Genomic DNA, 51,329 nt, shown 5'->3' on the forward strand with positions numbered 1-51,329 from the left:
GATAACAGCGGCCAGAAAAGTACCGGCGAGAATCAGCTCAGCGGCGTACTGAGCGGCAATAACCTGCTGGGCCTCGCGGATAAAACCTTTATCAGCGGCGGACGTAGCAGCGATTTCGCCACCCGCTACGATGCGCAGACCTTCCAGACGGGCCTGAGCGTGCCTTACGGCTACGGCCTGCTCGATTACAGCTACAGCTGGAGCAACTACCGCTCCACCGTGCCTCAGATGGGCTTTGACTGGATCTCCACCGGCGACAGTAAAACCCACCGCCTGAGCGGTACCTGGGTGGCGTACCGCAATGGCGATCTTAAAACCGCCTTCGCGGCGGGGATCACGCAGCGCAGCAGCCGCAACTGGCTGAATGATGTCAAGCTCGGCACCAGCTCGCGCAATCTCTCCAGCATGATGGTCGGCATCAACCATACCCAGAAACTCCTCGGCGGCGTGGCGACCTTTAACCCCGCATTCAGCCGGGGCATGCCGTGGTTTAACGCCGAAACCGACGCCGGTAAAACCGCCGAACAGCCCCGGGCGGAGTTCCGCAAATGGAGCCTGAGCGCCAGCTTCCAGCGTCCGTTAAGCACCGATGCGATGTGGCTGACCAGTCTGTACGGCCAGTGGTCGCCGGATCGCCTGCACGGCAGCGAACGGCTCTCGCTGGGCGGGGAAAGCTCGGTGCGCGGCTTTAAAGAGCAGTACATCTCCGGTGATATCGGGGGCTACTGGCGAAACGAAATCAACTACAACCTTTTCCAGCTGCCGGTCGTCGGACAGATTAGCGCAGTGGTCGCCCTCGACGGAGGCTGGCTGCGTAAAGACCCGTTCGATCAGTACTCCTCCGGCACTCTGTGGGGTGGCGCGGTGGGGCTGAGCAGTAACGGACGGTGGGCTGCCAGCCAGCTTACCGTCGGCACCCCTTTACAGTATCCCGACTGGCTCGGACCGGATCACGTCAGCGTCAACTGGCGCGTCAGCATGATGTTTTAAGAGATAACGATTATGGATAACACTTCTCTGCCCGTGAAATTCTCCCAGCGCGCCATCAGCTGGCTGATCATCAGCACCCTGGTCTGGCAGCCAATGGCTCCGGCCGTCGCCGCCGCCATCAGCCCGACCGGTCCGGCCAGCATGGACAGCGCCGCCAACGGCGTGCCGGTCCTGAATATCGCCACGCCTAACGGGGCAGGGATTTCCCATAATCAGTTTAACGACTACAACGTCGGCAAAGAGGGACTGATCCTCAATAACGCCACCGGCCAGCTGAATCAGACCCAGCTGGGCGGGATTATCCAGAACAACCCCAACCTGCGTCCCGGCCAGGAAGCCCGGGGCATCATCAACGAAGTCACCGGCGGGAGCCGTTCACAGCTGCAGGGCTACACCGAGGTCGCCGGGAAAGCGGCCAATGTGATGGTGGCGAACCCTTACGGCATCACCTGCGACGGCTGCGGCTTTATCAATACGCCGAACGCCACCCTGACCACCGGTAAACCGCAGTTTGATGATAAAGGCAACCTGAGCGCGCTGAACGTCACCGGCGGGACCATTACCGTCGAAGGCAAAGGCCTGGATGCGAGCCAGAGCGATGCCCTGTCGATTATCGCCCGGGCAACGGAAGTGAACGCTGCGATCCACGCGAAGGACCTGACGGTCACCGCCGGTGCAAACCGCGTCGGGGCAGACGGCAGCGTGGCTGCCATTGAGGGCGAAGGTACAGCCCCGACGGTCGCAGTCGATACCGGAGCGCTGGGCGGGATGTACGCCAACCGTATTCATCTGGTGTCCAGCGAGAAAGGCGTCGGGGTTAACCTTGGCAACCTGAATGCGCGTCAGGGGGATATTCAGCTCGATGCCAGCGGGAAGCTGGTGCTGAAAGACAGCCTGAGTAGTGGGGCGCTGACGGTTAAGGCGCAAAATGCGGAGCTCAGCGGGGACAACAAAGCCGCTGGTGCGGCGACGGTCACGGCGCAGAACGAGATCGCGCTAAAACAGGGCTCACTGGTCAGCGATAAAACGGTATCGCTGGACGCGGGCGATCGTGTGGATATCGCCAGCGGCAAAGTGACCGCCGGGGAGAATATCCGCCTGACGGGAACAGGTCTGGGAATAGACAAAGCGAGTACTGCCGACGCTGCAGGCGCCATCGATCTGAATGCGCAAGGTAACGACCTGAACAACGCCGGACAGCTGACCGCCGGGCAGGCGATAAGCCTGAATGCCGGAACCGTCTCCAACAGCGGGACGCTGGCGGCAAAAGGGCGTCTGGATGCCACAGGCAAGCGCGTTGATAACCAGGGGACTTTGCAGGGTAACGGGGTCACGCTAAAAAGCGAGACGCTGAGCAATAGCGGCACGCTGCAAAGCGCCGGTGCGCTGGATCTTTCCGGCCGTAGCCTGGCGCAAACGGGAACGCTGGGCGCAGGCGGTGACGCCGCGCTACGCTTTGACGATAGCATTCATAACAGCGGCAGCGTGCTGGTGGATGGCGGACTTACCGCCACCACCGGCGAACTGGTGCAGAACGGCACGCTTTCCGGTCGTAAAGGGATCGCGGCTAACAGCGACACGCTGAGCAGCGGCAAAGGCGCGCAGACCACCAGCGAGGGCGATGTCGCCTTAAACGCCGGTCGCAGCGCCGATATTGCCGGTGAAATTAACGCAGGCGGCCTGCTGGCGCTGAACAGCGAGGCACTGAATACCGACGACACGGCCCGACTCCAGGGACAAACCGTCGATCTTAAGGCTGCAAATGCGAAACTGAATGGCACCCAGGCGGCGAAACAGACCCTGAACGTGAGCGCTGATACGCTGACGCATGGGGGAAAAAGTAGTGCAGAGCGGATCCACCTTAATGCGGGCGATACGCTGAATAACGGCGGTACCCTCTCTGCGACGGATCTGGCGCTGGAGAGCGGCGACATTATCAACAGCGGTCTGCTGCAGGGCACCGGCTCCCTGAGTCTACTGGGGAACCGTCTGGATAACCGGGCATCGGGCAGTATCCATACCCTGGGTGATTTCGCCCTTAATCTGCCTGATTTCACCAATAGCGGCCTGCTCAGTGCTGGCGGCCAGCTACAGCTTAGCGGTAACCGCCTGAGCAATAGTGGCGAGATTAACGCTGCATCCCTGACGTCCGACTACGGCCGCGTCGACAATCTGGCGGGCGGACGCCTGCTGGCAACGGACGGAATGCGGTTAACGCAGGCCCGGCTGGATAATGGCGGACAGATTGTGGCGGGCCAGCTGGATCTGGATGCCGACACTCTGACCAACCTTAGTGATGGTGAACTGCTCAGCGATGGACAGCTTACCCTCACCGGCGGCGAGCTGATAAACGAGGGACTCCTGCAGGCGGGGCAACTGAACCTTACGGCGGATAACTGGCGTAATGACGGTGTCGCCCTGAGCGCGCAGGACGCGACGGCGCAGGTGAAAGGTTCCCTGACTAACAACGGAAAAATTCTCGGTCAGCAGGGTCTGGATATCACGGTTGCGGCGACCGATAACGCCGGACAGGTGGTGGCGAAAGTCCTGGCGCTGCACGGAGATCTGGTCAACAGCGGCCTGTTGCAGGGTGATGACCGTCTGGCTCTGGACGGACGCGAGCTGAAAAATAACGTCGGTGGGCAGATGCTCAGCGCCGGAAACACCACCCTCGATGCCGGAATGCTGGATAACCGTGGTGAGCTGCAGGCGAATACGCTGGACGTGACGGCAAACGACTGGAATAACCGCGGGACCGCCCGTGCGGGTGATGGCCTGACGGCAAACCTGAGCGGAGAGATGCAAAACAGCGGTCTGCTGCGCAGCGCGCAGACGCTGGATCTTCACGCGGCAGACATTGTGAATGAGGGGATCCTGGCGGCCGATCGGCTCTCCCTTAGCGCACCGCAGCTGAAGAACAGCGGCATCCTGCAGGGCACAAGCGGTCTGACGCTAAAGACCGACAAACTTAACAACCTCAGCGGCGGAGAGCTACTCAGCGGCAAAGGGCTGTCATTAACACTCGATACGTTGCAGAACGACGGACTGCTGCACGTCGGTGAGACATTCGATCTTAAGGCGCGTCAGCTCAATAACGGCGGCAGCCTTCAGGCTGACCGGCTGGCGCTGGATATTCGCGATACGCTGTCAAACGACGCGGGCGCAGAGCTGCTGGGGACGGAAGACGCTACGCTGAAGGCAAAGCATCTGGATAATACCGGGACGCTGGCGGCGAAGTCGCTTAGCGTCAGCGGGGATACGCTGACCAACCGTGGAACGCTTCAGGGCGACAGTACCTTCTCTGCAACCTTTGGCGATCTCGCGAACCAGACCGGTGGCAATGTTATCAGCGGCGGCAAAATGACTGTCACCGGTGATGATGTCAGGAATGATGGACAGTGGCAGGCTCAGCAGCTGGAACTGAACGCCGACAGTCTGACAAACCGGGGTGACATTAACGGTATTGCGGGGGTGACGGCAACCCTGCTCGGGAAGCTGGAAAACAGCGGCTCACTGCGCAGTCAGGGAACAACGCATCTGCAGGCGAACAGCCTGCTGAACAGCGGTCGCCTGATGGCTGATGACCTGACGATTGAGGCTGAGCGTCTGCAAAACCTGGGGCTATTGCAGGGTAACCGCACCCTGAATGCCCGTGGCAACACGATTACCCAGTCCGCTGATGGCCGCACGCTCACCAGCGGTACGCTGGCGCTGACCGCCGGACAGCTGACGACCGACGGTAAACTGCAGGGCCAGCAGGTCATCCTGGACGCGGACGACTGGCAGCATAAGGGCTCGCTGGTTGGCGGCAGCAGCCTGATGGCAACCGTCGCAAATCAGCTGGTCAACGATGGCGAGCTGATGAACCAGGGCGATATGCAGCTGAACGCCGCTGAACTGGACAACCGGGGCACCGTTCTGAGCAGCGGAGATATCACGCTCGGCGGCGACCGTCTGAAAAACAGCGGTAGCGTGCAGGGGCTCACTCTGGCCCTAAGCCAGGGGCAGGTGAATAACAGTGGTAAGCTGATTGGTATCGACGCTCTGACGGTGGCGGCTCCGGCCGTGGCCGGACGGTTGGCGCTGGCGGTAATGGCAAAGCCGGAACGCGAGCTGCGTAATGAGCAGGGCGGGGAGATGCTGACCAAGGGCGATCTAACCCTTCACAGCGATAACGTCACCAATAACGGCAGCTGGCAGGGGCAAAATATCCTGCTTAACGCGCAGCGGCTGAACAACGGCGGGGATATTCAGAGCGCCGGTGATATGCAGCTGGTACTGGACGATAGCCTGACGTCGGCTGAGGGCAGCAAGATTGTCGCCAATGGAACGGCGGCTCTGCAGGCGCTGACCCTGACCAACCAGGGGGAATGGATCGCCAAAAACCTGACCCTGAAAGCGACTAACCTGACCAACGGTGGTGCCGTAAGCGGCGTCAACGATCTCACTCTCGATCTCAGCGATGGCCTGACCCAGCAGCAGGGAAGTACCCTGCAGAGTGGCGGTTCTCTGGCCCTGAACGTCACCGACCTGGATAACCAGGGGCGTATCCAGGCCGATACCCTGGCCATTACCGGCAATGCGCTGACCAACAGCGGCAGCCTGCAGGGCGACAACGGCCTGAAGCTCACGATGCGCGACAGCCTGACCAATACCGCGTCCGGCTCGTTGCTCAGCGGGAAAGGTGTCACCCTCATCGCACCGGAACTGATTAACTACGGCCTGATTCAGGGCGGGGATGCATCCACCCTGATGGCCACCGACAGCGTGCGTAACGACGGTAAAATTCTCAACGACGGCGCACTCACCGTCACCGCGCCGACGCTGGCCAATAACGGTATGCTGCAGGCCACGGATCTGATCCTTGATGCCGCGAATATCGGTAATAACGGGACATTGCTGGGCAGCGACGCGCTTAACGTCACGGCGCAGCAGATCAACCTGCAGTCGGCGGGCAAACTGCTGAGCGGCGGCAACCTGATGCTGAGCAGCAACGGTTTTGACCAGCTCGGCCAGGTCGTGGCGCTGGGCGACGCAACCCTTAAGCTGGTGAACAGCTTTAGCGGACGCGGCACCCTGGCCGCAGGTAAAAAGCTCAACGTCAGCAGCAACGGCGAACTGACAAACCACGGTATCATGCAGGGCGACGCGCTGGATCTCAGCGCCGACGGGGCGCTGATCAATAACGGCACCCTGACCAGCGGTAACGGCGCGAGCACGCTGACCGGTGACCGAATCGATATCGGCAGCACCGGTTCCCTGCAGGGCGGCGGCGATATCAACCTGGTTAGCCGCGGTGATATTACCCTCAACGGCTTTACCGGCACGGGCGGCACGCTGACCCTCAGCGCACCGGGAACGATTGTGAATACTGCGCTGCTCTATGCGGCGAATAACCTCTGGCTGCTGGCGGACAGCATTAAAAACCAGGGCGGTAATATTCTGGCGGGCGACAGCCTGTGGATGCAGCGCGATAAAGCGGGCGCTGCCAATAGTGAGATCCTGAATACCTCCGGGACCATCGAAACCACCAACGGTGACATTACGCTGAAGACCGGGCATCTGCTGAATCAGTGGGAGTCGATTACGCAGGGTGAGAGTAAAACGGAAAACTTAGCCACGGGCTATAAGTCTTACTCGCCGGGAACAGTGGAGCTGCCGCTGAGTATTTTTACGCCGGAGGAGATTCATTACAGAACGCTAGAGTTCCATCATGGTGCTCTTGGCCAGGGGGCTGCGTATGTATCCGAACCATTTCCTAAAAATGTGGAAATGGTGAAGGAAGCGGCGATTTCTAGGATCACCAGTACCACTGAGGTGACGGGTAGTGCAGGGCGGATCGCGGCAGGGGGGAATCTTTACGGCCTCACGACCTCACTAGATAATCTGGGCAGTTCTATTCTGGCCGGGAAGTCTCTGTCGCTTACGGGTGAGCGTTTAAACAATCAGTCCTGGCTTTCGGGAACTCAGACGGTATGGCGAAAATATACTGCAGCACCTTATTATAAGAGTAATAACGCACCTGACAGTACGTTTGAGGTGTCGTACGGGTGGCCATTTACCAGCACGGCGACAAATTCGCTCTATGGAGACACACTTACCTTTATCGCCACCGATGAATACCGTACGGAGGGAAGTTCGTCCCTGCGCGGTGTGATTCAGTCTAACGGCGATGTGACGACCCGATTTGGTACCGTTGTCAATAACAGTGAGTCGACCGAGGTACGCGGCACCATTGCACCCACCCTTACCCGACCTGGCCTGCAGACGCTGGTTCAGCTCACACTTAGTGGGGAAACTGACGGGGCGGAGCCGACTGAATTCAAACCGATTGCGGTTAATAGCCCGGAATGGCGTGACCAGCTGCAGAATGCGCTTCAGCAGGTCAATGGCGGCAGCACGCTGGATCTTCCGGACGGACGGACTGTCAACCTGGCTGACTATCCACAGGGCAGTATTAAATACGCGGCCGACGGTACCGTGACCGTGCTGGATGACAACCCCTGGCGGCAGAATCAGCAGATTAGTGGACTGCAGGCTAAACCTCTGGATACCAGCGCCTATCCGTTGCCGCAGGGCGATAATGGCTATTTCGCCGTGTCTGATAAACCAGACAGCCCCTATTTGATCGCGATTAACCCTAAACTAAATGGCCTGGGGGCGCTGGATAAAAACGTTTATGGCGATCTCTACCAGCTATTAAATATGCAGCCTGACGCGGTACCGGCCGAAACGCGCCAGCAATATACGGATCAAAATGCTTTCCTGGGCTCATCCTATTTCCTCGATCGCTTAAACCTTAAGCCTGAATATGACTACCGTATCCTCGGTGATGCCGCATTCGATACCCGCTACGTCAGCAATGCCGTACTAAGCCAGACCGGTAACCGCTATATCAACGGTATGGGTTCCGATCTGGAACAGATGAAGTATCTGATGGATAACGCTGCAGCGGCACAGCAGTCGCTGGGCTTACAAGCGGGCGTTACCCTGACCGCCGACCAGATAGCGTCCCTCGACCGCAGTATGCTCTGGTGGGAAGCGGCTACCATTAACGGCCAGACCGTTCTGGTGCCGAAGCTCTATCTGGCCAGCGGAGACGTGGCCGTTAATAACGGCAGTATCATTGCCGGTAATAACGTGACGATAGAGGGTGATAGCGTCAGTAATAACGGTAGTACGCTGCTGGCGAAGCAGGGAATGACGATCGACAGCCAGACGGGTATTGATAACCGCAATGCGTCGCTTATCAAAGCCGGTGAAGGGCTGCAGCTTAGCGCTGTGAGCGATATTAATAATGTTGGTTCCGCGATTAGCGGCAAGCAGGTCGCTCTGGAAAGTCTTGAGGGCGATATCAATAACCTGACGTTGACGACCCAGACTCGCAACGATTCGCGCTGGAACCGTTCGCTGTTTATCGAACAGGATGAAAAAGCCACTATCGACGCGCTGGATTCGCTGTCGCTAAATGCGGGAAAAAATATCAGTGTGGCGGGTGCTGCGCTGAGTGCCGGCGGTGATACCGTGCTTAAAGCGGGGAGCAATATTGATATTCTCGCCAATAATAACGCCACGCTATTTGATACGGCCTGGCAGCACTATAAGTCGGGTTCCAGCGCGGCCAGCACCCTTGAATCAGGCGGCAAGCTGGATATCACTGCCGGTGATGACCTGACGATTCAGGCCAGCAACGTCGACGTGGCAAAAGGCGCGGAACTGACGGCAGGCAACGATCTTTCATTGAATGCCGGACAAACCGCAAAGAATAGCTATAGCAGCTATGACCGGTCCTACAGTTCCTCGGCTGATCGCAGCAGTATCAGCGCCGGAGACAATCTCATCCTTACCGCCGGGCGGGATCTGACCAGCCAGGCTGCCAGCCTTAAAGCGGGTGAGCTGGCTGGCTTGCAGGCCGGGCGTGACGTTAATCTGCTGGCCGAGGCCACCACCTGGGGTGACAGCTATTGGGGTGGACTATCCAAGGCCGTTAACGATCACGTCCGCCAGCAGGGCACGGAGATTACCAGCGGTGGCGATACGGTGATTGTGGCCGGTCATGACGTCAAAAGTCAGGCGACTCAGGTGCTGGCCGAAAAAGATGTTGGTATTGCGGCGCAAAACGATATCAGCCTGCTGACCGCAACCGAGAGCGATTACAGCTTCGAAGATAAAACCAAAATTAAAAGTGGTTTCCTCAGCAAAAAAACCACCCGCACCGTCGAAGAGCATAGCTCCACCAACGAATTGTCGACCCTGTTAAGCGGCGATAACGTCTCGCTGCAGGCGGGCAACGATCTGCTGATCCGCGGCTCTGCCGTGGCGGCAGACGGGGATATTGCTCTGAAGGGCGGGGGCGATGTCACCATCGAGGCTGCCACCGAGCGGGCCAGCGACTACAGCATGAAGAAGACAACGAAAAGCGGCTTCTTCGGCAACGGCCTGGGCTTCACCATCGGCTCCCAGTCGGCGCAGGAAACCCGTAAAGGCGCACAGGTCACGCAAAGCGACTCCCGCAGCGTTATCGGTACCACCGCAGGGAATATTATTGTCGAAGCCGGGGATAAAGCCACGCTGGTAGCCGCCAATATGGTTGCCGGACGCGATACGGAAGACACAACGCGTAAAACCGGACATATCGATGTCAAAGCCAATGATATCGATATTGTGGCCGGGAAAGATGTGGTGACCGGTTCGGTCGAGCAGAAAACCAAAAGCAGCGGCTTTGGTGTGTCGATCTCGAACCCGGTTATGGAGACGGTGCGCAATATTCGCGATATCGCCAAAACCAGCGGCGGGAGCAATATTACCCAGGCGAAAACCATCGCCGGGGAAGGTGCTGCGTCCGCGTTTGATATCCTCGACGGTGCGATGAAGATCGCAATGCCCTTTACCTACGGTCAGTCGTCATCGAAAAGTGAAATGCACTATGCCGGAGAATATGCCGTCGGCAGTACGCTCTCGTCGGGCGGCAATGTACAGCTCACCGCGACAGGAAGTAAAGGCAACGGTGATGTGCTGATTAATGGCAGTAATATCGGTGCGAAAGAGGCGGCAATTATCGACGCCCAGCGCAATGTCGATATTACCGCTTCCACCGATAAGCAGGTCAGCAGCAGCGAATCCAGCAGCAAAAACTGGAGCGTCACCACGGCGATGCCGACCATTGGCTCAGCGATCCGCACCGTCAGCGGCGGGCCGAACAACGGCAGCAGCATTCTGCCGTTCGGCTATGGCAAATCAAACAGCAAAGAATACAACGAAACCACCGCCCAGACCGGGAGCCAGATTACCGCCGAAGACGTCTATATCAACAGCAAAGACGGACATGTCAACGTCTCCGGCAGCTCGCTGGCGGCGATTAATGACCTGATGCTGACGGCGAAAAACGGCGAGATTACGGTAGATACCGGCAATAACCACGTCGTTAAAGAGACCAGCGGCAGTCAGACGCAAATCGGCAGCCTCGGCGGCGACGGCTACAGCGGCACCGTGGGCTGGAGCCGGGATAAATACGCCTCCCAGCTCGATCAGAACCAGCAGAGTACGCTGCGCAGCCAGATTGCCAGCCGCGACGGCGACGTGACGCTTGCGGCCGGGAAGGATGTGGCGATTGACGGGGCGGATATCAGCGCCGGGAAGTCGGTCAATATCAGCGGCGAGAACGTGCGTTTCGACATCAGCGAAGACACTCTGAAAAGCCACAGCGAATCGTCCAACACGCAGTATGGCGTTAAAGCGTCTGCATCCGGCTGGGTGGTGAGTGCCGCCCAGGCAGTAGAGAATGCTGCCCGTTCGGTCGAGGAGAATCGCGATCCGCGCCTGTCGGCGATTTATGCCGCCCAGGCAGGGCTGAATATTGCCAGCCAGACCATGCAGTCGGATATGAATCCGTCCGCCGTGAAGGTGACGGTCAGCGCCACGGCAGGTTCCTCGAAACAGGAGCAGGACTTCAGTAGCCAGCAGCAGCAGGGCACCACCATTAAGGCCGGGGAATCGGTCAATATCAGCGCCGAGAAGGACATTACCGGCGCGGGTGTGAATATTGCCGGTAAGAACGTCAGCCTGGACGCCGGGCGAGATATCATCCTCGCCACCGCCCAGGATAAAGAGGCGCTGAAAAACAGCTCTAGTGGGAACCAGTTCTCCGTTGGCGTCGGCTTTAATCTTGTCGGTCAGCAGAACGGCTTCAGCATCGAACTGGGCGCCAGCACTTACAGCAATAAAGAGAACGGCGACGGCCTGGTGCATCACAACAGCCAGATTGTGGCGGATGAGACCCTGACGGTGAACAGCGGTCGCGACACCACCCTGAAAGGCACCGAGCTGAAGGGGGACAAGGTGGCGGTCGATGTGGGCCGGAACCTGACCATTGCCAGCCTGCAGGACGAGCAGAACTACGAGAGTAAAAATAAATCCGGAGGGGTTAACGTCAGTATCTGCGTCCCGCCCATCTGCGCCGGATCCAGCGTCTCGGGCACGGCGAATGCCTCGGGCGGCAAGATCACCAACGAGTACAAATCGGTCATCGACCAGAGTGGGATCTTTGCCGGTCAGGGCGGGTTTGATGTCCATGTCGGGGAGCATACCCAGCTCGACGGGGCCGTCATCGCCTCCGACGCCACGGCGGATAAAAACCGTCTCGACACCGGGACGCTCGGCTGGACCGATATCGAGAACAAGGCCAAATCCGGCGGTAGCCAGTATGCGGTCAGCGTCTCAGGCGGCGTCCAGCAGCAAGAGGATGGCAGCCTGAAGCCGATCGCCAGCGGCCTGCCAACCGCCTCGCTTGCCAGCGTCTCGGACAGCGACAGCAGCACCACGCGTAGCGCGGTGGCTGACGGCGAGATTGTGATTCGCGATAAGGACAAACAGCAGCAGGATATCGCCGACCTCAGCCGTGATACGGAGAATGCGCATCAGGCGCTGGAAAACAACTTCGACAAGGACAAAATCCGCGACCAGCTGGAGACCCAGACTCAGGCCGTCGCGCTGGGCACCCAGGCGATGGATGCCTGGCGGACGAGCAAGCAGGAAGAAGAGAAAGCGAAAATCCGCGCGGAGATGGAGGCGAACGGCGAGCTTAAGGGCTTGTCCGATGAGCAAATCAACGCGAAGATTGAGAAATCGGAACAGTATAAAAAGGTCGATGAAAAGTACGGCGTCGGGAGTGAGTTCTGGCGTAACGGCACGGCTCTGACCGGACTACTGGCGGGCGTGCTGGGCGGCAACGTCAGCAGCGGAATGGCAGCCGGTGCAGCCCCTTATGTAGCAGGCCTGATTAAGGACGTAGCCGATGGCCACCCGGCAGCCCGTATTGCGCTGCATACGCTGGCCTCTGCGGTGCTGGTTAAAGCCCAGGGCGGGAACAGCGCGGCGGGTGCGGCAGGCGGGTTTATTGCGGCCTCCAGTGCGGAAGCGTTGGCGCAGGCGTTCTACGATAAAAGCGCTGATAAGCTTTCCCCGGACGAGAAAATGGTTATCTCTAACCTTGTGACTGCGCTGGGCGCGGTGGGCGGTAGCGTGGCCGGAGGCAGCAGCCAGGGAATTGGCAGTGGGGCGAATGCGGCACGGGTAGAAGTTGAGAATAACTCTCTGAAAGGTGATGAAGCCCGTGAAGCTGTTAAGCAGAGTGCCGAATGGTGGAAGGAGCAGGTTAGGGATAAACTGGGTAAAAATCTGGCATCTCAGCTTGCAAATGGTCTGATTAATGTTGCCAGTGAAACCGGCGATATGGCAATGCTTGGCGGGGACACCGCGTTTGATTTGATGGCGGCGTTGGTTACCTGTGCGACAGGTGATGGGTATTGTAGTCAGGCCCGAAGTGACTTAGCGAAGAAAGACGCCGCAACTGCAAGTATGCTGAACGCCATCATTAGCGGCGACGCATGGGAGGGCATTAAAGCTTCGGCTATCAATGCAGCCAATGGCGATCAGAGAGCACTGGAGAGTGTTGCCGGAGTCCTTGCGGGAGTACTGATACCTGCTAAAGGTCTGCCGGGAGGAAAGACAACCAGTAGTGTCACAGATGGGATTGCGTCAACGGAAAAAATGACACCTGAAACACCACCATTGACCTGGAAGGCTGGCGAAGGTGAGTTTAGCTATAAACCAGATGGAACAGTTACGAATGTTGAACATATAGATGGTAAATTCAACGGCAATAGCATTCCTTATGATAAACCGATTCTTAAGCAAGAATATGTCGATATTTTATCTCCAGAGATGAAGCAGCATATCTTGTATGGCGATAAGCCAGGGAGTGGCGGTCATCAGTTCCCTGGACGACCAGGAAAAACTGCTTTCCCGAATAACTGGTCGGCAGAGAAAATTATCAATGATGTCGGAGACATAGCTACTTCCCCTGATACTCAGTGGTTCGCTCAGACAGGAACAGGTGGTATTTATACTAGTAAAGGGAAGCCTGCTAATTGGGTTTCATACGAAGTAAGGGATGGGGTCAGAGTGAGAGTTGTTTTTCAACCAGCAACCGGTAAGGTTGTTACAGCTTTTCCTGATAATGCCTCTGTGCCAGCTGCTTATAAGCCAATAAAAAAATAGGATTAATCACAAATGAATGAATTAGATAGAAAAATAGTTTTGTTTGGCAATCTTTTTAAAGATCGTTTAGACAATGAGCTACTTCAAGATGCGATTAACTATGTAGGTCATGGTGAAACGGAATTAGCCTTCGAAACTATTTGCGATCATTTAAGTGAGTATGAAGTATCGATTAATCAAGCGGAATACGATTTAGCTATAACTCTTTGTAATGAACTCGAAATGGATAGGAATGATATCAGTCTTCGGCATTTAAAAGAGTTAATTATATGCCAAAAATAGTACGCAGATATATACACAGGGTGGGCATCTGAGTGTTACAGGTGGTAGATGCGAGTACGCATCCGGCGAAGCAGCAGAAGACCACCGAGCCGGACGAAAAAACGAAGACACCGGAGCGTTCACAGATAGATTATTCTCAATCTGTTTTCCGCGATGAGTGCGCCGGTGGCTGCGCGATCACCTGGAGAGGTTATATTGCTACCTCCAATAGTGTCAAATAAGTTGAGTTAGGTAATTTACTTGGAACATAAATTAAAAGCGAAGTATATGGTCCAGATATTAAACGTTATACTGATGATATAAAAAATGGTTTCGATCAGAGTCAATCTGTTGATGTGGTTATGGCAAATGGAAAGATGATCATAATTGATGGCCATCACTGAGCTGCTGCTGCAAAATTGGCTGGGATAAAAAAATTCCATTCAGAATTAATGAAGTAACCTCTAGAGAGGCTGGAGATCAGATGCTCATTTAGACAGCAGAATATAAATTCAGGTATTAATCATGTATGAGGTAATATTAAATTTCATTTTCTTACAAGAACAACTTACGACTGAGTTAAAAAAGGCTAATCCTAACTCCGTTGATTTCAAATATTTTATTGATTTTCCTAAAAAAGGGAGCGTCACATTAAATAGTGAGGGATGGTCTTTTTTACGTCATGGATTAGGTTTCAGATTCATAAGGCAAAATCCATCACCTCATCTCATAGTCGATCCACATGTGTATCCTTTTGAATATGGGATTATAGATGACTGGAGAATTCAGCAGTTTTTAGAGTCCAGTTCAAGTGAGCTTTATGATAAATATAAAATAAAGCGAAATCTAGAGGGTCTTTTTAATAAAGGTAAGTTAGAAAAGCTCACGGCGAATCAGTACAAGGTTAGTCGTTGAGAATAATACTTTCAACCTGGCTGGGAGAACTGATGAGAAAATTCGGGCCAGTATTCAGAAACAGGTTGATGGTGTTGATTTTAGATTGTTAACACCTGCTAATAAAAAGATATTTATGGAATATATAAAGACACTACCCAAAATACAGCAAGATAAAATTATTATTATGAGGTGATTAATGGGTGCCTGTATTCTTTTTAGTAAAGATGAACGTATCGAAAAAATTGAGGATAGCTTTACGTCTGCATTTATTCACAGTAGTTACTGGGATGCATTTGGTGACCTGCTGGATGCAGCATTGCTGCCTAAATATCCTAAGTTACATGAAGTGATAAAATCTGAGGAAGGTGAGTATTTAAAGTTTTATTCATTTATTGAGTTAGATAAAGGGCAATTTAACCAATCAGTTAAGTTAATTCGGGATTGTATTTCAAAACAGAATAACCCAACAGAATGGCAGAAAATGGCTCTGGTTGTATGGAGCGAAATCGCAGAGCCTTATATTGTTAAAGATGAACGCTATGAGCTCAATTACTGACAGGCTCTCTGCAAACTCAAAATGCCATCCACTGGTTTGGCGTAAAGGGTGTAATGAGAGAGTCCCGGCCATTCAGGCCGGGAGCGTTTTATCAGTTCTTACACCGCGTTCCCATTACCCCGCTTCACCACCGGCACATCGCCGGTATCGTTAATCGCACCGGGAAATGCTTTGATCCACTGATTCATCTTCCGTTTGCTGAATTTGGCGACGCTTAACCCTTCCGCGCAGCCCCACAGCTCGCGGGTATTCTGGGTGGTGATCACAATACAGTCCGGCATCACCCGGATTTTGACTGGTATACCCGGCGTAAAGCCCGCCTGTGAAATCTATTCCCCCTGGAGCGGAATGTAATTATTACGCGCGCGATCGTAAAACTCGCAGCGGGTAGGGGACTGTGGTGCTTTAGTTGCGGCAACTTCTGACTTAAAATCACGGTCAGCCATAATTAACTCCTGTTTAGTTAGTTGTGGTTAGCGGGGTTGAAGTGCGCTAACACTTCAGCCCCGCGCTAATACATTATTCCTGTTTCTTTCGCGACCACTTAACGGGTCCGCGCCGCTAGCCTCTTAGGGACTCAGCACCCGGTAAAGAACGACCTGATTCATGGACTCTTTACACGATCCTGTTAAGCAGATCCTACTTAAAACAGGCCCTGGTATGGTGTTGAGACAATAAAGGGAAATCCCTGGTTATATTGTATAAATGCGATGAGAAGGGCAGAAACGGTGTGAAATTATGAACACGGCGGGTGCGCACTGCTGCATGCATCAGCCAGGAAGAAGACCTGACAAGCCTGCAAATAACGGCCATAATGACACCACATCTGACACCACAAAGGGAGTGCGGAATGAGCACAATCCACTTCAGAATTGATGAAGAAACCAAGCGTCTGGCGATGCAGGCAGCAGAGCGCCAGAAAATAAGTCTGACGGAAATTATGCGTCAGCGTGCCGAAGAACTGGCAGCAGAAGAGCGTCAGTATCAGTCTGGCGAGCACGACGTCTGGCTGGAGCAGGAGATAGCCCTGGCATTTAGTCGCTATGATGCCGGTGAAAGCCAGTTCATCAGCGATGACGAAATGAACAGCCATATGGATAAACTGAAAGCGCAGGCCGCGCGAGGTAAGCTGTGACAGCAGAGATTCTGTGGGAAACAGGGGCGCGGGCGGACAGGGAAGCCATCTTCCGCTATTTGTACCAGGAAGCGGGTCTGCCAGTCGCCAGTGCGACAGATGATAAACTCGTCAGTATGGTTAGCATCCTCAGGGAAAATCCCCTGGCAGGCGTTAAAGCCGGGAAAACAGCAAAACAGCGTAAGCTTGTTGTTCCCCGCTTCCCGTTTATCATCGTTTATGTTGCGGAAAAAACGGCGGTGCGTATCCTGCGGATTTTGCATACATCCCGAAAAATTGCGGGCCGCTACGGCAAACGTTAGTGGAGTTGCCCCTGCTTTTTAGATTTACCATTGATTAATATACAACCACTCGTCAACCAAATACCCACGCATCCTCTTATCAGCTTCGCTACAATGTGCCCTCACTCCTTCTGAGAGACAGCACCGTGCCGTTACTGATCGTTACCACAATTCTGTGGGCATTTTCCTTTAGCCTGATTGGCGAATACCTCGCCGGGCAGGTCGATAGCTACTTCTCGGTGCTGATGCGCGTCGGGCTGGCGATGCTGGTGTTCCTGCCGTTTCTGCGTCCGCGCGGGCAGAGCCTGAAAGTTCTGTCGCTCTATATGCTGGTCGGGGCGATGCAGCTGGGCATCATGTATCTGTTTAGCTTCCAGGCCTATCTGTACCTGTCGGTGACGGAATTCCTGCTGTTTACCGTGCTGACGCCGCTCTATATCACCCTGATTTACGATGTGCTTAGCCGTCGTCGGCTGCGCTGGGGCTACGCGCTTAGCGCGCTGCTGGCGGTGATTGGTGCGGCTATTATTCGCTACGACAAAGTCAGCGATCATTTCTGGACCGGCCTGATGTTTGTCCAGTTGGCGAACATCAGCTTTGCTATCGGGATGGTGGGCTATAAGCGTCTGATGGAAGTGCATCCGATGCCGCAGCACAACGCCTTTGCCTGGTTCTATACCGGCGCGTTTGTGGTGGCGGTGATCGCCTGGTTTATGCTCGGGAATCCGCAGAAACTGCCGACCACCACGCTGCAGTGGGGCGTGCTGATCTGGCTGGGTGCGGTGGCATCAGGGCTGGGCTACTTTATGTGGAACTACGGGGCCACTCAGGTCGATGCCGGTACGCTGGGCATTATGAATAACGTACACGTCCCGGCCGGGCTGCTGGTTAACCTGGCCATCTGGCAGGAGCAGCCGCACTGGCCGAGCTTTATTATTGGCGGGTCGGTGATAATGGCGTCGCTGTGGGTCCATCGCCGCTGGGTCGCTCCGCGCTCCGCACAAACGGGAGATGATCGCAGGCGTGGTTCCGCGCTGAGCGAATAAAGGCCTCCGTTACCGGCTGACGCTGCTCGCCATCGCGCACGGCGGCGTACAGTCGGCTCCACAATCCCTCGCCCAGGGTTTTGGTTACTACCAGACCCTGGCGCTCAAAACTCTCCACCACCCAGTGCGGCAGCGCCGCGAGGCCCATCCGGGCAGACACCATCTGAATCAGCAGCAGGGTATTGTCGACGTTTTTCAGCTGTGGGCTGATACCGGCCGGCTGCAGGAAGTGACGCCAGATATCCAGACGCTGGCGCTGGACCGGGTAGATCAGCAGCGTCTCATCGGCCAGATCCTGCGGCGTGATACGCGTTCTTTGCGCCAGCGGATGCTCCGGGGCCAGCACCAGACGTACTTCAAAATCGAACATCGGGGAATAGAACAGCCCGCTGCGCGGCAAAATATCAGAGGTCATAACCAGGTCCAGCTCGCCCTGTTGCAGGGACGGCTGCGGGTCGAAGGTCACGCCGGATTTGAAGTCCATCTCCACCTGCGGCCAGCTTTCACGAAACTGCTCAAGCGCCGGGGTCAGCCACTGGATACAGCTATGACATTCGATGGCGATGCGCAGTCGGGTTTGCTGCGGCTCACTGCAGGCCTGCAGGGCGCGGCCGATCTGCGGCAGGACCTGGTTTGCCAGCTGGAGCAGGATCTCGCCCTGCGGCGTAAAGCGCAGCGGCTGGCTTTTACGGACAAATAGCTTAAAGCCTAGTCGCTGCTCCAGATCGCTGAACTGGTGAGAAAGGGCGGATTGTGTCTGGTGCAGCGTGGCCGCTGCCGCCGCGAGAGACCCGCAGTTCCGTAACGCTTGCAGCGTTTTCAGGTGTTTAATCTCGATCATGAATGTCCTTCACTTCGGCGTGAACAATTTGCGCTTGAGGATTATACAGTACCTTCACAATATGGAAGTGTAAACATCTGGACGTCCAAAATCCTTTGTCTTTCGAATTTATGGTGCGTTGGCTGCACTCACTCGCCCCGGTCACTTACTGATGTAAGCTCCCGGGGACTCATGAGTTTGCCGCCTTCCCTAAATCCGAAATCCTTCGGATTTCAACCAATTAGGAGGCATAAAATGGCAATTCTGAATCACACCCTCGGTTTTCCTCGTGTCGGTCTGCGTCGCGAGCTGAAAAAAGCGCAAGAGAGCTACTGGGCGGGCAACTCCAGTCGTGAAGAATTACTGGCGGTGGGTCGCGAGCTGCGCGCCCGCCACTGGGATCAGCAGAAGCAGGCCGGGATCGATCTGCTCCCGGTGGGCGATTTCGCCTGGTACGATCATGTCCTGACCACCAGCCTGCTGCTGGGCAACGTCCCGGCGCGTCACCAGAACCAGGACGGCTCTGTCGATATCGACACCCTGTTCCGTATCGGTCGTGGACGTGCGCCGACCGGTGAACCGGCGGCCGCGGCAGAAATGACCAAATGGTTTAACACCAACTACCACTACATGGTCCCCGAATTCACCCAAGGCCAGCAGTTTACGCTGACCTGGACCCAGCTGATTGACGAAGTCGATGAGGCGCTGGCGCTGGGCCACCACGTTAAGCCGGTTCTGCTCGGGCCGATCACCTATCTGTGGCTGGGCAAAGTGAAGGGCGAACCGTTCGATCGCCTGTCGCTGCTGCAGGAGATCCTCCCGGTCTATCAGCAGGTGCTGAGCGAGCTGGCGAAGCGCGGCATCCAGTGGGTGCAAATCGACGAACCGGCGCTGGTTCTGGAGCTGCCGCAGGCGTGGCTGGATGCGTTTAAACCGGCTTATACCGCGCTTACCGGCAAGCTTAAGCTGCTGCTGACCACCTATTTTGAAGGCGTGACGCCGAACCTGGATACCATCACCCGCCTGCCGGTGCAGGGTCTGCACGTTGACCTGGTCCACGGCAAAGATAACGTGGCGGAGCTGCACAAGCGCCTGCCGTCCGAGTGGCTGCTCTCGGCCGGTCTGGTCAATGGGCGTAATGTCTGGCGCGCCGATCTCAGCGAAAAATACGCGCAGATTAAAGATATCGCAGGTAAGCGCGATCTATGGGTGGCTTCCTCCTGCTCCCTGCTGCACAGCCCTATCGATCTCAGCGTCGAAACCCGGCTCGATGACGAAGTGAAAAGCTGGTTTGCCTTCGCCCTGCAGAAATGCGCCGAGCTGACGCTGCTGCGCGATGCGCTGCGTTCGGGCGATACCGCACCGCTGGAGGCGTGGAGCGCCCCGATTCAGGCTCGCCGCCACTCTTCCCGCGTACACAATGCGGCGGTGGAAAAACGCCTGGCGGCGATCACCGCCCAGGACAGCCAGCGGACCAGCCCCTATACCCAACGTGCCGAGGCCCAGCGTACCCGCTTTAACCTGCCAGCCTGGCCGACGACCACTATCGGCTCCTTCCCGCAGACCACCGAGATCCGCGGCCTGCGTCTGGACTTCAAAAAGGGCAACCTGGATGCGAATAACTACCGCACCGGCATCGCCGAACATATTAAACAGGCGATCGTTGAGCAGGAGCGTCTGGGTCTGGACGTACTGGTGCACGGCGAAGCCGAGCGTAACGATATGGTGGAATACTTTGGCGAGCATCTGGACGGGTTTGTCTTTACCCAGAACGGTTGGGTACAGAGCTACGGCTCCCGCTGCGTGAAGCCGCCGGTGGTGATTGGCGATGTCAGCCGTCCGGAAGCGATTACCGTGGAGTGGGCGAAGTTCGCCCAGTCTCTGACCGACAAGCCGGTGAAAGGGATGCTGACCGGTCCGGTGACCATTCTCTGCTGGTCCTTCCCGCGTGAGGATGTCAGCCGCGAAACCATTGCGAAGCAGATTGCTCTGGCCCTGCGTGACGAAGTGGCGGACCTCGAAGCGGCAGGTATCGGCATTATTCAGATCGATGAACCGGCCCTGCGCGAAGGTTTACCCCTGCGCCGCAGCGACTGGGAGGCATATCTGGCCTGGGGCGTGGAAGCCTTCCGTATTAACGCCGCGGTGGCGAAGGATGAGACCCAAATCCACACCCATATGTGCTACTGCGAGTTTAACGACATTATGGATTCCATCGCCGCGCTGGATGCGGACGTGATTACCATTGAAACCTCGCGTTCGGATATGGAGCTGCTGGAGTCGTTTGAAGCGTTCGAATACCCGAACGAAATCGGACCGGGCGTGTATGACATTCACTCCCCGAACGTGCCAAGCGTGGAGTGGATCGAGGCCCTGCTGAAGAAAGCCGCCGACCGTATTCCGGCCGAGCGTCTGTGGGTTAACCCGGACTGCGGCCTGAAAACTCGCGGCTGGCCGGAAACTCGCAGCGCGTTAGCCAATATGGTGAAGGCGGCGCAGAACCTGCGCGAGGCGTAACAGAGACAGCGGAGGCGAAAGCCTCCGTTTTATCAGGCGTGGCCTTCCATCAGACGGCTGATATGGATGCTCAGCCAGGTCAGCTCATCTTTCGGCAGCGCAAGCTGATACTTTTCCTGCACATAATCGCGAATCGCCCAGGACACGGCCATGGCATCAGGGCGGTGGCGCAGCAGCTCCTGATAAAAATCTTCCGTATCGCTGGCGGCAATTTTCCCTGCCAGCACCCGCTCGGCAAAGTAGCGCAGGTGGGTAATAAAGCGCATATAGTTGACCGACTGCATATCAATATTGCGGTTCAGCTTATAGCGGACGATCTCCGCCAGACGGTTAACCAGCTCCACCTGTTGATGGGCGCTGGCGTGATTATCCCGGCTGGTGGCGTTGATCAAATGGAAGGCGATATTGACCGCTTCCTCTTCCGGCAGCTCGACGTTCAGTCTTGCGTTGGCAAGCTGTCTGGCCTGCTCGCCCAGCGCGAACTCCTTCGGGTAGTAGCGCTTCACTTCCCAGCTCAGCTTGTTCATAAACAGCTGGCCCTTTTCCAGCCGCTCGGCGGCAAACCACAGGTGTTCTGCCAGGGTAAAGAACAGCACCGAGTTCAGCTTCTCGCTAAACGCGGTCTGGGCCTGGCTGATAATATCGTGGGTCAGATCGAAAAAGGCCGCAGGAATGGTGTCCGTCAGCGAAAGAAAATGCCGGGATTTCAGGTCCTGAAGCGGAATAAAGACCTTTTCGACATGCGAAATATCGCACAGCGTGCCGGGCTTCGTACCGAAGCCTATCCCTTTGCCAAACAGGATCATCTCCTGTTGGTCGTAGTCGACCAGTAGCATACTGTTATTCAGCGATTTCTTTACGGTAATCACGGTCATTCCTGCGGCTGGTCGGGCCGTTAGCCCATATCGGCGCCATTGCTGGCGATCACTCTCTGGTACCACCAGAACGACGCTTTCTTCAGTCGTTGCAGCGTGCCTTTTCCTTCATCATCCTGATCGACATAAATAAAGCCATAGCGCTTGGTCATTTGCGAGGTGCCTGCGCTAATAATGTCGATACATCCCCAGGTCGTAAAGCCCATCACCTCAACGCCTTCGTCGATGGCTTCCAGCGTCTGCTCGAAATGGGCGCGGAAGTAGTCGATACGGTAGTCGTCATTGATTTTACCGTTTTCTACCACGTCTTTTGCGCCGAGGCCATTTTCCACGATAAACAGCGGTTTTTTATAGCGATCGTACAGCTCAAGCAGAGAGATTTTCAGGCCAACCGGGTCAATCTGCCAGCCCCATTCTGAGGCCGGCAGGTACGGGTTTTTCACCCCGAGTACGGTATTCCCGGCGGTGCGCTCGGCGTCCGGCTGGGTCGATTCGGTCATCGACATGTAGTAGCTGAAGGAGACAAAATCGACGGTGTTCTGTTTGAGGATGTCACGGTCTTCCGGGCGCATCTCAATATGAATACCCCGGCGTTCCAGATCGCGAGTAATCAGCTTTGGATATTCGCCAAAGACCTGCACATCGGCATAGAACATGTTTTCCAGATTCTTTTTCAGGGTCGCTTCAACATCTTCCGGGCGGCAGCTAAGCGGATAGGTGGTCAGCTTGGTCAGCATACAGCCGACCTGGCTACCCGGAATGATCTCGTGGCAGTCGCGGGTGACCAGCGCTGAGGCAACAAACTGGTGGTGCAGGCCCTGGTAAATATCCTGTTTCGCTTTGCCCGGCGCGCTCTTCTCTTCGCGGATCCCGGCGGTAGTAAACGGATGGCGATGGATACTGTCGATCTCATTAAAGGTCAGCCAGTAGCGGACCAGATCTTTATAGCGCTCGAAGCAGACTTTGCTGAAGCGGACAAAGGCGTCCACTACGTTGCGGTGCACCCAGCCGTTATATTTTTCGCTCAGCGCCAGGGGCATCTCGTAGTGGGAGAGGGTGACCAGCGGTTCGATATTGTGGTGGCGCAGCTCGCGGAACAGATCTTCATAGAACTGCAGCCCGGCTTCATTTGGTGCAGCGTCTTCGCCGTTCGGGAAAATACGCGACCAGGCAATCGAGACGCGCAGGGTCTTAAAGCCCATTTCGGCAAACAGGGCGACGTCTTCTTTATAGTGATGATAAAAATCGATACCGCGACGCTTCGGATAGAGCTCGTCGTTACGGCCATTAAACGCGTCGGCAATATTCTCGTCGGTCAGGGCCATATGGCCGCCGTAATCCTTCACGGAAAGATTCGGTTTCCAGGTGATCGCGTCGGCAACAGACGGTCCTTTACCGTCAACGTTCCACGCCCCTTCGGCCTGATTAGCGGCGATAGCGCCACCCCATAAAAAGTCTGCCGGAAATGTCGGTTTGTTAGCCATTACACTGACTCCTTTAAGGTCATGATAATGTGTGGATTATTACCCTCTTTCTTCGGGTTCTCTGTGCTCAGCGAGAAACGCTCGCCGTTGGTGACCACCATCATTACGACCGGATCAAACCCGGCGGTCCTGATGGCGTTAATATCAAATTCGATCAGCGTCTCGCCGACGCTGACGTGCTGACCTTCTGCAACGCGCGGGTGGAAGCCCTCGCCGTTCATTTTGATGGTGTCGATCCCGATATGGAAAATCAGCTCGACGCCGCTGTCGGTGAGCAGGCTGACCGCGTGTCCGGTTTCGAAAACGTTGACCACGGTACCGGCTGCCGGTGCCCGCAGGATGCCCTGCTCGGGAATAATCGCGATGCCGTCGCCCATAATGCGGCGGGAGAAGACCTCGTCGTTGACGTCATCCAGGGGGATCACCTGACCGTCGACCGGACGAACGAGACTCAGAGGATTATCCGCCTGGGCCACGACTTTATCGCGCCACAGCAGCAGGGCGCTGGCAAAGGCGACCACAAAGGAGAGCCCCGCACCGGCGAAGGCCCAGACGATATTCATCGCGTTATCGGGGGAGACAAACATCGAAATACTGGCCAGACCCGGCCCAACCAGGGCGAAGGCTTCGATGGCCATCCAGCCGATAAAGGCCCCGCCGACCACGCTGCCGATAATCACGCTGTAGAGCGCCTTTTTGTTCAGCAGCGTCACGCCGTACAGCGCCGGTTCCGTAATGCCAAACAGCGCGGAGATCCCGGCCGAGAAGGCGGTGGACTTCAATACCTTATCTTTGGTTTTTAGCGCTATCGCCAGACAGGTTCCCGACTCCGCAATGTTGTGCGCCAGAGAGGCGGGCAGATAGAGCATCTCGCGGCCAAACTGGCTCATCGAGGCGACCGCATAGGGCAGCATCGGCTTGTGCATCCCGGCGGCGACCATAAAGGGCAGGGCGGCGGCCAACAGACCGGTCGCGACAAACCCCAGTTTGCCGTACAGCCAGAGGATCACCGTTGCCAGGCCTGCACCCAGCTCATAACCCAGCGGGCCGAGGATCAGCAGGGTAACCGGTACCGTGACCAGTAGTGACAGCATCGGCGACAGGAAAATACGCAGCGCGCCGGGGGAGTAACGGTTAAAGAGTTTCTCCGTCTGGGCGTAAAACAGCACGCAGAGAATGGCCGGGAAGACCTGCGAGGCGTAGGCCACGTTTTTCAGATCGAAAGAGAGGAAGACGGTGCCGTCCGCCAGCTGTTTGGTCATCGCCGGAAGCACCATTACCGAAACTGCAGAAACGGCAACCAGCACATTCACCTTCAGCTTCATGGCGGTCGTGATCGCCACCAGAATCGGCAGGAAGTAGAGCGGCGCGGTGCCGATATTATCCAGCACCTTGTAGGTGGAACTGTCGCGGGTCAGCCAGCCCATCACGTCCATCAGCAGCAGCAGGGATTTCAGTACCCCACCACCGGCAATCGCGGGTACCAGCGGCTGGAACACGCTAATCACGAAATCGACAATCTGCGCCCCGCGTCCTGCGCTTGCCGTTTTTTGACCGGCGGCGGGCGCATCTGACTGTGGGCCAACCAGCGATGTCGCCGCCTCGTAAACCTGAACCACTTCATGGCCGACGATCACCTGACACTGGACGTTAATCCGCACGCCGAGCACGCCGGGGATCTTTTCCAGCGCGCTCTGATCGACTTTAGCATTGTCATACAGACTCAGCCGCAGGCGGGTGGAGCAGTGTTCTAAGTGTTCAATATTTTCCGCACCGCCCACGTGGGTGATGATGTCCAGCGCGGTTTGTAGATGATTCATAATCACGCCCTTTCAGAACCGGAAGCAAAAAAAAAGACCTGAAGCACTGCGCTTCCGGTCGGGAGGAGCAGTGCTTCAGGTCTTGCCTACGTAACGTAGTGACACGCCTTGTGCCGATATATCGTCTGGATGGGGGTAAAAAGTCAATCAAGAGCGTGGAATGAGAGTGAAAAGTTGTGAGCGGTTTAACAGCTCACAGCTTTTTCGCACGATCCCGGCACAGCCACTGAGTCTGTCGTCGGGAGAGCATCGCCTGCTGACGATCGGTTGGGGCACGGTCGCTGACCACATAGTCAAAATCCCCGACGCAGCCGTTACGGCACAGGGCCGTGCGGCCAAATTTGGTACTGTCCACCACCAGTACCGTCAGGTCTGCGCTGGCGATCAGCGCCTGACGCGCCAGCACTTCGTCATCGTTAAAATCGTACAGCTCGCCTGATTCACCGATTCCGCCCACCGATACCACCCCGACATCGACCCGGTAGCGGCTAAAAAAAGTCAGGGCGTCGCTGCCAATAATATCCAGATCCCGCTTGCGAATACGTCCGCCCGCCACCGTTAGCTCGCAGCCGGTAAGATGGCTGAGCGGCAGCGCCGCATGCAGATTATTGGTAAACGCGGCCAGCGACGCGGTTTCCGGCAGCGCACGCGCCACCATCTCGACGGTGGTGCCGGTGCCGAGAAAGCAGCTCTGCGCCTCGCTCAGAAGCTGCGCGGTTCGCTCGCCAATCCAGCGTTTGCCGTTGATATTGACGATCTCCCGCTGCTGATAGCCAATATTTTCGCGGGCGAAAGTGGCGACCATCCCGTGGCGGCGCAGCAGCAATCCCTGCGTCGTTAAATCCCGCAGATCGCTGCGCACGGTTTGCAGCGAGACGCCAAAGTGGTGAGAGAGCGCTTCAATGCTGGTTTCTCCGCGTTCTGTTACCAGGGCGACGATAGCGCTGCGACGCGTTTCCGGTGTCATGTTCCCTTCCTGTCACTCATTTTTCGCTCATGCTAGCGCGGCAAGATGACGTTATTACTACGAAAGCCCGCAGTCATATTTTTGTCAGATTTCCTTGTTTTAATCGTCGCAACGAAAACAAAGGGGACTGAACCATGAGTAAGAAAACTGCGCTGGCTGCGGCACTGTTGGCCATCATGAGCACCTCGGCTTTTGCTAAATCCACGCTGACGCTCTACACCAGCCAGCCTAATGAAGATGCGCAGATGACCGTCAGCGCCTTTGAAAAAGCCCATCCGGATATTGAAGTGAAGTGGATCCGCGACGGAACCACTAAGCTCACTGCTCGCCTGCAGGCTGAACTCGCCGCCGGAGGTGCTGCACCCGATGTCCTGCTGATCGCCGACAGCGTGACGATGGAGTCCCTGAAACAGCAGAACTTACTGGCGGCGTATCAATCCCCGCAGGCCGCCCGCTTCGATGCTCAGCTGTACGATAAAGCGGGCTACTACTACGGCACCAAGCTGATCACCACCGGGATTGCGTATCACACCAAAGCCCCGGTCAAACCCTCTTCGTGGCAGGATCTGCTCAAGCCTGAACTGAAAAATATGACCACGCTGCCGAGCCCGCTGTACTCCGGCGCGGCGCAGATCCACCAGGCCACGTTAATGAACGATCCGACGCTGGGCTGGCAGTACTACGAGAAGCTGAAAGCCAACGGGGCGATGCCACAAACCGGTAACGGCGCGGTAATGAGCGCGATTGCATCCGGCAGCAAAGCTTACGGCGTGCTGGTGGACTACATGGCGATCCGCGAGAAAGCCAAAGGGGCACCGATTGATTTCGTCTTCCCGAAAGAGGGCGTCAGCATTGTGACCGAGCCGGTGGCGATGATGAAAGACGCCAAAAACCCGGAAGGGGCAAAGGCGTTTATCGACTTCGTTCTGTCTGACGAGGGGCAAAAGCTGGTCCTACAGCAGGGCTATCTGCCTGCCGATGCGAAGCTGCCGGTCCCGGCTGGCTTCCCGCCGCGCGACAGCATCAAGCTGATGCCGTTCGATGCCGCGAAGGCGCTGGCCGACACCGATGCCAATAAAAAGCGTTTTGCCGACCTGTTCGGAAATCGCTAATCGATGACCACCATGACATTACGTCACAACGCCAGCAGCAGCCCGACCAAGGGGCTGCTCTGGCTGCTGCTTATTCTTGTCGCGCTGTTAAGTCTGTTGCCGAGTCTGCGGCTGCTGCTCTCGGCGCTGATCGACTGGCGACAGGGCAGCGACAGCAGTCTGTGGCGCGTTCTCAGCAACCCTTCTACCTGGGTCGCGCTCTGGAACAGTATTTATACCAGCGGGTTGGGGACGCTACTCTCTCTGCTGCTGGGTAGCCTGTTTGCTTTCTGTCTGGCGCTGACCAATATCCGCATGAAACCGGTGTGGGTGTTCCTGTTTATGCTGCCGATGATGATCCCGCCGCAGGTGACTGCCCTGAGCTGGCTCCAGCTCTTTGGCCCGAGCAGCATCCTGCTGAACAGTATCGGCCTGGCGCCGGGGTTTGGCAGCAGCAATCCGCTCTACTCGGCGGAAGGGATCGCGCTGCTGTTGGGGATCCAGCACGCGCCGCTGGTCTTCCTGGCGCTGCGGACTCAGCTTCAGTGTTTGCCGAAAGAGCATATCGAGGCGGCGCGGCTCAACGGTGCTTCCCTGTGGCGGGTATTCTTCGATATCGTCCTGCCGCTGTGCCGGACCGCGCTGTGGGCCGGAGCCGCGATTGCCTTTGTCTCTGCACTTGGTAACTTCGGTATTCCGGCGATGCTCGGCATCCCCATTTCGTATTTCGTTCTGCCGGTCCATATCTACCAGACGCTTTCCAGCTTCGGTCCGTCGATGCTCAATGAAGTTGCGGCGCTGTCGGTTCTGATGGGCGTGCTGGCGATCGGGATCGTCACGCTACAGGGCGGATGCAGCGGCGCTACGCGCTGCCGCTGATCGGTATGGCCGGGCGGGCGCTCGGTTTTACGCTGGGCCGCTGGCGTCTGGCGACAGAATTGCTGCTGGGCGCGGTGTTGTTCGCCATTCTGGTCGCGCCGCTACTGGCGCTGATCGCGACCTCTTTAGTACCGACGCTTGGCGTGCCGCTGACCGGTGAGACGCTAACCTTTGCCGCATGGCGGGCGATCTTCGACGAACAAAGCGCCACCTGGCGGGCGCTGACCAACAGTATGCTGCTCTCCGTTTCCGCCGCCTCGGTGCTGATGCTGCTGAGTCTGCCGCTGGCGTGGCTGCTGGTGCGTTTCCCCAGTCGTCCTTTGCGCTGGCTACACAGTTTGATCGATATCCCCTATACGCTGCCCGGCGTGGTGCTGGCGATTGCCTGTATTCTGCTGTTCTCCCGTCCGCTGCCTTTACTGGATATCAGCCTGAGCGGGACGCTGGCGATTATCTTCTTTGCCTATCTGGCCCGTTTCCTGACCGTCTGCCTGAAGCCGGTGCACAGCAGCATGTTGCAGCTGGATCCGGCGATGGAAGAGGCGGCCAGCCTTGCCGGGGCGAATTTCTCCCAGCGGCTGCGCCATATCGTGCTGCCGCTGTTAGCGCCTGCGGCCTTTGCCGGGGCGCTGCTGGTCTTCCTTACCGCGGTGAATGAACTGACGGTCTCGGCGCTACTCTGGAGCGCCGGAAAAGAGACGCTGGGCGTGGTCATTTTTAACCTCGACGAAAGCGGCAATAAGGTGCTGGCGTCGGCAATTTCCGTCCTGGTTGTGGCGCTGGTGGCAATGGTAATGCTGTTGCTGAGCGCCCTTGGCCGTTATTTACCCAAAGGAGTGATCCCATGGCAGAACTGAGACTGGAACGGCTAAGCAAAGTCTTCGGCGATCAGACCGTGGTGCGGGATTTAAGTCTGACGATTCCTCAGGGCGCATTTACCGCGCTGCTGGGGCCGAGCGGCTGCGGTAAAACCACTACGCTGCGTATTCTGGCCGGGCTGGAACATTTGAGCGAGGGACGCCTGCTATTGGGCGATCGCCTGCTGGCGGATGCCGCGACCCATACGCCGCCGGAGCTGCGGGATATGGGGATGGTTTTTCAGTCCTACGCCCTTTGGCCGCATATGACGGTGGCGGAAAACGTGGGCTATCCGCTTAAGTTGCGCAAGGTGAACGGCGCGGCCCGTCAGAAACAGGTTATGGCGGCGCTGGAGGTGGTTGAACTGGGCGCCTACGCCGGGCGTTCACCTCAGGAACTGAGCGGCGGACAGCGTCAGCGCGTGGCCCTGGCGCGCTGTCTGGTTTCCGAGCCGCAGGTGGTCCTGCTGGATGAACCCCTGGCGAACCTGGACCGGCATCTGCGTGCCACGATGGAGCAGACCTTCCGCGAATTTCATCGCCGTACCGGGGCGACCTTTGTTTACGTGACCCACGATCAGGCGGAGGCGATGGCGCTGGCCAGCCACATCGCCGTGATGCATCAGGGGGAATTAAAACAGTGGGGCGCGCCGCAGGATCTCTATCAGCAGCCGCAAAATGCCTGGGTTGCCGGATTTATCGGCAAGGGCAGCGTGCTGTCGCTGGCAACAAGGGGCGACACCCGGCATCTTGACTTCGCCTCTCTGCACGCGGGCTTCAGGTCCGGTGATAGTGGGACTCCGCAGCCGGTGCTGGTGCGCCCGGAGCATGTCCAGATTGCCGATGAGGGGCTAAGCGCGGAGGTCGAAAGCTGCATCTATCAGGGCGAACGCTATTTACTGGATCTGCGCCTTAGGGACGGACAGACGCTAAGCGCCTTCCACCACTCGCCCGTCGCGCCCCGAGAGAGCGTTCACCTGCGTTTGACCCAGGGCTGGCGTCTGGAGGCCGCGTGAAGATAGAGATTATCAGCGGTCTGCACCGCAAGGCCCCGGCGGCAATTCTCGTCAGTACGCCCGGGCAACGCATCCTGCTGGACGCGGGCGGAGCGCTGGAGCCGGATGAAGCCCCGTGGCCCGTCCCGAACGATCTTGATGCAGTCCTGCTGAGCCACGATCACGGGGATCATATCGCCGGTCTGAGCCGCCTGCCGATGGACATTCCGATCTACTGCAGCGAGGTCACCGCTCAGGCCCTGCCGCCGGGACGCAACGTGCAGCCCATCCCGGTACGCGGCCAGTTTCGCCTCGGCGATATTCTGGTCACGACCGGCAGCTGCGGTCACGCCTGGGGCGGGGTCTGGTTTCACCTCGACGTGGCGGGCGGGCTGTTTTATAGCGGCGATATCAGTATGGAATCGGCGCTGTTCCGCTTCGATCCTCCTCCACCTGCCGATATCGCGCTGGTGGATGCCTCCTATGGTCTGTACGACACCCCCCAGCGCCAGCAGATGGATAAGCTGCGAGTCCATCTGCAGCAGCCAACTCTTTGCCCGGTCCCGCCTTCCGGACGGGCCGTGGAGCTGGCGCTGCTCAGCGCACGTGAAGGCAAAACGGATATCGCGCTGGATGCGGCCTGTCGTGCGATGTTGATTCAGATGGCGGAGCAAAACGATGGCAGCCTGCAGTCTGAGGTTGCCGCCGAGTTACAGATGCTGGCGCAGACTTTGCCGCTGTTCAGCGCCGATGCGCAGCTGGTGCTGGCCGCCGATCCGGACGGGATAAACGGTATGGCGGGAACGCTGCGCGGTCGGGAGGACTTCCATCACCGAACCCTGTTTACCGGGCATATGAATCAGCTTGCCCGCCAGCAGTGGCTGGCAGGTGAGGTGGAGTTCTGCCGCTGGAATGTCCATCCCACGCTCTCCTGCCTGCAGGCCCTGGTTTCGCAGCTGTCGTGTCGCTGGTTCGCCCCTCTATTTACCGTTATTGATAGCCCGACGCAGTGGCAGCAGGCATTGAACTGCCACATCATTACCGACCCCATGATAGAGACGGAACGATGCCAATAATCTGTAAGCCTTTTGTTTTTGTTCGCCACGGCGAAACGCCGCTGAACCGCGATAAATTAATCGGAGGGCGGAGCGATGTGCCGCTCACGGAAGAGGGAGAATGGCAGGCCCAGGAGGCCGGAGCGCTGTTAAGCCGCTACCGCTGGAGTGGGATTGCCGTGAGTCCGCTCTTGCGCGCCCGGCAAACCGCCGAACTGGCACTGCCCGATGCGCCCTACGCGGTATTTGACGGTCTGCGCGAACGGGACTGGGGCGATCTGGAGCTGCGCCCGTGGTCTGAACTGACGCCTTATGAAGAGACGCCGCCCGGCGGGGAAAGCTGGGAGGCGTTTTGTACCCGCGTGGTCGACGCGCTGAATGCCATTCTGACACAGTATGAGCGTCCGCTTGTCGTGGCCCACTCCGGGGTCTTCCGGGTGCTGCGCCGCTATGCGCTGGGTACGCCCTACGGCGCGAGGATTGGCAACGTCGAACCGATGTGGGTTTCGCCGGGCCAGAGTGCAAACGAGTGGCGGATCCTGCCGCTGGAAGAAGCCGACGAGTGCTAACTCATCGGCCCTGATAAGGTTACTTTTTACCGTACTGAGCGAACCACGCCAGCATTCGCTGCCAGCCGTCGCGGGCGGATTCAGGATGGTAGCTCGGGCGGTAATCGGCATTAAACGCGTGCCCGGCCTCCGGGTAGACGACGATCTCCGCGCTGGCGTTTGCCGCCCGCAGCGCCTGGCGCATAGTTTCCACGCTCTCCAGCGGGATCCCCGTATCCTCCCCGCCGTAGAGTCCCAGCACCGGTGCATTAAGGTCGGTGGCGATATCCACAGGATGCTTCGGTGAGTTGATGCTCTTCTCGCCGGTCAGCTTACCGTACCAGGCCACGGCGGCTTTGAGCTGCGGGTTATGGGCCGCGTAGAGCCAGGTGATTCGCCCGCCCCAGCAGAAACCGGTGACCATTAACCGATGCGGATCGCCGCCGTTGCGTGCCGCCCAGCTGGCAACGTGGTCCAGATCGGCCAGGACCTGCGCATCCGGCACGTTATTGACCAGGCCGGTGAGCAGCGTGGGAATGTCGGCGAAGTCGTTGGGATCGCCCTGGCGGAAGTACAGCTCCGGGGCGATAGCGAGATAGCCCTCCTGCGCCAGTCTGCGACACAGATCGCGGATATGTTCATGGACGCCAAAGATTTCCTGGACAACGATAACCACGGGCAGATCGCCCCCGACCACTTTGGGTCTTGCGTGCCAGGCCGGCATGGTATCGCCCTGGGAGGGGATTGAGGTTTCTCCCGTGATAATCGTCTCTTCTGGGGTCTGAATCAGGGTTGCCGCATGAGGTGTAGCAGCAGGTGCAAATCCCGGTTGTTTGGTGGTTGTCATGGCAGTCTCCGTACCCTTTTTAGCGCGTCAGGTAACTATAGCGTCACGTCAGCAAACCACATTGCCCGAAAGCGGCTATCTTTTGTGCATAGCGCAGCGCACCAGACTTATAAATGTGATCTACATCTAATTTTATAAGTAAGATGATGCAATGCAATTTGCCTTGAGTGATTGCTATCACGAAAAGAAGCGCATGACTTCTGTAAAGTACCCTTTTGCTGCTTCTGACAAACATATTCACAGAGGAGTCACCTATGTCCGGGTCTGATGTTTTTCACCTTGGCCTCACCAAAAAAGATTTAAATGGGGCAACACTGGCGATTGTTCCGGGCGATCCGGAGCGTGTGGAGAAGATTGCCGCGTTGATGGATAAGCCGGTCAAGCTGGCAGCACATCGTGAATTTACCACCTGGCGTGCGGAGCTGGACGGCAAAGCGGTGATCGTTTGCTCTACCGGCATCGGCGGCCCGTCTACCTCTATTGCCGTGGAAGAGCTGGCGCAGCTGGGGATCCGTACCTTCCTGCGTATCGGCACCACCGGCGCCATTCAGCCGCATATCAATGTGGGTGACGTGCTGGTGACCACCGCGTCCGTGCGTCTGGACGGTGCCAGCCTGCACTTTGCGCCGATGGAATACCCGGCGGTGGCAGACTTTGAGTGCACCACCGCCCTGGTCGCTGCGGCGAAATCCATCGGGGCTACCACCCACGTTGGCGTGACTGCGTCTTCCGACACGTTCTACCCGGGCCAGGAGCGTTATGACACCTTCTCAGGCCGCGTAGTGAACCGCTTTAAAGGGTCGATGGAAGAGTGGCAGTCCATGGGCGTCATGAACTACGAAATGGAATCTGCAACCCTGCTTACCATGTGCGCAAGCCAGGGGCTGCGCGCGGGGATGGTGGCGGGTGTGATCGTTAACCGCACCCAGCAGGAGATCCCGAACGCCGAAACCATGAAGCAGACCGAAAGCCACGCGGTGAAAATCGTTGTGGAAGCGGCTCGCCGCCTGCTGTAGTTTTCCCTCCTTATCCGGGGCCGGCCTGTCCGGCCCCTGTTTTTTGCGTCACGCCTCGCAGGAAAACCCTTTCAAACTGGACATTTATACAGCACAATCTTTATTTTGCTGTGTAAGTCGTTCATGCAGGGGGCATTGTGGATATCTCAACCATCGTTAGCGCGGGTATTGCGCTGGTCTGTTTGCTGGTGGGCTGGCTGGTGGCGAGCTACCGCGCGGCACAGCAGCAGGCGGAATTGCTGGCTGAGCAGCGCGATCTCTACGGCGAACTGAGCGCGGCGCGGCAGCGGTTGACGCAGGGCGACCACTGGCGCGACGAATGCGAACTGCTGAATAACGAGCTGCGTAGTCTGCGTGAAATCAACGCCTCCCTTGAGGCCGATCTGCGCGAGGTCACGACCCGGCTGGAGTCCACCCAGCTCCATGCGGAAGACAAAGTCCGCCAGATGATCAACAGCGAACAGCGCCTGAGCGAACAGTTTGAAAACCTCGCCAACCGTATTTTTGAGCACAGCAATCGCCGGGTGGATGAACAAAACCGTCAGAGCCTGCACGGCCTGCTGACGCCGCTGCGCGAGCAGCTGGACGGTTTCCGGCGTCAGGTGCAGGACAGCTTTGGTCAGGAAGCGCGGGAACGCCACACCCTGGCCCATGAGATCCGCAATCTGCAGCAGCTAAATGCGCAGATGGCCCAGGAGGCGGTTAATCTGACCCGCGCCCTGAAAGGGGATAACAAAACCCAGGGCAACTGGGGCGAGGTGGTGCTCACCCGCGTGCTGGAGGCCTCCGGCCTGCGTGAAGGCTATGAGTATCAAACCCAGGTCAGTATTGAAACTGATACCCGCGGGCGGATGCAGCCGGACGTGATCGTGCGTCTGCCGCAGGATAAAGACGTGGTGATCGATGCCAAAATGACGCTGGTGGCCTACGAGCGCTATTTTAATGCCGAAGACGACTACACCCGGGAAACCGCGCTGCAGGAACATATCGCGGCGGTACGTAACCATATTCGCCTGCTGGGGCGTAAAGACTACCAGCAGCTTCCCGGCCTGCGCTCACTCGACTACGTACTGATGTTTATTCCGGTTGAGCCCGCGTTTCTGCTGGCGCTGGACAGGCAGCCTGAGCTGATCTCTGAGGCGCTCAGAAACAACATTATGCTGGTCAGTCCGACCACTCTGCTGGTGGCGCTGCGCACCATCGCCAATATCTGGCGCTATGAACACCAGAGCCGCAATGCCCAGCAAATCGCCGACAGGGCCAGCCGCCTGTATGACAAAATGCGCCTGTTTATCGACGATATGAGCGCCGTCGGGCAGGGGCTGGACAAGGCGCAGGATAACTACCGCCAGGCGATGAAAAAACTGACGACCGGGCGCGGGAACTTGCTGGCGCAGGCGGAGGCTTTCCGCGAGCTTGGCGTTGAGGTAAAGCGCGAGATTAATCCGGATCTAGCCGAACAGGCCACCGCGCAGGACGCAGCGTTTCGTCTTGAGGACGATAATGAAGCGGAAGAACATCATCAGGACAGTGACTTAGCGCAAGAGACGCCACAGACGCCGCCGGTTCGGCGATTTTCACAAGAGAGTTGATTCATAGGGCAATTGCGCCCAATCTGTTACACTTCAACCTAACACTTTCTTGATTAAGCAGGCACACACAGATGGCTGAGGATTCACAGGAAACAACGCACTTTGGCTTTCAGACCGTCGCAAAAACGCAGAAAGCCGATAGAGTAGCGGAGGTTTTCCACTCCGTCGCGTCTAAATACGATGTGATGAACGACCTGATGTCGTTCGGTATCCACCGCGTATGGAAGCGCTTTACTATCGATTGTAGTGGCGTTCGTCGCGGGCAACACGTGCTGGATCTGGCCGGTGGTACCGGGGATCTGACGGCAAAATTCTCCCGTCTGGTGGGCGACGCCGGTCACGTTGTGCTTGCGGATATCAACGATTCTATGCTGAAAATGGGCCGCGAAAAGCTGCGCAATCTCGGCGTTGTCGGCAATGTGGAGTATGTCCAGGCCAACGCGGAAGCGCTGCCGTTTCCGGACAACTCTTTCGACTGCATAACCATCGCCTTCGGTCTGCGTAACGTGACCGATAAAGAAAAGGCGCTGCGTTCCATGTATCGCGTGCTCAAACCGGGCGGTCGTTTACTGGTGCTGGAGTTCTCCAAACCGATTATTGAACCGCTGAGCAAAGCCTACGACCTCTACTCTTTCCATGTTCTGCCGCGTATTGGTGAAGCGGTGGCTAACGATGCAGAGAGCTATCGCTACCTGGCCGAGTCCATTCGTATGCACCCGGATCAGGACACCTTAAAAGCCATGATGCAGGACGCCGGTTTTGACAGCGTCGAATACTTCAATCTTACGGCGGGTATTGTTGCACTGCACCGTGGGTACAAGTTCTGACAGGAGATGAGGGGATGCCGTTTAAACCCTTAGTGACCGCCGCCATTGAAGGCGCACTGAACCGGTTTTTGTGGCGTGAAAATGCCCTGAAACCCGCGCGTCAGCGCCTGTATGGCAAGGTACTGCGCGTTGCGCTAAACGAATTTTCATCGCCGCTGGTGCTGGTCTTTGGCGACCGCCAGATCGACGTGCTGGGCGCGTGGGAAGGCGAAGCCGACTGCACCGTGAGCACTCGCGTCAGCGTGCTGCCTCGCCTGCGCGATCGCCAGCAGCTGACGTCGCTGATCCGCAGCGGCGATCTGGAAGTGCAGGGCGATATCCAGGTAGTGCAAAATTTTGTCGCCCTGGCGGACCTGGCCGAGTTTGATCTCGCGGAACTGCTGGCTCCCTATACGGGTGATATTGCAGCCGAAAGCGTCAGCAAACTGCTGCGCGGTGGCGCCTCCTTCCTGCGTCGCAGCGCTCAGCGCCAGCAGCGCTATGTTGCTGAAGCCCTGATCGAAGAGTGGCGAATGGCTCCGGGTTCACTTGAGGTGGCCTGGTTTGCTGAAGAGAGCGCTGCCGTAGCGCGTGACGTTGATGCGCTGGCGAAACGGCTGGAAAAACTGGAGGCAAAATGACGCCAGGCGAAATTCGACGCCTCTATTTTATCGTCCGTACCTTTCTGAGTTATGGCCTCGACGAACTGATCCCCAAAATGCGCATCACCCTGCCGTTGCGGATCTGGCGGCGAATGCTGTTCTGGATGCCAAACCGCCACAAAACGCTGCCGCTGGGCCAGCGTCTGCGTCTGGCGTTGCAGGAGCTGGGGCCGGTATGGATTAAGTTCGGCCAGATGCTCTCCACCCGCCGGGATCTCTTCCCGCCGCAGATTGCCGATCAGCTGGCGATGCTGCAGGACCGGGTTCCTCCCTTTGACGGCGCGCTGGCAAAGCAGAAAATCGAGCAGGCGATGGGCAACCAGCCGGTCGAAGCCTGGTTTGATGATTTCGATATTCAGCCGCTAGCCTCCGCGTCCATTGCGCAGGTGCATACAGCCCGTCTGAAAGAGAATGGCAAAGAGGTGGTGATCAAAATCATCCGCCCGGATATTTTGCCGATCATTAAAGCCGACATGCGCCTGATCTATCGCCTGGCGCGCTGGGTGCCGCGACTGCTACCGGACGGTCGCCGTCTGCGCCCGCTTGAGGTGGTGCGCGAGTACGAAAAAACGCTGATCGATGAACTGGATATGCTGCGAGAAGCGGCCAATGCCATTCAGCTGCGCCGCAATTTTGACGGCAGCCCGATGCTCTACATTCCGGAGATTTATTCCGACTACTGTAGCCAGGATATGCTGGTGATGGAGCGAATTTACGGTATTCCGGTTTCGGATGTGGCGGCGCTGGAAGCCAACGGCACTGATATGAAGCTGCTGGCCGAGCGCGGCGTGCAGGTCTTCTTTACTCAGGTCTTCCGCGACAGCTTCTTCCATGCGGATATGCATCCGGGCAATATTTTTATCAATCATGAACACCCCGAAAACCCTCAGTATATCGGTATCGACTGCGGTATCGTCGGCTCGTTGAACAAGGAAGATAAGCGCTATCTGGCAGAAAACTTTATCGCCTTTTTCAACCGCGACTACCGTAAGGTGGCGGAGCTGCACGTTGATTCTGGCTGGGTGCCGCCGGATACCAACGTCGAAGAGTTTGAATTTGCCATTCGTACCGTTTGCGAACCCATTTTTGAAAAGCCGCTGGCCGAAATCTCCTTTGGACACGTGCTGTTAAACCTGTTTAACACCGCCAGACGCTTTAATATGGAAGTGCAGCCTCAGCTTGTTTTACTTCAAAAAACATTACTTTACATCGAGGGTGTAGGCCGCCAGCTCTATCCGCAGTTAGACTTGTGGAAGACCGCGAAGCCGTTCCTTGAGTCCTGGATCAAAGATCAGGTCGGCATTCCGGCCCTGGTGCGGGCGTTTAAAGAGAAAGGACCGTTCTGGATCGAAAAAATGCCCGAACTCCCTGAACTGGTTTACGACAGTTTGCGCCAGGGCAAACAACTGCAACACAGTCTTGATAAGATTGCCCGCGAACTGCAGAACCACCATGTTCGTCAGGGACAGTCGCGCTACCTCTTAGGAATCGGTGCGACCTTGCTGATTAGCGGTACACTGTTGCTGGTGAGTCGCCCCGAATGGGAGCATCTGCCCGCTTCGCTGATTGCGGCCGGGGTGGTTGCGTGGCTGATTGGCTGGCGCAAAATGCGCTGAATTTATCGTGGCTCAGGGGCCGTCGCGTACTTATAATGCGGCCTTAGAGTTAACCATCGTCTGAACATTGAGGAATAGGTATGGGTGGTATCAGTATTTGGCAGTTATTGATTATTGCTGTGATCGTTGTGCTGCTGTTCGGAACGAAAAAGCTGAGCTCTCTGGGCTCCGATCTGGGCGCCTCCATCAAAGGCTTTAAAAAAGCGATGGGCGATGACGATAAGCAGAAGAAAGATGACGCGCCTCAGGATGCAGACTTCACGGCTAAGACGCTTGCCGACAAGCCGGATGACGTTAAAAAAGACGCCGCCAAAAGTAACGATAAAGAGCAGGTGTAATCCGTGTTCGATATAGGTTTTGGCGAGCTGCTGCTGGTTTTCGTTATCGGCCTCATCGTACTGGGGCCACAGCGACTGCCGGTTGCCGTAAAAACGGTCGCGGGCTGGGTTCGCGCCCTGCGCGCTCTTGCCACCACCGTACAGAATGAACTGACTCAGGAGCTGAAGCTCCAGGAGTTTCAGGACAGCCTGAAAAAGGTGGAAAAGGCGAGTATGGAGAACCTGACGCCGGAGCTGAAAGCCTCGATGGATGAGCTGCGCGAGGCGGCGGAATCCATGAAGCGTACCTACAGCGTCAACGATCCTGAAAAGCAGAGCGATGAAGCGCATACCATCCATAATCCGGTGGTGAAAGATTATGAAGCGCAGCACCAGGGCGTAACGCCTGCCGCTGCTGACGCTGAAGGCCAGGCCAGTGCGCCAGCTCAGGCGCCTGAGACGCCACCACCCGCACCCAAGCCTGCAGCGACCGCTGCTTCCGTGACACCTTCCTCGTCGAGTGATAAAGCGTAAACATGGCCGTAGAAGATACTCAACCGCTGATTTCGCATCTGATCGAGCTACGCAAGCGCCTGCTGAACTGCATTATCGCAGTGATTGTGATTTTCCTGGCGCTGGCGTATTTCGCCAACGATATCTACCATCTGGTTTCTGCCCCGCTGATTAAACAGCTGCCGGCGGGTGCGACCATGATCGCGACCGATGTGGCGTCGCCGTTCTTTGCGCCGATCAAGCTGACCTTTATGGTGTCGATTATTCTGTCTGCACCGGTGATCCTCTATCAGGTCTGGGCGTTTGTTGCCCCGGCGCTGTACCGACATGAGCGCCGTCTGGTGGTGCCGCTGCTGGTTTCCAGTTCGCTGCTGTTTTATATCGGCATGGCCTTCGCCTACTTTGTGGTCTTTCCGCTGGCCTTTGGCTTCCTGGCCAACACCGCGCCGGAAGGCGTCGTGGTCTCAACGGATATCAGCAGCTACCTGAGCTTTGTGATGGCGCTGTTCCTCGCTTTCGGGGTCTCCTTTGAAGTACCGGTGGCGATTGTGCTGCTGTGCTGGATGGGCGTGACCACGCCACAATCTCTGCGAGACAAACGCCCTTATGTGCTGGTCGGGGCTTTTGTGGTCGGCATGCTGCTGACGCCACCGGATGTCTTTTCGCAGACGCTGCTGGCGATCCCCATGTACTGCCTGTTTGAAATCGGGGTCTTCTTCTCCCGCTTCTATACCGGCAAGCGCCAGACCCGCGATGAAGACGCCGCCACCGAGGCGGAAAGCGAAAAAGAGTAACCAGCCGCCCGAAAGGGCGGTTGTCATATGGGAGTTCCGATGTTTGATATTGGCGTTAATTTAACCAGCTCGCAGTTTGCAAAAGACAGCGATGAGGTCGTGGTAAGGGCGCGGGCTGCCGGCGTCAAAGGAATGCTGTTAACCGGCACCAGCGCCCAGGAAAGTCTGCAGGCTCAGCGGCTGGCGCAGCGTTTTCAGTGCTGGTCAACGGCGGGTGTGCATCCTCATGACAGCAGCAGCTGGACACCCGAGGTCGCCGGAGCCATTCGCGACCTGGCGCTGATGCCGGAAGTGGTGGCTATCGGCGAATGCGGCCTCGATTTTAACCGCAACTTTTCCACGCCGGAGGAGCAGGAGCGGGCGTTTACGGCCCAGCTGGCGCTGGCGGCAGAACTGTCTCTGCCGGTCTTTTTACACTGCCGCGATGCCCACTCACGCTTTTTGACGCTGCTCGATCCCTGGCTGGAAAAACTGCCCGGCGCGGTGCTGCACTGCTTTACCGGCACGCGTGAGGAGATGCAGGACTGTCTGGATCGCGGACTTTATCTGGGGATCACCGGCTGGGTCTGTGATGAGCGTCGCGGGCTGGAATTGCGTGAACTGCTGCCGCTGATCCCGGCGCAGCGGCTGCTGATTGAGACGGATGCGCCTTATCTGCTGCCTCGCGATCTGTCGCCGAAACCCGCCTCACGGCGCAACGAACCTGCGCTGCTGAAACACATTCTTGAGCGTATCGCTGGCTGGCGCGGGGAAGAGGTTCAGTGGCTGGAAGAGGTGACGGATAACAATGTTCGTTCGCTGTTTGGCGTGCAGTTTTAGGCGACCTACCGGCCTTCCACTTTGCGGAAAGCCGTGTTTTTCACGCTCTGGGAAATTTGCTGGTTCATCATATTGAGCAGCAGCATCGAGCGCATTTCACCGTCAGGTTCGGTAAAAATGGCCTGCAGGCCTTCAAAAGCCCCTTCGGTGATCAGGACCTTGTCACCGGGATAAGGCGTCTCGGGATCGACAACCCCGTCGGGATGCTGGAGATTCAGCTGCTGGATGACCACTGAAGGTACCATCGCGGGCTGTGTCCCGAAGCGTACGAAGTGGCTGACGCCGCGGGTGGCGTTGATGGTGGTGGTGTGGATGACCTCAGGGTCAAATTCGATAAACAGATAGTTGGGAAAGAGCGGTTCGCTGACCTGGGTTCGTTTTCCGCGCACCATTTTTTCCAGGCTTATCATTGGCGTCAGGCAATTTACCGCCTGGCGCTCAAGATGGACCTGGGCACGTTCAAGCTGGCCACGTTTGCAATACAGTAAATACCAGGCTTGCATAATCTCTCTTTTCCCTTATATCCGGTGCGAAGCATAACAAAAGCCTGGCGCGGGGGTGAAGTAGATTATAATCGTGCGCGCGCCACGCGGGCAGCGGAGTTCACGCTAATTTAACAAAAAGACAGCATCCCGCTGATGAACGCCGTATAATGAAGGGCTTACGAAGAGGCCATGACTAACGCCATGAAATACCACGACTTACGCGACTTTCTGACGCAGCTCGAACAGCAGGGTGAACTCAAACGCATCACGCTTGAGGTTGATCCGATCCTGGAAATCACTGAAATAGCCGACCGAACCCTGCGTGCAGGCGGCCCGGCGCTGCTGTTTGAAAACCCAAAAGGCTATTCAATGCCGGTGCTGTGCAACCTGTTTGGCACGCCGAAGCGCGTGGCAATGGGGATGGGGCAGGAAGACGTTAGCGCATTGCGCGACGTGGGTAAGCTGCTGGCGTTTCTGAAAGAGCCGGAGCCGCCGAAAGGTTTTCGCGATCTCTTCGATAAGCTGCCGCAGTTTAAACAGGTGCTCAATATGCCGACCAAACGGCTGCGCGGTGCGCCCTGTCAGCAGAAGGTTCAGCAGGGTGATGAGGTCGATCTGACCCGCATTCCGATCATGCAGTGCTGGCCGGAAGATGCCGCACCGTTGATCACCTGGGGACTGACCGTGACCCGTGGCCCGCATAAAGAGCGGCAGAACCTGGGTATTTATCGTCAGCAACTGATCGGCAAAAACAAATTAATTATGCGCTGGCTGTCGCATCGCGGCGGCGCGCTCGATTTTCAGGAGTGGTGTGCGGCGCATCCCGGTGAACGTTTCCCGGTATCGGTCGCGCTAGGGGCCGACCCTGCCACTATCCTCGGAGCGGTAACGCCGGTTCCGGATACGCTTTCGGAGTACGCGTTTGCCGGTTTGCTGCGCGGGACGAAAACCGAGGTCGTGAAATGTCTCTCCAACGATCTTGAAGTTCCTGCAAGTGCGGAAATCGTGCTGGAAGGGTATATTGAACCGGGCGAGATGGCACCGGAAGGGCCATACGGCGACCATACCGGCTACTATAACGAAGTTGATAGCTTCCCGGTGTTTACCGTCACGCACATTACGCAGCGGGAAGATGCGATCTATCACTCGACCTATACCGGGCGTCCGCCGGATGAACCGGCGGTGCTGGGCGTGGCGCTGAATGAAGTCTTTGTGCCGATCCTGCAAAAGCAGTTCCCGGAAATCGTTGATTTCTACCTGCCGCCGGAAGGGTGTTCGTACCGCCTTGCCGTGGTGACCATGAAAAAACAGTACGCCGGGCATGCCAAGCGCGTCATGATGGGCGTCTGGTCTTTCCTGCGGCAGTTTATGTACACCAAGTTCGTTATCGTCTGTGATGATGACGTTAATGCGCGTGACTGGAACGATGTGATCTGGGCCATTACTACCCGTATGGACCCGGCGCGTGATACGGTTCTGGTGGAAAACACGCCGATAGATTATCTGGATTTTGCCTCACCGGTTTCCGGTCTGGGGTCGAAAATGGGCCTGGATGCGACCAACAAGTGGCCCGGTGAAACCCAACGTGAATGGGGACGCCCGATCAAAAAGGATCCTGACGTCGTGGCGCGTATCGACGCAATCTGGGATGAGCTGGCTATTATCACTGAGCCTAAGTAACGCAGCCAACGCGCCTGCAATCGATGTATGACGAGACAGACCCGACAGAGGGAGCGCATGACAACCTTAAGCTGTAAAGTGACCTCGGTAGAAGCCATCACCGATACCGTGTACCGCGTCCGTTTAGTACCGGAAGCGACGTTTTCTTTCCGTGCCGGCCAGTACCTGATGGTGGTAATGGATGAGCGCGACAAACGTCCTTTTTCCCTGGCCTCTACGCCGGACGAAAAAGCGTTTATTGAATTACATATTGGTGCGTCTGAGCTCAATCTGTATGCCATGGCGGTCATGGACCGTATTCTGAAAGAGCGTGAAATCGTCGTGGATATTCCACACGGTGATGCCTGGCTGCGAGAAGACGACTCTCGCCCTCTGGTGCTGATTGCCGGTGGGACAGGTTTCTCCTACGTGCGTTCTATTCTGCTGACCGCTCTGGCACAGAACCCGAATCGTGAGATCGCCATTTACTGGGGTGGCCGCGAAGAGAAACATCTGTACGATTTGTCGGAGCTGGAAGCGCTGAGCGTGGATCACCCGAATCTGCGGGTGGAGCCGGTTGTCGAGCAGCCGGAAGAGGGCTGGCGTGGTCGTTCGGGGACGGTGTTAACCGCCGTGCTGCAGGATTACGGCACCCTGGCGGAGCACGATATCTACATCGCTGGCCGTTTTGAAATGGCGAAAATTGCCCGCGATCTGTTCTGCAATGAGCGTCAGGCTCGTGAAGACCGCCTGTTCGGGGATGCGTTTGCCTTTATCTAAACAAAAAACCCGCCCCTGACAGGCGGGAAAAACGGCAACTAAATTCTCTCTTCGCCATTGTCGCCATAACTGCGTTGGCTGCGCTCGCTATGGCAGCAATGGCTTTGAGGAATACTCCTCTTATATTCGTTCGAATACCGTCGCGATCCCCTGACCCAGCCCGATGCACATGGTTGCCAGACCAAACTGGGCATCTTTGCGCTCCATCAGGTTAATCAGAGTGGTGCTGATACGTGCTCCGGAGCAGCCCAGTGGGTGCCCGAGGGCAATCGCGCCGCCGTTCAGGTTGATCTTGTCGTCGATCTGCTCCATCAGTCCCAGATCCTTAATGCACGGCAGGATCTGCGCGGCAAAGGCCTCGTTCATCTCAAACAGATCGATATCGCTCGCCGACAGTCCGGCTTTTTTCAGCGCCAGCTTTGACGCCGGAACCGGTCCGTAGCCCATAATCGACGGATCGCAGCCGACCACCGCCATAGAGCGCACGCGGGCACGCGGCTTCAGACCCAGGGCTCGGGCCTGACTTTCGGCCATCACCAGCAGCGCGGCTGCGCCGTCTGACAGGGCGGAAGAGGTTCCGGCCGTCACCGTACCGCTCACCGGATCAAAAGCCGGTCTCAGCGTGGAAAGAGCTTCCACGGTGGTTTCCGGGCGGATCACCTCGTCATAGCTAAACTGCTTCAGAACGCCGTCGGCGTCATGGCCACCGGTCGGGATGATTTCACCCTTAAACGCCCCGGACTGTGTTGCGGCCCAGGCGCGGGCATGGGAGCGGGCGGCAAAGGCATCCTGCATTTCCCGGCTGATACCGTGCATGCGCGACAGCATTTCCGCAGTCAGGCCCATCATGCCTGCCGCTTTGGCGACGTTGCGGCTCATTCCCGGATGAAAATCGACGCCGTGGCTCATCGGGACATGGCCCATATGCTCCACGCCGCCGACCAGGCAGGCCTGCGCGTCACCGGTCATGATCATCCGTGCTGCATCATGCAGCGCCTGCATCGACGAACCGCATAGCCGATTAACGGTCACCGCCGGGACAGAGTGGGGAATTTCCGCCAGCAGGGCAGCGTTGCGGGCAATGTTAAATCCCTGCTCCAGGGTTTGCTGCACGCAGCCCCAGTAAATGTCGTCGAGGGCGCTCGGATCCAGCTGCGGGTTGCGCGCCAGCAGGCTGCGCATCAGGTGGGCAGAAAGATCTTCTGCGCGTACATTCCTGAAGGCGCCGCCTTTTGAACGGCCCATCGGGGTGCGAATTGCATCAACAATGACAACCTGTTCCATTGTGACTCCTTAAGCCGTTTTCAGTCCGCCCACCGGGCGGGCAGGGGCAACCGGGGGATAGTAGGGTTCGTTGTGGCGCGCTTTCTCGCTCAGGCCGTTCGGGACCTCGTACAGCGGGCCCAGATGCTGGTACTGCTGCGCCATATCGAGATATCTGGCGCTGCCGAGCGTATCCAGCCAGCGGAAAGCCCCGCCGTGGAACGGTGGGAAACCGAGCCCGTAGACCAGCGCCATATCCGCTTCCGCCGGACTGGCGATAATGCCCTCTTCCAGACAGCGCACCACTTCGTTGACCATCGGGATCATCATGCGGGCGATAATCTCGTCGTCTGAGAAGTCGCGATGAGGCTGGCAGACGCTGCCCAGCAGACTCTCCACGGCATTATCTTCTTCTTTCTTCGGCTTGCCTTTACTGTCTTCTTTATAGCGCCAGAACCCGAGGCCGTTTTTCTGCCCAAAGCGCCCGGCTTCAAACAGGGCGTCGATGGCATCGCGGTAATCTTTCTGCATTCGCTGCGGGAAACCTGCTGCCATGACGGCCTGGGCATGGTGAGCGGTGTCGATACCGACCACGTCCAGCAGATAAGCCGGGCCCATCGGCCAGCCGAACTGTTTTTCCATCACTTTGTCGACCTTGCGGAAATCTGCACCGTCGCGCAGGAGTTGGCTAAATCCGGCAAAGTAAGGGAACAGCACGCGGTTAACGAAGAAGCCAGGACAGTCGTTGACCACAATAGGCGTTTTGCCCATCTTACTGGCCCAGGCCACCACTTTGGCGATGGTCTCATCCGAGGTTTTTTCACCACGGATCACTTCGACCAGCGGCATACGGTGGACTGGGTTAAAGAAGTGCATCCCGCAGAAGTTTTCCGGTCGCTTGAGGACGCTGGCCAGTTCGCTAATCGGGATCGTTGAGGTATTGGAGGCCAGCACGGTATCCGAACGGACCTTATCTTCCGTTTCCGCCAGCACCGCTTTCTTGACCTTTGGATTTTCGACGACGGCTTCGACCACCACATCGGCGCGATCGAATCCGCTGTATTCCAGCACGGGCTGGATTGTTGAAATCACACTCGCCAGCTTCAGCCCGTTGATTTTCCCGCGCTCCAGCTGCTTGTTCAGCAGCTTGCCGGCTTCGTTCATCCCCAGCGTCAGGGATTTCTCATTAATATCCTTCATGATCACCGGCACGCCTTTCCAGGCGGACTGGTACGCAATACCGCCGCCCATAATGCCTGCGCCAAGCACGGCAGCCTGTTCAGGCGTCTCGACGTTTTTGGTGAGCTGCTTCGCCTGGCCTTTGACGTATTGGTCGTTTAAGAAGATGCCGACCAGCGCCCTGGCTTCCTTACTGTGAGCCAGCGGGACGAAGCTTTGATTTTCAAGGGCAAGCGCTTCGTCGCGGCCAAGACGAGCGGCGGCTTCAATGGTTTTTACCGCCGTGAGCGGCGCCGGATAATGCTTACCGGCGGTCTGCATCACCATACCTTTGGCGATGGTGAAGCTCATGGTGGCTTCTATTTTGCTTAAGCGAAGCGGCTCCAGCTTCGGCTGCCGTTTGGCTTTCCAGTCCAGATCGCCGCTGATGGCCTGACGCAGAACCGCCACCGCGCCTTCGCGCAGTTTCTCGGGGCTGACAATGCCATCGACGAGGCCGATTTTGAGCGCCTGCTGTGCATCGACATCTTTACCGGCGGCAATGATCTCCAGCGCGCTGTCGGCACCCAGCAGACGCGGTAACCGCACCGAGCCGCCGAAGCCCGGCATAATGCCCAGTTTGGTTTCCGGCAGGCCGATGCGCAGGTCCGGCGTCGCCAGACGATAGTCGGTTGCCAGGACGCATTCGCAGCCGCCGCCCAGCGCGTAGCCGTTGACGGCAGAAATCGTCGGGACGGGCAGATCTTCCAGACGGTTAAAGACGCCGTTGGCAAAATGCAGCCACTGGCTCAGCTGTTCAGCCGGAACCTGAAAGAGTGAAAGGAATTCGGTGATATCGGCACCGACAATAAAGGCTGCTTTTTCTGAACGCAGCAGCAGCCCTTTTAAATCCGCCTGTTTTTCCAGAACCTCCAGCGCGTGGCCGAGGCTGTCCACCGTCGCGGTGTCGAGCTTATTGACCGAACCTGGGGCATCGAACACCAGTTCGGCGATGCCATCTTCCAGCCAGTCGAGGTACAGGGTGTCGCCTTTATAGAGCATGTCAGTCTCCTGAATCCAGCAAGGTGATCTGGTCGTACCAGATGAGCGGATTGTGGATTTTATGTTAATAAAATGCAAATTTCCGTTTAAGAAAATGCAAGGCCGATCACGCAAAGCGGAAATCACGCACCCACAGGCAGGTATGCTAAGATGCCCGATATTCGAGTGACGTAAACAGAAGGGTGAAACAATGGAATCACTGGCTGGACTCTATAAAAATCATATTGTTACATTGCAAGAGCGTGCGCGTGACGTACTGGCGCGTCATAAGCTGGATGCGCTACTTATTCACTCTGGTGAACTGTTTAACGTCTTCCTTGATGACCATGCCTATCCCTTTAAGGTCAACCCGCAGTTTAAAGCCTGGGTGCCGGTGACTCAGGTCCCGAACTGCTGGCTGCTGGTCGACGGCGTTAACAAGCCGAAGCTGTGGTTTTATCTGCCGGTCGATTACTGGCATAACGTGGAGCCGCTGCCGGAATCCTTCTGGACCGATGAGATAGAGGTTATCGCCCTGCCGAAAGCCGACGGCATTGGCAGCCTGCTTCCTGCCGCACGCGACAATATCGCCTATATCGGACCGGTGCCTGAACGTGCGCTGGGTCTGGGGATCGCCGCGAGTAACATCAACCCAAAAGGGCCAATTGATTATCTGCACTACTACCGCGCCTATAAAACGGATTACGAGCTGGCGTGTATGCGTGAAGCGCAGAAAACCGCGGTTATCGGCCACCGTGCCGCTCATGAAGCCTTCCTTTCAGGTATGAGCGAGTTCGATATCAACCTCGCTTACCTCACCGCCACCGGTCATCGCGACACGGATGTGCCTTACGGGAACATTGTGGCGCTGAACGAACATGCGTCCGTGCTGCACTACACGAAGCTGGATCAGCGTGCGCCTTCTGAAATCCGCAGTTTCCTGCTGGATGCCGGCGCGGAATACAACGGCTATGCCGCCGATCTCACCCGTACCTGGGCTGCCAGCGGCGACAGTGACTATGCTGCGCTGATCAAAGACGTAAATGAGGAGCAGCTGGCGCTGATCGCGACGATGAAAGCGGGCATCAACTACGTCGAGTACCATATCCAATTCCATCAGCGCATTGCCAAACTGCTGCGCCGCCATCAGATCGTCACCGATATGAGTGAAGAGGCGATGGTCGAGCAGGATCTTACCGGTCCCTTTATGCCGCACGGTATCGGCCACCCTCTGGGCCTGCAGGTTCACGATGTCGCTGGTTTCATGCAGGACGATACCGGCACTCACCTGGCGGCCCCGTCGAAGTATCCGTACCTGCGCTGCACCCGCGTGGTTCAGCCGCGGATGGTGCTGACGATTGAGCCGGGCATCTACTTTATTGAATCCCTGCTGGCGCCGTGGCGCGACGGGGCGTTCAGTAAGCACTTTAACTGGCAGAAAATTGAGGCGCTGAAGCCGTTTGGCGGCATCCGTATCGAAGATAACGTGGTGATCCACGAGAACAGCGTGGAAAATATGACGCGTGACCTGAAGCTGGCGTAATGGAGAGCTGGCTGGTCCCGGCTGAACCGGTAACCTTTGTTGAAGAGATAAAGAAGAGCCGGTTTATCACGCTGCTGGCGCATACGGACGGCGTGGAGGCGGCGAAAGCCTTTGTTGAGTCGGTCAGGGCGGCGCATCCCGATGCCCGTCACCATTGCGTGGCCTGGGTAGCCGGGCCGCCCAATGACTCTCAGCAGCTGGGCTTTTCAGACGACGGTGAACCGGCAGGGACCGCAGGCAAACCGATGCTGGCCCAGCTTATGGGCTGCGGCGTCGGTGAGATCACCGCCGTGGTGGTCCGCTACTATGGCGGTATTCTGCTGGGTACCGGCGGGCTGGTGAAGGCCTATGGCGGTGGCGTATCGCAGGCGCTGAATCTGCTGATAACGACCCGCAAAACGCCGTTAACCGAATATACTTTGCAGTGCGAGTATGGGCAGCTGGCCGGTATCGACACGCTGCTTGGGCAATTTGCCGGGCAGATTGTCTCCAGCGATTACCAGGCCTCTGTCCGTCTGCGCGTGGCGCTTCCTCAATCTGAACTGACGGCCTTTTCGAAAAAACTGGCCGATTTTAGCCGCGGCGCGTTGCAATTGCTGCCGATTGAAGAATAATCCCCGGTTTACTTTTTTGGCTATTTAAGGAAGCGGCAGAAATGCATTTTCGCGCCATAACCCGAATCGTTGGACTGCTGGTCATTCTGTTCTCCGGGACCATGATTCTTCCCGGGCTGGTAGCCCTGATTTACCGTGATGGTGCCGGACGGGCATTTACCCAGACCTTTTTTGCTGCGCTGGTGATTGGCTCTCTTTTGTGGTGGCCGAATCGCCGTGAAAAAGGCGAGCTGAAATCCCGCGAAGGCTTCCTGATCGTCGTTCTGTTCTGGACCGTACTGGGCAGCGTCGGTGCGCTGCCCTTTATCTTCGCTGAAAGTCCTAACCTGACGGTAACCGATGCGTTCTTTGAATCCTTTTCGGGTTTAACGACCACCGGGGCGACCACTCTGGTTGGACTGGACTCGCTTCCGCACGCCATCCTTTTCTACCGTCAAATGCTGCAGTGGTTTGGCGGGATGGGGATCATCGTACTGGCGGTGGCGATTCTGCCTATTCTGGGCGTCGGGGGGATGCAGCTCTATCGTGCGGAAATGCCCGGCCCGCTAAAAGACAACAAAATGCGCCCGCGTATTGCGGAAACGGCCAAGACCCTGTGGCTTATCTACGTCTTGCTGACCGTGGCCTGCGCGCTGGCGCTGTGGTTTGCGGGAATGCCTGCGTTTGATGCCATTGGGCACAGCTTCTCGACGATTGCGATCGGGGGGTTCTCAACGCATGACGCCAGCGTGGGGTATTTTGCCAGTCCGACGATTAACACTATTATTGCTATCTTCCTGCTGATCTCCGGCTGTAACTATGGCCTGCATTTTTCGCTGCTTAGCGGCCGCAGCCTGAAGGTCTATTCCCGCGATCCGGAATTTCGCATGTTTATCGGCGTGCAGTTGACGCTGGTCTTCATCTGCACGCTGGTACTGTGGTTCCATGATACCTATGACTCGGCAATGACGACGCTGAATCAGGCCTTCTTCCAGGTGGTGTCGATGGCGACCACCGCCGGCTTTACGACAGACAGCATCGCCCGCTGGCCATTGTTCCTGCCGGTCCTGTTGCTGTGCTCTGCGTTTATTGGCGGCTGCGCCGGTTCGACGGGCGGTGGCCTGAAGGTCATTCGTATCCTTCTTCTCTTTAAGCAGGGCAACCGCGAACTGAAACGTCTGGTACATCCCAATGCGGTCTACAGTATTAAGCTTGGTAGTCGTGCGCTGCCGGAGCGTATTCTGGAAGCGGTATGGGGATTCTTCTCCGCTTACGCGCTGGTCTTTATTGTCAGCATGCTGGCGATCATCGCCACCGGCGTAGATGACTTCTCGGCCTTTGCCTCCGTCGCGGCGACCCTGAACAACCTGGGTCCCGGACTGGGCGTCGTGGCGGATAACTTTGCCAGTATGAATCCGGTCGCGAAGTGGATCCTGATTGTGAATATGCTGTTCGGCCGCCTGGAAGTGTTCACGCTACTGGTGCTGTTCACTCCCACGTTCTGGCGCGACTAACAGGAGCGCACTATGAAAACATTAATTCTCTTCTCCACGCGCGATGGTCAAACACGAGAGATCGCAGCGTGTATTGCCTCTGAGCTGAAAGAGCTGGGGGTGTCTGCCGACCTGGTTAACCTGAACCGTACCGATGAGATTGACTGGCGCGGCTATGAGCGCGTGGTGATTGGTGCTTCAATTCGCTATGGTCACTTTCACCCGGCGCTGGATCGCTTTGTTAAGAAGCATGCCGAAACGCTCAACAGTTTGCCTGGCGCGTTCTACTCGGTAAATCTGGTCGCACGTAAAGCAGAAAAGCGAACGCCTCAGACCAACAACTATACGCGCAAGTTTTTACTCAACTCGCCGTGGCAGCCAGATAAGTGTGCGGTCTTTGCCGGTGCGCTGCGTTACCCACGCTATCGCTGGTTTGACCGCTTTATGATCCGGCTGATTATGAAGATGACGGGCGGGGAAACGGATACGCGTAAAGAAGTGGTCTATACGGACTGGCAGCAGGTGGCTCATTTTGCCCGTGAAATCGCTCATCTTGTGCGCTAAATGGTAAGAAAACGGACGTTATGCCTGGAAATTGAGCGAACAGAATCTTTTTTTAAATTTCCTCTTGTCAGCCCGGAATAACTCCCTATAATGCGCCTCCACTGACACGGCACAACGGCATAAACACCGGCCTGAC

41 protein-coding genes (1 of these 41 running past the window's edge) are annotated in these 51,329 nt (G+C 57.1%); 31 read left to right on the plus strand and 10 right to left on the minus strand.

Features of this window, described 5'->3' with window-relative positions:
* From EDF81_RS23125 to EDF81_RS23145, 6 genes are all read left to right on the plus strand, one after another.
* Positions 1 to 990: the 3' portion of a ShlB/FhaC/HecB family hemolysin secretion/activation protein gene (locus EDF81_RS23125; protein WP_123350516.1), read on the plus strand. It extends 678 nt beyond the left edge of the window; only the last 990 of its 1,668 coding nucleotides appear in the window; its start codon lies beyond the left edge, outside the window; its stop codon occupies positions 988 to 990.
* Between the two features lie 12 nt (positions 991 to 1,002).
* Positions 1,003 to 13,548, plus strand: coding sequence for a hemagglutinin repeat-containing protein (locus EDF81_RS23130; RefSeq protein WP_123350517.1), 12,546 nt, complete (start codon positions 1,003 to 1,005; stop codon positions 13,546 to 13,548).
* Between the two features lie 12 nt (positions 13,549 to 13,560).
* Positions 13,561 to 13,830: a MafI family immunity protein gene (locus EDF81_RS23135; RefSeq protein WP_123350518.1), complete on the plus strand. Its 270-nt coding sequence runs from the start codon at positions 13,561 to 13,563 to the stop codon at positions 13,828 to 13,830.
* A 504-nt stretch (positions 13,831 to 14,334) separates the two neighbouring features.
* Positions 14,335 to 14,724: a DUF6896 domain-containing protein gene (locus tag EDF81_RS23140; RefSeq protein ID WP_123350519.1), complete on the plus strand. Its 390-nt coding sequence runs from the start codon at positions 14,335 to 14,337 to the stop codon at positions 14,722 to 14,724.
* Between the two features lie 40 nt (positions 14,725 to 14,764).
* Positions 14,765 to 14,899: a hypothetical protein gene (locus EDF81_RS24400; RefSeq protein ID WP_404851530.1), complete on the plus strand. Its 135-nt coding sequence runs from the start codon at positions 14,765 to 14,767 to the stop codon at positions 14,897 to 14,899.
* Positions 14,900 to 14,902: 3 nt separating this feature from the next.
* Positions 14,903 to 15,262: a hypothetical protein gene (locus EDF81_RS23145; protein ID WP_221180840.1), complete on the plus strand. Its 360-nt coding sequence runs from the start codon at positions 14,903 to 14,905 to the stop codon at positions 15,260 to 15,262.
* 98 nt (positions 15,263 to 15,360) lie between these two features.
* On the opposite strand, the gene EDF81_RS23150 is transcribed toward EDF81_RS23145, so the two are convergent.
* The gene (locus tag EDF81_RS23150) at positions 15,361 to 15,591 is read right to left on the minus strand and encodes a SymE family type I addiction module toxin (RefSeq protein WP_404851513.1); all 231 of its coding nucleotides are present in this window, start codon (positions 15,589 to 15,591) and stop codon (positions 15,361 to 15,363) included.
* Positions 15,592 to 16,112: 521 nt separating this feature from the next.
* On the opposite strand from EDF81_RS23150, the gene EDF81_RS23155 reads away from it, so the two are divergent.
* The 3 genes from EDF81_RS23155 to EDF81_RS23165 all read left to right on the plus strand — a co-directional run bounded on the left by EDF81_RS23155 (position 16,113) and on the right by EDF81_RS23165 (position 17,724).
* Positions 16,113 to 16,397 (plus strand): damage-inducible protein J, encoded by a 285-nt coding sequence (locus EDF81_RS23155; RefSeq protein ID WP_123350520.1) that lies wholly within the window; start codon positions 16,113 to 16,115, stop codon positions 16,395 to 16,397.
* A complete protein-coding gene (locus tag EDF81_RS23160) occupies positions 16,394 to 16,699 on the plus strand; it encodes a type II toxin-antitoxin system RelE/ParE family toxin (protein WP_123350521.1) in 306 nt (101 codons plus the stop codon). The genes EDF81_RS23155 and EDF81_RS23160 overlap by 4 nt, the downstream gene beginning before the upstream one ends.
* 125 nt (positions 16,700 to 16,824) lie before the next feature.
* Positions 16,825 to 17,724 carry a carboxylate/amino acid/amine transporter gene (locus EDF81_RS23165; protein ID WP_123350522.1) on the plus strand — a complete coding sequence of 300 codons (900 nt, stop codon included), beginning with the start codon at positions 16,825 to 16,827 and terminating at the stop codon, positions 17,722 to 17,724.
* Here the strand turns inward: EDF81_RS23165 and metR are convergent.
* On the minus strand, positions 17,612 to 18,565 hold the full coding sequence (gene metR / locus EDF81_RS23170) for an HTH-type transcriptional regulator MetR (RefSeq protein WP_123350523.1): 954 nt from the start codon (positions 18,563 to 18,565) through the stop codon (positions 17,612 to 17,614). The genes EDF81_RS23165 and metR overlap by 113 nt on opposite strands.
* Positions 18,566 to 18,799: 234 nt before the next feature.
* On the opposite strand from metR, the gene metE reads away from it, so the two are divergent.
* The gene (gene metE, locus EDF81_RS23175) at positions 18,800 to 21,061 is read left to right on the plus strand and encodes a 5-methyltetrahydropteroyltriglutamate--homocysteine S-methyltransferase (RefSeq protein ID WP_123350524.1); all 2,262 of its coding nucleotides are present in this window, start codon (positions 18,800 to 18,802) and stop codon (positions 21,059 to 21,061) included.
* 32 nt (positions 21,062 to 21,093) lie between these two features.
* On the opposite strand, the gene EDF81_RS23180 is transcribed toward metE, so the two are convergent.
* The 4 genes from EDF81_RS23180 to EDF81_RS23195 all read right to left on the minus strand — a co-directional run bounded on the left by EDF81_RS23180 (position 21,094) and on the right by EDF81_RS23195 (position 26,207).
* A complete protein-coding gene (locus EDF81_RS23180) occupies positions 21,094 to 21,930 on the minus strand; it encodes a PRD domain-containing protein (RefSeq protein WP_123350525.1) in 837 nt (278 codons plus the stop codon).
* Between the two features lie 26 nt (positions 21,931 to 21,956).
* On the minus strand, positions 21,957 to 23,420 hold the full coding sequence (locus tag EDF81_RS23185) for a glycoside hydrolase family 1 protein (RefSeq protein ID WP_123350526.1): 1,464 nt from the start codon (positions 23,418 to 23,420) through the stop codon (positions 21,957 to 21,959).
* Complete coding sequence (locus tag EDF81_RS23190) at positions 23,420 to 25,240, minus strand: beta-glucoside-specific PTS transporter subunit IIABC (protein ID WP_123350527.1); 1,821 nt, start codon at positions 25,238 to 25,240, stop codon at positions 23,420 to 23,422. The genes EDF81_RS23185 and EDF81_RS23190 overlap by 1 nt, the downstream gene beginning before the upstream one ends.
* 193 nt (positions 25,241 to 25,433) lie before the next feature.
* Positions 25,434 to 26,207: a DeoR/GlpR family DNA-binding transcription regulator gene (locus tag EDF81_RS23195; RefSeq protein WP_123350528.1), complete on the minus strand. Its 774-nt coding sequence runs from the start codon at positions 26,205 to 26,207 to the stop codon at positions 25,434 to 25,436.
* Positions 26,208 to 26,341: 134 nt separating this feature from the next.
* On the opposite strand from EDF81_RS23195, the gene EDF81_RS23200 reads away from it, so the two are divergent.
* The 6 genes from EDF81_RS23200 to EDF81_RS23220 are packed head-to-tail and all read left to right on the plus strand — an operon-like array spanning position 26,342 to position 31,653.
* Complete coding sequence (locus tag EDF81_RS23200) at positions 26,342 to 27,319, plus strand: ABC transporter substrate-binding protein (RefSeq protein ID WP_123350529.1); 978 nt, start codon at positions 26,342 to 26,344, stop codon at positions 27,317 to 27,319.
* 12 nt (positions 27,320 to 27,331) lie between these two features.
* The gene (locus tag EDF81_RS24305; protein ID WP_260232766.1) at positions 27,332 to 28,177 is read left to right on the plus strand and encodes an iron ABC transporter permease; all 846 of its coding nucleotides are present in this window, start codon (positions 27,332 to 27,334) and stop codon (positions 28,175 to 28,177) included.
* Positions 28,150 to 29,034: an iron ABC transporter permease gene (locus tag EDF81_RS24310; RefSeq protein WP_260232767.1), complete on the plus strand. Its 885-nt coding sequence runs from the start codon at positions 28,150 to 28,152 to the stop codon at positions 29,032 to 29,034. Before EDF81_RS24305 ends, EDF81_RS24310 begins: the two co-directional genes overlap by 28 nt.
* Complete coding sequence (locus tag EDF81_RS23210; protein ID WP_123350530.1) at positions 29,022 to 30,050, plus strand: ABC transporter ATP-binding protein; 1,029 nt, start codon at positions 29,022 to 29,024, stop codon at positions 30,048 to 30,050. The genes EDF81_RS24310 and EDF81_RS23210 overlap by 13 nt, the downstream gene beginning before the upstream one ends.
* Positions 30,047 to 31,105, plus strand: a complete 1,059-nt coding sequence (locus EDF81_RS23215) for an MBL fold metallo-hydrolase (protein ID WP_184999584.1) — start codon at positions 30,047 to 30,049, stop codon at positions 31,103 to 31,105. The genes EDF81_RS23210 and EDF81_RS23215 overlap by 4 nt, the downstream gene beginning before the upstream one ends.
* Entirely contained in the window at positions 31,096 to 31,653 is a 558-nt protein-coding gene (locus EDF81_RS23220; protein WP_123350532.1) for a histidine phosphatase family protein, read from the plus strand. Before EDF81_RS23215 ends, EDF81_RS23220 begins: the two co-directional genes overlap by 10 nt.
* Positions 31,654 to 31,672: 19 nt before the next feature.
* Here the strand turns inward: EDF81_RS23220 and EDF81_RS23225 are convergent, their stop codons facing one another.
* Positions 31,673 to 32,479 carry a dienelactone hydrolase family protein gene (locus EDF81_RS23225; RefSeq protein ID WP_123350533.1) on the minus strand — a complete coding sequence of 269 codons (807 nt, stop codon included), beginning with the start codon at positions 32,477 to 32,479 and terminating at the stop codon, positions 31,673 to 31,675.
* A 254-nt stretch (positions 32,480 to 32,733) separates the two neighbouring features.
* Here EDF81_RS23225 and udp point away from each other — a divergent pair, with 254 nt between their 5' ends.
* From udp to tatD, 9 genes are all read left to right on the plus strand, one after another.
* Entirely contained in the window at positions 32,734 to 33,495 is a 762-nt protein-coding gene (gene udp / locus EDF81_RS23230) for a uridine phosphorylase (RefSeq protein ID WP_123350534.1), read from the plus strand.
* 137 nt (positions 33,496 to 33,632) lie between these two features.
* Complete coding sequence (rmuC, locus tag EDF81_RS23235) at positions 33,633 to 35,087, plus strand: DNA recombination protein RmuC (protein WP_123350535.1); 1,455 nt, start codon at positions 33,633 to 33,635, stop codon at positions 35,085 to 35,087.
* A gap of 71 nt (positions 35,088 to 35,158) precedes the next feature.
* Entirely contained in the window at positions 35,159 to 35,914 is a 756-nt protein-coding gene (gene ubiE / locus EDF81_RS23240) for a bifunctional demethylmenaquinone methyltransferase/2-methoxy-6-polyprenyl-1,4-benzoquinol methylase UbiE (protein WP_123350536.1), read from the plus strand.
* Between the two features lie 14 nt (positions 35,915 to 35,928).
* Positions 35,929 to 36,534 (plus strand): SCP2 domain-containing protein, encoded by a 606-nt coding sequence (locus tag EDF81_RS23245; RefSeq protein WP_123350537.1) that lies wholly within the window; start codon positions 35,929 to 35,931, stop codon positions 36,532 to 36,534.
* A complete protein-coding gene (gene ubiB / locus EDF81_RS23250) occupies positions 36,531 to 38,171 on the plus strand; it encodes a ubiquinone biosynthesis regulatory protein kinase UbiB (RefSeq protein ID WP_123350538.1) in 1,641 nt (546 codons plus the stop codon). Before EDF81_RS23245 ends, ubiB begins: the two co-directional genes overlap by 4 nt.
* 80 nt (positions 38,172 to 38,251) lie before the next feature.
* Positions 38,252 to 38,509 carry a Sec-independent protein translocase subunit TatA gene (tatA, locus tag EDF81_RS23255; RefSeq protein ID WP_123350539.1) on the plus strand — a complete coding sequence of 86 codons (258 nt, stop codon included), beginning with the start codon at positions 38,252 to 38,254 and terminating at the stop codon, positions 38,507 to 38,509.
* Positions 38,510 to 38,512: 3 nt separating this feature from the next.
* Positions 38,513 to 39,022, plus strand: a complete 510-nt coding sequence (gene tatB / locus EDF81_RS23260) for a Sec-independent protein translocase protein TatB (protein ID WP_123350540.1) — start codon at positions 38,513 to 38,515, stop codon at positions 39,020 to 39,022.
* Between the two features lie 2 nt (positions 39,023 to 39,024).
* Entirely contained in the window at positions 39,025 to 39,795 is a 771-nt protein-coding gene (gene tatC, locus EDF81_RS23265; protein ID WP_123350541.1) for a Sec-independent protein translocase subunit TatC, read from the plus strand.
* 27 nt (positions 39,796 to 39,822) lie between these two features.
* Positions 39,823 to 40,614 (plus strand): 3'-5' ssDNA/RNA exonuclease TatD, encoded by a 792-nt coding sequence (gene tatD / locus EDF81_RS23270; RefSeq protein WP_123350542.1) that lies wholly within the window; start codon positions 39,823 to 39,825, stop codon positions 40,612 to 40,614.
* Positions 40,615 to 40,619: 5 nt separating this feature from the next.
* Here the strand turns inward: tatD and rfaH are convergent, their stop codons facing one another.
* On the minus strand, positions 40,620 to 41,117 hold the full coding sequence (rfaH, locus tag EDF81_RS23275; RefSeq protein ID WP_123350543.1) for a transcription/translation regulatory transformer protein RfaH: 498 nt from the start codon (positions 41,115 to 41,117) through the stop codon (positions 40,620 to 40,622).
* A 171-nt stretch (positions 41,118 to 41,288) separates the two neighbouring features.
* Between rfaH and ubiD the strand changes: the two genes are divergently transcribed.
* Positions 41,289 to 42,779: a 4-hydroxy-3-polyprenylbenzoate decarboxylase gene (gene ubiD / locus EDF81_RS23280; RefSeq protein ID WP_184999583.1), complete on the plus strand. Its 1,491-nt coding sequence runs from the start codon at positions 41,289 to 41,291 to the stop codon at positions 42,777 to 42,779.
* 57 nt (positions 42,780 to 42,836) lie between these two features.
* The gene (gene fre / locus EDF81_RS23285) at positions 42,837 to 43,538 is read left to right on the plus strand and encodes an NAD(P)H-flavin reductase (protein WP_123350544.1); all 702 of its coding nucleotides are present in this window, start codon (positions 42,837 to 42,839) and stop codon (positions 43,536 to 43,538) included.
* A 120-nt stretch (positions 43,539 to 43,658) separates the two neighbouring features.
* Here the strand turns inward: fre and fadA are convergent, their stop codons facing one another.
* Together fadA and fadB are read right to left on the minus strand one after the other, a co-directional pair.
* Complete coding sequence (gene fadA, locus EDF81_RS23290; protein WP_123350545.1) at positions 43,659 to 44,822, minus strand: acetyl-CoA C-acyltransferase FadA; 1,164 nt, start codon at positions 44,820 to 44,822, stop codon at positions 43,659 to 43,661.
* Between the two features lie 9 nt (positions 44,823 to 44,831).
* Positions 44,832 to 47,021, minus strand: a complete 2,190-nt coding sequence (gene fadB, locus EDF81_RS23295; RefSeq protein WP_123350546.1) for a fatty acid oxidation complex subunit alpha FadB — start codon at positions 47,019 to 47,021, stop codon at positions 44,832 to 44,834.
* A 190-nt stretch (positions 47,022 to 47,211) separates the two neighbouring features.
* Between fadB and pepQ the strand changes: the two genes are divergently transcribed.
* The 4 genes from pepQ to hemG are packed head-to-tail and all read left to right on the plus strand — an operon-like array spanning position 47,212 to position 51,193.
* The gene (gene pepQ / locus EDF81_RS23300) at positions 47,212 to 48,543 is read left to right on the plus strand and encodes a Xaa-Pro dipeptidase (RefSeq protein ID WP_123350547.1); all 1,332 of its coding nucleotides are present in this window, start codon (positions 47,212 to 47,214) and stop codon (positions 48,541 to 48,543) included.
* A complete protein-coding gene (locus EDF81_RS23305; RefSeq protein ID WP_123350548.1) occupies positions 48,543 to 49,157 on the plus strand; it encodes an IMPACT family protein in 615 nt (204 codons plus the stop codon). Before pepQ ends, EDF81_RS23305 begins: the two co-directional genes overlap by 1 nt.
* A 41-nt stretch (positions 49,158 to 49,198) precedes the next feature.
* Entirely contained in the window at positions 49,199 to 50,650 is a 1,452-nt protein-coding gene (trkH, locus tag EDF81_RS23310; RefSeq protein WP_123350549.1) for a Trk system potassium transporter TrkH, read from the plus strand.
* A 12-nt stretch (positions 50,651 to 50,662) separates the two neighbouring features.
* Entirely contained in the window at positions 50,663 to 51,193 is a 531-nt protein-coding gene (gene hemG, locus EDF81_RS23315) for a menaquinone-dependent protoporphyrinogen IX dehydrogenase (RefSeq protein WP_123350550.1), read from the plus strand.
* Positions 51,194 to 51,329: the final 136 nt, after the last annotated feature.

It is taken from the genome of Enterobacter sp. BIGb0383, assembly GCF_003751845.1.
Taxonomy (GTDB): Bacteria; Pseudomonadota; Gammaproteobacteria; order Enterobacterales; family Enterobacteriaceae; genus BIGb0383.

Excerpts from the sequence above, each read along its gene's own strand:
- EDF81_RS23130 (WP_123350517.1), top strand. The coding sequence starts at position 1,003 with ATGGATAACACTTCTCTGCCCGTGAAATTCTCCCAGCGCGCCATCAGC.
- EDF81_RS23135 (WP_123350518.1), top strand. The coding sequence starts at position 13,561 with ATGAATGAATTAGATAGAAAAATAGTTTTGTTTGGCAATCTTTTTAAA.
- EDF81_RS23140 (WP_123350519.1), top strand. The coding sequence starts at position 14,335 with ATGTATGAGGTAATATTAAATTTCATTTTCTTACAAGAACAACTTACG.
- EDF81_RS23145 (WP_221180840.1), top strand. The coding sequence starts at position 14,903 with ATGGGTGCCTGTATTCTTTTTAGTAAAGATGAACGTATCGAAAAAATT.
- EDF81_RS23155 (WP_123350520.1), top strand. The coding sequence starts at position 16,113 with ATGAGCACAATCCACTTCAGAATTGATGAAGAAACCAAGCGTCTGGCG.
- metR (WP_123350523.1), bottom strand. The coding sequence starts at position 18,565 with ATGATCGAGATTAAACACCTGAAAACGCTGCAAGCGTTACGGAACTGC.
- metE (WP_123350524.1), top strand. The coding sequence starts at position 18,800 with ATGGCAATTCTGAATCACACCCTCGGTTTTCCTCGTGTCGGTCTGCGT.
- EDF81_RS23185 (WP_123350526.1), bottom strand. The coding sequence starts at position 23,420 with ATGGCTAACAAACCGACATTTCCGGCAGACTTTTTATGGGGTGGCGCT.
- EDF81_RS23190 (WP_123350527.1), bottom strand. The coding sequence starts at position 25,240 with ATGAATCATCTACAAACCGCGCTGGACATCATCACCCACGTGGGCGGT.
- EDF81_RS23195 (WP_123350528.1), bottom strand. The coding sequence starts at position 26,207 with ATGACACCGGAAACGCGTCGCAGCGCTATCGTCGCCCTGGTAACAGAA.
- EDF81_RS23200 (WP_123350529.1), top strand. The coding sequence starts at position 26,342 with ATGAGTAAGAAAACTGCGCTGGCTGCGGCACTGTTGGCCATCATGAGC.
- EDF81_RS24305 (WP_260232766.1), top strand. The coding sequence starts at position 27,332 with ATGACATTACGTCACAACGCCAGCAGCAGCCCGACCAAGGGGCTGCTC.
- EDF81_RS24310 (WP_260232767.1), top strand. The coding sequence starts at position 28,150 with ATGCAGCGGCGCTACGCGCTGCCGCTGATCGGTATGGCCGGGCGGGCG.
- EDF81_RS23210 (WP_123350530.1), top strand. The coding sequence starts at position 29,022 with ATGGCAGAACTGAGACTGGAACGGCTAAGCAAAGTCTTCGGCGATCAG.
- EDF81_RS23220 (WP_123350532.1), top strand. The coding sequence starts at position 31,096 with ATGCCAATAATCTGTAAGCCTTTTGTTTTTGTTCGCCACGGCGAAACG.
- EDF81_RS23225 (WP_123350533.1), bottom strand. The coding sequence starts at position 32,479 with ATGACAACCACCAAACAACCGGGATTTGCACCTGCTGCTACACCTCAT.
- udp (WP_123350534.1), top strand. The coding sequence starts at position 32,734 with ATGTCCGGGTCTGATGTTTTTCACCTTGGCCTCACCAAAAAAGATTTA.
- ubiE (WP_123350536.1), top strand. The coding sequence starts at position 35,159 with ATGGCTGAGGATTCACAGGAAACAACGCACTTTGGCTTTCAGACCGTC.
- EDF81_RS23245 (WP_123350537.1), top strand. The coding sequence starts at position 35,929 with ATGCCGTTTAAACCCTTAGTGACCGCCGCCATTGAAGGCGCACTGAAC.
- ubiB (WP_123350538.1), top strand. The coding sequence starts at position 36,531 with ATGACGCCAGGCGAAATTCGACGCCTCTATTTTATCGTCCGTACCTTT.
- tatA (WP_123350539.1), top strand. The coding sequence starts at position 38,252 with ATGGGTGGTATCAGTATTTGGCAGTTATTGATTATTGCTGTGATCGTT.
- tatC (WP_123350541.1), top strand. The coding sequence starts at position 39,025 with ATGGCCGTAGAAGATACTCAACCGCTGATTTCGCATCTGATCGAGCTA.
- tatD (WP_123350542.1), top strand. The coding sequence starts at position 39,823 with ATGGGAGTTCCGATGTTTGATATTGGCGTTAATTTAACCAGCTCGCAG.
- rfaH (WP_123350543.1), bottom strand. The coding sequence starts at position 41,117 with ATGCAAGCCTGGTATTTACTGTATTGCAAACGTGGCCAGCTTGAACGT.
- ubiD (WP_184999583.1), top strand. The coding sequence starts at position 41,289 with ATGACTAACGCCATGAAATACCACGACTTACGCGACTTTCTGACGCAG.
- fre (WP_123350544.1), top strand. The coding sequence starts at position 42,837 with ATGACAACCTTAAGCTGTAAAGTGACCTCGGTAGAAGCCATCACCGAT.
- fadA (WP_123350545.1), bottom strand. The coding sequence starts at position 44,822 with ATGGAACAGGTTGTCATTGTTGATGCAATTCGCACCCCGATGGGCCGT.
- fadB (WP_123350546.1), bottom strand. The coding sequence starts at position 47,021 with ATGCTCTATAAAGGCGACACCCTGTACCTCGACTGGCTGGAAGATGGC.
- pepQ (WP_123350547.1), top strand. The coding sequence starts at position 47,212 with ATGGAATCACTGGCTGGACTCTATAAAAATCATATTGTTACATTGCAA.
- EDF81_RS23305 (WP_123350548.1), top strand. The coding sequence starts at position 48,543 with ATGGAGAGCTGGCTGGTCCCGGCTGAACCGGTAACCTTTGTTGAAGAG.
- trkH (WP_123350549.1), top strand. The coding sequence starts at position 49,199 with ATGCATTTTCGCGCCATAACCCGAATCGTTGGACTGCTGGTCATTCTG.
- hemG (WP_123350550.1), top strand. The coding sequence starts at position 50,663 with ATGAAAACATTAATTCTCTTCTCCACGCGCGATGGTCAAACACGAGAG.